This window comes from Neobacillus drentensis, assembly GCF_036965425.1.
Lineage (GTDB): Bacteria > Bacillota > Bacilli > Bacillales > Cytobacillaceae > Neobacillus > Neobacillus drentensis_F.
In genome coordinates, this window is the sequence record NZ_JBALPP010000071.1 from 1 (window position 1) to 45,075 (window position 45,075).

At 38.8% G+C, this 45,075-nt stretch carries 50 protein-coding genes and 1 riboswitch; of the genes, 10 read left to right on the forward strand and 40 right to left on the reverse strand.

The features are described from left to right. Positions 1-57: 57 nt before the first annotated feature. Positions 58-465: a hypothetical protein gene (locus tag V7161_RS17770; protein WP_335714292.1), complete on the reverse strand. Its 408-nt coding sequence runs from the start codon at positions 463-465 to the stop codon at positions 58-60. 254 nt (positions 466-719) lie between these two features. Here V7161_RS17770 and V7161_RS17775 point away from each other — a divergent pair, with 254 nt between their 5' ends. After that, on the forward strand, positions 720-1,337 hold the full coding sequence (locus V7161_RS17775) for an NUDIX hydrolase (protein WP_335714293.1): 618 nt from the start codon (positions 720-722) through the stop codon (positions 1,335-1,337). A 40-nt stretch (positions 1,338-1,377) separates the two neighbouring features. On the opposite strand, the gene V7161_RS17780 is transcribed toward V7161_RS17775, so the two are convergent. From V7161_RS17780 to V7161_RS17790, 3 genes are all read right to left on the reverse strand, one after another. Continuing rightward, positions 1,378-2,190, reverse strand: a complete 813-nt coding sequence (locus tag V7161_RS17780) for a protein phosphatase 2C domain-containing protein (protein WP_335714294.1) — start codon at positions 2,188-2,190, stop codon at positions 1,378-1,380. 176 nt (positions 2,191-2,366) lie between these two features. Next, positions 2,367-3,584: a multidrug efflux MFS transporter gene (locus V7161_RS17785; protein ID WP_335714335.1), complete on the reverse strand. Its 1,218-nt coding sequence runs from the start codon at positions 3,582-3,584 to the stop codon at positions 2,367-2,369. Positions 3,585-3,996: 412 nt separating this feature from the next. Next, positions 3,997-4,566: a cysteine hydrolase family protein gene (locus V7161_RS17790; RefSeq protein WP_335714295.1), complete on the reverse strand. Its 570-nt coding sequence runs from the start codon at positions 4,564-4,566 to the stop codon at positions 3,997-3,999. Positions 4,567-4,688: 122 nt separating this feature from the next. Between V7161_RS17790 and V7161_RS17795 the strand changes: the two genes are divergently transcribed. Then, entirely contained in the window at positions 4,689-5,309 is a 621-nt protein-coding gene (locus V7161_RS17795; protein WP_335714296.1) for a TetR/AcrR family transcriptional regulator, read from the forward strand. Positions 5,310-5,377: 68 nt separating this feature from the next. Here V7161_RS17795 and V7161_RS17800 read toward each other — a convergent pair whose 3' ends face one another. From V7161_RS17800 to V7161_RS17810, 3 genes are all read right to left on the reverse strand, one after another. Further along, a complete protein-coding gene (locus V7161_RS17800) occupies positions 5,378-5,692 on the reverse strand; it encodes an iron chaperone (protein WP_335714336.1) in 315 nt (104 codons plus the stop codon). A gap of 416 nt (positions 5,693-6,108) precedes the next feature. After that, complete coding sequence (locus V7161_RS17805) at positions 6,109-6,612, reverse strand: hypothetical protein (RefSeq protein ID WP_335714297.1); 504 nt, start codon at positions 6,610-6,612, stop codon at positions 6,109-6,111. A gap of 443 nt (positions 6,613-7,055) precedes the next feature. Continuing rightward, positions 7,056-7,610, reverse strand: coding sequence for a class I adenylate-forming enzyme family protein (locus V7161_RS17810; protein ID WP_335714298.1), 555 nt, complete (start codon positions 7,608-7,610; stop codon positions 7,056-7,058). A 183-nt stretch (positions 7,611-7,793) separates the two neighbouring features. Between V7161_RS17810 and V7161_RS17815 the strand changes: the two genes are divergently transcribed. Then, on the forward strand, positions 7,794-8,030 hold the full coding sequence (locus V7161_RS17815; protein WP_335714299.1) for a hypothetical protein: 237 nt from the start codon (positions 7,794-7,796) through the stop codon (positions 8,028-8,030). A gap of 176 nt (positions 8,031-8,206) precedes the next feature. Here the strand turns inward: V7161_RS17815 and V7161_RS17820 are convergent, their stop codons facing one another. The 6 genes from V7161_RS17820 to V7161_RS17845 form a co-directional block, all read right to left on the reverse strand. After that, entirely contained in the window at positions 8,207-8,998 is a 792-nt protein-coding gene (locus V7161_RS17820; RefSeq protein ID WP_335714300.1) for an XdhC family protein, read from the reverse strand. A gap of 29 nt (positions 8,999-9,027) precedes the next feature. Then, positions 9,028-9,897 carry an FAD binding domain-containing protein gene (locus V7161_RS17825; RefSeq protein WP_335714301.1) on the reverse strand — a complete coding sequence of 290 codons (870 nt, stop codon included), beginning with the start codon at positions 9,895-9,897 and terminating at the stop codon, positions 9,028-9,030. After that, positions 9,882-10,358 (reverse strand): (2Fe-2S)-binding protein, encoded by a 477-nt coding sequence (locus V7161_RS17830; RefSeq protein WP_335714302.1) that lies wholly within the window; start codon positions 10,356-10,358, stop codon positions 9,882-9,884. Before V7161_RS17830 ends, V7161_RS17825 begins: the two co-directional genes overlap by 16 nt. Then, positions 10,355-12,517, reverse strand: a complete 2,163-nt coding sequence (locus V7161_RS17835; protein ID WP_335714303.1) for a xanthine dehydrogenase family protein molybdopterin-binding subunit — start codon at positions 12,515-12,517, stop codon at positions 10,355-10,357. The genes V7161_RS17830 and V7161_RS17835 overlap by 4 nt, the downstream gene beginning before the upstream one ends. A 112-nt stretch (positions 12,518-12,629) precedes the next feature. Further along, entirely contained in the window at positions 12,630-13,250 is a 621-nt protein-coding gene (locus V7161_RS17840; protein WP_335714304.1) for a nucleotidyltransferase family protein, read from the reverse strand. A gap of 234 nt (positions 13,251-13,484) precedes the next feature. Further along, complete coding sequence (locus V7161_RS17845; protein WP_335714305.1) at positions 13,485-14,252, reverse strand: SDR family NAD(P)-dependent oxidoreductase; 768 nt, start codon at positions 14,250-14,252, stop codon at positions 13,485-13,487. Between the two features lie 139 nt (positions 14,253-14,391). Between V7161_RS17845 and V7161_RS17850 the strand changes: the two genes are divergently transcribed. Both V7161_RS17850 and V7161_RS17855 read left to right on the forward strand, forming a co-directional pair. After that, positions 14,392-14,760: a MerR family transcriptional regulator gene (locus V7161_RS17850; protein ID WP_335714306.1), complete on the forward strand. Its 369-nt coding sequence runs from the start codon at positions 14,392-14,394 to the stop codon at positions 14,758-14,760. A 342-nt stretch (positions 14,761-15,102) separates the two neighbouring features. Next, positions 15,103-15,282 (forward strand): YjcZ family sporulation protein, encoded by a 180-nt coding sequence (locus tag V7161_RS17855; protein WP_335714307.1) that lies wholly within the window; start codon positions 15,103-15,105, stop codon positions 15,280-15,282. Positions 15,283-15,404: 122 nt separating this feature from the next. Here V7161_RS17855 and V7161_RS17860 read toward each other — a convergent pair whose 3' ends face one another. The 12 genes from V7161_RS17860 to V7161_RS17910 form a co-directional block, all read right to left on the reverse strand. Continuing rightward, a complete protein-coding gene (locus tag V7161_RS17860; protein WP_335714308.1) occupies positions 15,405-15,623 on the reverse strand; it encodes a cysteine-rich CWC family protein in 219 nt (72 codons plus the stop codon). Between the two features lie 21 nt (positions 15,624-15,644). Beyond that, positions 15,645-15,884 (reverse strand): class I SAM-dependent methyltransferase, encoded by a 240-nt coding sequence (locus tag V7161_RS30425; protein ID WP_420491633.1) that lies wholly within the window; start codon positions 15,882-15,884, stop codon positions 15,645-15,647. Then, entirely contained in the window at positions 15,821-16,102 is a 282-nt protein-coding gene (locus V7161_RS17865) for a hypothetical protein (RefSeq protein WP_335714309.1), read from the reverse strand. Before V7161_RS17865 ends, V7161_RS30425 begins: the two co-directional genes overlap by 64 nt. Positions 16,103-16,206: 104 nt before the next feature. After that, positions 16,207-17,205 (reverse strand): ABC transporter substrate-binding protein, encoded by a 999-nt coding sequence (locus V7161_RS17870; protein ID WP_420491634.1) that lies wholly within the window; start codon positions 17,203-17,205, stop codon positions 16,207-16,209. A gap of 45 nt (positions 17,206-17,250) precedes the next feature. Further along, complete coding sequence (locus tag V7161_RS17875; protein ID WP_335714310.1) at positions 17,251-18,018, reverse strand: heme ABC transporter ATP-binding protein; 768 nt, start codon at positions 18,016-18,018, stop codon at positions 17,251-17,253. Next, positions 18,015-19,082 carry a FecCD family ABC transporter permease gene (locus V7161_RS17880; RefSeq protein WP_420491636.1) on the reverse strand — a complete coding sequence of 356 codons (1,068 nt, stop codon included), beginning with the start codon at positions 19,080-19,082 and terminating at the stop codon, positions 18,015-18,017. Before V7161_RS17880 ends, V7161_RS17875 begins: the two co-directional genes overlap by 4 nt. Before the next feature lie 217 nt (positions 19,083-19,299). After that, positions 19,300-19,492: riboswitch (cobalamin riboswitch) on the reverse strand. A 145-nt stretch (positions 19,493-19,637) separates the two neighbouring features. After that, entirely contained in the window at positions 19,638-20,849 is a 1,212-nt protein-coding gene (locus tag V7161_RS17885) for a cytochrome P450 (protein ID WP_335714311.1), read from the reverse strand. A 159-nt stretch (positions 20,850-21,008) separates the two neighbouring features. Continuing rightward, a complete protein-coding gene (folE, locus tag V7161_RS17890; RefSeq protein WP_335714312.1) occupies positions 21,009-21,647 on the reverse strand; it encodes a GTP cyclohydrolase I FolE in 639 nt (212 codons plus the stop codon). Positions 21,648-21,651: 4 nt separating this feature from the next. After that, on the reverse strand, positions 21,652-23,367 hold the full coding sequence (locus V7161_RS17895) for an aromatic amino acid hydroxylase (RefSeq protein ID WP_335714313.1): 1,716 nt from the start codon (positions 23,365-23,367) through the stop codon (positions 21,652-21,654). A 340-nt stretch (positions 23,368-23,707) separates the two neighbouring features. Further along, a complete protein-coding gene (locus V7161_RS17900) occupies positions 23,708-24,406 on the reverse strand; it encodes a DUF4386 domain-containing protein (protein ID WP_335714314.1) in 699 nt (232 codons plus the stop codon). A 41-nt stretch (positions 24,407-24,447) separates the two neighbouring features. Further along, positions 24,448-24,672, reverse strand: a complete 225-nt coding sequence (locus tag V7161_RS17905; protein WP_335714315.1) for a helix-turn-helix transcriptional regulator — start codon at positions 24,670-24,672, stop codon at positions 24,448-24,450. Position 24,673: 1 nt separating this feature from the next. Beyond that, on the reverse strand, positions 24,674-25,120 hold the full coding sequence (locus V7161_RS17910; protein ID WP_335714316.1) for a hypothetical protein: 447 nt from the start codon (positions 25,118-25,120) through the stop codon (positions 24,674-24,676). Between the two features lie 238 nt (positions 25,121-25,358). Here V7161_RS17910 and V7161_RS17915 point away from each other — a divergent pair, with 238 nt between their 5' ends. Continuing rightward, positions 25,359-26,831, forward strand: coding sequence for a flavin monoamine oxidase family protein (locus V7161_RS17915; RefSeq protein ID WP_335714317.1), 1,473 nt, complete (start codon positions 25,359-25,361; stop codon positions 26,829-26,831). Between the two features lie 109 nt (positions 26,832-26,940). Here the strand turns inward: V7161_RS17915 and V7161_RS17920 are convergent, their stop codons facing one another. The 3 genes from V7161_RS17920 to V7161_RS17930 all read right to left on the reverse strand — a co-directional run bounded on the left by V7161_RS17920 (position 26,941) and on the right by V7161_RS17930 (position 29,484). Further along, a complete protein-coding gene (locus V7161_RS17920; RefSeq protein WP_335714318.1) occupies positions 26,941-28,050 on the reverse strand; it encodes a glycosyl hydrolase family 18 protein in 1,110 nt (369 codons plus the stop codon). Positions 28,051-28,279: 229 nt separating this feature from the next. Beyond that, positions 28,280-28,690: a cupin domain-containing protein gene (locus tag V7161_RS17925; RefSeq protein ID WP_335714319.1), complete on the reverse strand. Its 411-nt coding sequence runs from the start codon at positions 28,688-28,690 to the stop codon at positions 28,280-28,282. Positions 28,691-28,728: 38 nt separating this feature from the next. Next, positions 28,729-29,484, reverse strand: a complete 756-nt coding sequence (locus V7161_RS17930) for a carboxymuconolactone decarboxylase family protein (protein WP_335714320.1) — start codon at positions 29,482-29,484, stop codon at positions 28,729-28,731. 225 nt (positions 29,485-29,709) lie between these two features. On the opposite strand from V7161_RS17930, the gene V7161_RS17935 reads away from it, so the two are divergent. Then, on the forward strand, positions 29,710-30,255 hold the full coding sequence (locus V7161_RS17935; RefSeq protein WP_335714321.1) for a TetR/AcrR family transcriptional regulator: 546 nt from the start codon (positions 29,710-29,712) through the stop codon (positions 30,253-30,255). A gap of 302 nt (positions 30,256-30,557) precedes the next feature. Here the strand turns inward: V7161_RS17935 and V7161_RS17940 are convergent, their stop codons facing one another. The 8 genes from V7161_RS17940 to V7161_RS17975 all read right to left on the reverse strand — a co-directional run bounded on the left by V7161_RS17940 (position 30,558) and on the right by V7161_RS17975 (position 40,500). Next, on the reverse strand, positions 30,558-32,297 hold the full coding sequence (locus V7161_RS17940; RefSeq protein WP_335714322.1) for a sigma 54-interacting transcriptional regulator: 1,740 nt from the start codon (positions 32,295-32,297) through the stop codon (positions 30,558-30,560). A 39-nt stretch (positions 32,298-32,336) separates the two neighbouring features. Further along, on the reverse strand, positions 32,337-33,299 hold the full coding sequence (locus V7161_RS17945; RefSeq protein WP_335714323.1) for an ABC transporter ATP-binding protein: 963 nt from the start codon (positions 33,297-33,299) through the stop codon (positions 32,337-32,339). Between the two features lie 3 nt (positions 33,300-33,302). Beyond that, positions 33,303-34,292: an ABC transporter ATP-binding protein gene (locus V7161_RS17950; RefSeq protein WP_335714324.1), complete on the reverse strand. Its 990-nt coding sequence runs from the start codon at positions 34,290-34,292 to the stop codon at positions 33,303-33,305. 21 nt (positions 34,293-34,313) lie between these two features. After that, positions 34,314-35,219 (reverse strand): ABC transporter permease subunit, encoded by a 906-nt coding sequence (locus tag V7161_RS17955; protein ID WP_335714325.1) that lies wholly within the window; start codon positions 35,217-35,219, stop codon positions 34,314-34,316. Between the two features lie 27 nt (positions 35,220-35,246). Next, on the reverse strand, positions 35,247-36,167 hold the full coding sequence (gsiC, locus tag V7161_RS17960) for a glutathione ABC transporter permease GsiC (protein WP_335714326.1): 921 nt from the start codon (positions 36,165-36,167) through the stop codon (positions 35,247-35,249). A gap of 61 nt (positions 36,168-36,228) precedes the next feature. Then, complete coding sequence (locus tag V7161_RS17965; protein ID WP_420491637.1) at positions 36,229-37,809, reverse strand: glutathione ABC transporter substrate-binding protein; 1,581 nt, start codon at positions 37,807-37,809, stop codon at positions 36,229-36,231. A gap of 69 nt (positions 37,810-37,878) precedes the next feature. Beyond that, positions 37,879-38,907 carry an asparaginase gene (locus V7161_RS17970; protein ID WP_335714328.1) on the reverse strand — a complete coding sequence of 343 codons (1,029 nt, stop codon included), beginning with the start codon at positions 38,905-38,907 and terminating at the stop codon, positions 37,879-37,881. A gap of 798 nt (positions 38,908-39,705) precedes the next feature. Further along, positions 39,706-40,500, reverse strand: coding sequence for a VCBS repeat-containing protein (locus V7161_RS17975; RefSeq protein ID WP_420491638.1), 795 nt, complete (start codon positions 40,498-40,500; stop codon positions 39,706-39,708). A 295-nt stretch (positions 40,501-40,795) separates the two neighbouring features. Here V7161_RS17975 and V7161_RS17980 point away from each other — a divergent pair, with 295 nt between their 5' ends. Beyond that, complete coding sequence (locus tag V7161_RS17980) at positions 40,796-41,293, forward strand: acyl-CoA thioesterase (RefSeq protein WP_420491635.1); 498 nt, start codon at positions 40,796-40,798, stop codon at positions 41,291-41,293. Between the two features lie 36 nt (positions 41,294-41,329). Here the strand turns inward: V7161_RS17980 and V7161_RS17985 are convergent, their stop codons facing one another. The 3 genes from V7161_RS17985 to V7161_RS17995 all read right to left on the reverse strand — a co-directional run bounded on the left by V7161_RS17985 (position 41,330) and on the right by V7161_RS17995 (position 43,336). Further along, positions 41,330-41,764, reverse strand: coding sequence for a hypothetical protein (locus V7161_RS17985; protein WP_335714330.1), 435 nt, complete (start codon positions 41,762-41,764; stop codon positions 41,330-41,332). Between the two features lie 129 nt (positions 41,765-41,893). Continuing rightward, positions 41,894-42,277, reverse strand: a complete 384-nt coding sequence (locus tag V7161_RS17990) for a VOC family protein (RefSeq protein ID WP_335714331.1) — start codon at positions 42,275-42,277, stop codon at positions 41,894-41,896. Positions 42,278-42,535: 258 nt separating this feature from the next. Next, entirely contained in the window at positions 42,536-43,336 is an 801-nt protein-coding gene (locus tag V7161_RS17995) for a polysaccharide deacetylase family protein (protein ID WP_335714332.1), read from the reverse strand. Between the two features lie 336 nt (positions 43,337-43,672). Here V7161_RS17995 and V7161_RS18000 point away from each other — a divergent pair, with 336 nt between their 5' ends. Next, a complete protein-coding gene (locus V7161_RS18000) occupies positions 43,673-43,957 on the forward strand; it encodes a hypothetical protein (protein ID WP_335714333.1) in 285 nt (94 codons plus the stop codon). Positions 43,958-44,111: 154 nt separating this feature from the next. Here V7161_RS18000 and V7161_RS18005 read toward each other — a convergent pair whose 3' ends face one another. Further along, positions 44,112-44,648 carry a sugar O-acetyltransferase gene (locus V7161_RS18005; RefSeq protein WP_335714334.1) on the reverse strand — a complete coding sequence of 179 codons (537 nt, stop codon included), beginning with the start codon at positions 44,646-44,648 and terminating at the stop codon, positions 44,112-44,114. 278 nt (positions 44,649-44,926) lie between these two features. Between V7161_RS18005 and V7161_RS30430 the strand changes: the two genes are divergently transcribed. Next, a partial coding sequence (locus V7161_RS30430) for a CotG/ExsB N-terminal domain-containing protein (protein WP_420491639.1) occupies positions 44,927-45,075 on the forward strand: 149 nt, incomplete at its 3' end.

The following is a 45,075-nucleotide window of genomic DNA, read 5'->3' on the forward strand; positions in this document are numbered from 1 at the left end:
ATACAAGATTTTATGCATAACTTGTATATAAAGCCTTGATTTCTATTTGCACCCCAACTAAATACAATTTGCATCCATTACCTGTCCAGATACCGCCATAAGTTCATTTATGTTAACCCAACCACCAATATTTTGATTTTGATCAATACCCTCAATTGAAAATGTAAGGCTTATATTGTTGGGAAGTGTCAGAGTTGATCTTTTACCAATACAACTTTGGGCTTTTTGCAAAGAATCGACCTTTACACCTTCACACGAAATCGTATACCTTTGCAGCGGTAAATAAATTAATACTCCCTTTAAAAGATCATACGTCTTTATAAAACCTTCAACTGTTGTTCCATCTCGGAAAGATAATCTGATCCATCGATTTTGCTGATAACAAGCAAGAATTTTTTGGAAGAGTCCTTGTCTGTAGTCATAGTAATATGGATAGAAAGGCTGGTAGTGATAATTTGGATACATTGCAGCCTCCCCCTTTCTTTAATAAGTAAATCTTTTCATTTATATGAGGAAAGAATGAGTTGGTGCTTGTCATCAACCAGTGTGTATTAGAAAAGCGAACAGTGCTGGACTGTTCACTGGTACTATATGAAATAACCAATCTCCTATTTTTTTATCTTTATTTTCAAATCTAGTACAGGAGTTGTACCAAATTTTTGCTAGATTAATATATATGGTATTGTAAAGTATTAATAAACTAAAAGGCGGAGATGATTTTGGAACCTAAATGGCTGGATTGGGCAAAGCAGCTTCAGTCTATTGCTCAGGCGGGATTAACGTATTCAAAAGATGTTTATGACTTGGAGAGATTTGAGTTAATACGAAATATTAGCGTGGATATCTTAGCGCATTGCACTAATTTGGAAAGGCAAGTAATCAAAGATTTATTTGCTAGCGATAAAGGTTATGCAACACCTAAGGTCGATATTAGGGCTGTAGTCTTTAAGGATGATAAAATACTGATGGTTCAGGAAAATTCCGATGGAAACTGGGCATTACCCGGCGGCTGGGCTGATATCGGACTTACCATAAGTGAAGTTGCTGTTAAGGAAGTCAAAGAAGAATCGGGATTCGATGTAAAAGCAATCAAATTATTAGCTGTAACCGATAATAAATGCCATCCGCACCCTCCTTCAGCTTTTCATATTTATAAAATATTTATCCTTTGTGAAATAGTAGGAGGAGAGCCCTCCAACGGTGTTGAAACAAGTGAAGTAAAGTTCTTTGCTGAAAACGAACTGCCTTCTCTCTCAACAGCCCGGAATACAAAATCACAAATTGAAATGGCTTTTCAATACTTAAAAAATCCACTAGAAACCGTTTATTTTGATTAAATTCATTTTGCTATAGTTACGGTCCCTTTGACCGTTTTTTTTACACAAATCTTATCATAATCCCCGCTTTATCATCTTGACGTAGATGATTCTTTTTTTCATATTGTTCTAAATCTAGGGAATAAGCGTCAATACCAGACCTATGAATCTTTTTAAAAGTTTCTTCAATTGAAAAATTGGGGTGAAAAAGCCCATCTGTTATCATTAATAATGCCTTCATTTCACGGATATTTATATGACCATGCTGAATGAAATCTCTCACTTCTTCTTTTCCATTCGCTACAGTGTAACCATATTGCTTATTTGCCAATGATCGATTAAAGATAAGCTGTTTAGTAATATCTTGAAAATACTCCTCACCTGGTATGTTCATTCCTTGTTTTCTTTGTTCCTCACGCCATACTTTTGCTCTTTCACTTATATCCTTTACGGTATCCCTTGTTAAGGCTTTTATCATACCGTTTTGATACTCAGCAATGATCATGCAATCACCCAGCTGTGCATAAGAAATCCTGCCGTCTTTTTCAATTTTTATCACTGCCGCACATGTCGACCAAAGATTTTCATATTTTGCCTGATTCACCTTGTATTTTTTCATGTGTTCTCTCAGCATTCTATTCGCTGTCACGATTCCTTCAACTAATGAATGGTTACTTCGGTAGAGTTTTAAGAAATAATCTTTAAATATATTAGCTGCTAAATAGGCACCGTTCTTTCCGTTTTCATCCTTAAATGGTATTAGTGGCGTAGACCCATCAAAAACACCATAAACATTTAAGCCTTCATTTAATAAGACTGAATCTTCACTTACGCCTTTATGCGGGGCAGCCCTTAAAAATGACTCCACCTTCATTGGTTGTTCACCTCTTTTTTCAATGTAAATCAGAAAATGGGAAATTTCTTAATACTTATCATATGATGTTATTCTGGCGCATTCTACTTACATTCTGAGCAATCATTTATGTGGTTTACATAAGAAAAGCGAACAGTGCTGGTCTGTTCGCTAGTTCTAAATGTTTTTCAAAGTTTTTATTTAAATGAATGGTAAGAGGGATTTTCTTTATGATTCATTTTATTGAGGACATTAAAATAAACCCATACGGCATTCAATAGTAATAAGGCACCTGTTATCAGAAACACAGATCTGATTCCCAAATAAGATGCCATCTGTCCCCCTAAAGTTGCTCCTCCAAATACCCCTAAATACCCCGCTGACATTGTAATGCCAAACACTCTTCCCGTAAGGAAATCTGGTGTTATTTGCTTAAGCAAAGTATTTACAGAAGGCATTAGTCCAGCTGATGCCAATCCTAATATAAATCGTAACCCCATTAACTCCAAGGGATTTCTTACAAATGCTTGCGGAATAAACATCAATCCTGCCACAATTAGTGCAGCAAAGATGACATATTGTGCTCCAAGTTTATCCGATAGTCTGCCAAGTCTCGGGGCTGCGATGATACTTGCCAGTCCCGCTGCCGAGAATGTCATTCCAGCTAACAAAGCAACATGGTTAGAGTTCTTTGTTAATAAAGTAATATAGATTGTAATGATCGGTTCAATGGAATAAAGGGCAAAAGTTAGGATAAAAAAGGTGACAAACAAGGTGATCGTTAAACTTTTTTCTGGAACCTGACTCCATATTTTTTTAATAGGCAGTACTTTTTTATCTTGGCGATTAAAGGATTCCTTTACAAATAAAGCAGTGGCAATAAAGGAAATAAGCAACAAAGCGCCGGTTATAAAAAATACATTTTGCAATCCAGTGCTCTCTTCCAAATATCCACCAACCATCGGTCCAATCAATGAACCTGCTGTACCTGCAGTTGAAAGTGTACCTAGCGCAAATCCTGCATGTTCTTTATCTGTTTGCGTCGCAATCAAAGCTGTACAGGCTGAACCGAAACCTGCAATCACACCTAACAATAATCTTAATCCAATTAGTTCAAAGACATTTTGTGCAAACCCCATACATCCAATAACAATCCCCATCCCGAGGCTTGCTCGCATGAGCATGGGCTTTCGTCCGTACTTATCAGCCGCACTTCCCCAAATAGGTGAAAACACAGCTGAAATGATAAAAGTAGCCCCAAAAGCAAAACCTGAATATTGGGCAATTAAAGCCGTATTATGAACTCCGAGATGGTTAATATACAGAGGTAATACTGGTGCTATTTGGCTCATCCCTATACTGGACATAAACATCCCAAACCAACAGACAATTAAATTCCTTTTCCAAATTGGCATAAATGGACGCTGTCCTTTCCTTTTGTTATGGGCTCTGTAATTTGTTTGTTGATTTCTACCCATTTTTCATACATCCGCATTATGAGGGACATTCTCTCATTTTCATGAAGGGATCGGGTATTAAAAACCCCTTTTATTGACGCCTTCTGCTGTTTACTAGATCGATTTTGTCTCTCATTTACCCTATGAAGGACAATTCTCTCACTTGAAAGATGAGTTAGGGCATTATGAACCTTTTTTATTGACCTTTCTCCTCATTTAAGGGTCAGCTTTGTCCTTCATCATCAAATCAACAAGAGGCAAAATCAACATTAAGCTTTAAAATAGCCTTGTTATAAAAAACCAACAAGTACCTCTTTAGGTTTAGAGGTGGTTGTTGGTTTTACACGATTCTTTCTAAGGATTGATTAGGTCAATTTAATGTATTAATCCAAGTGTCCACAGTCTGAATATCTGCTTGACGTGGAAATACCTTTTCCATGAGAACGCGGTGAACCTCAGAATCAGCATCGAGACAGGCATCTGAAAGCACTGTAATAGCAAAATCCTTATCGCCCGCTTCCCTCAATGTGGATAATACAACTCCACTGGTAGAAATGCCGCTAAGAACAAGTCTGTTGATTTGTTGAGCACGAAGAATAACTTCCAGATTGCTGCCGGCAAATGCACTAAATCGATACTTCGTAATAACGGGCTCATTGTGTTTGGGCTGAACAGCTTCGTGAATTTGTGTGGCTGAATCAGACAGGGTCATACCGCCATTTTTAGAAATGGCTAAGAATGCTTTATTTTGTGGGCTGACTTCCGGATACCCCTCGCTAAACCCTACTCGAACGAAAATAACGGGAATATCTTTTTGACGAGCCGCTTCAATTGCTTTTTGAAATGGTTGAAGAACATCTGTATTTTTTGCGAATCGGGATACAATACCATTTTGCAGGTCCATTACTAACAATGCACTATTCTCATATTGGTTTTGCATAGGTTGTAAATTCCTCCTTTTTGGATTAAAATTAAACGGAGAGTTCTCCTCTTAATACTAAATGGAGACCTCTCCGTTTGTCAAATTCTAGATTTGTATTGAATGTTTTAGGATGTGATAGCATGATAAATGACCAGAATACACCCCGTATTCGGACCGAACGACGTGATGCGGCCAAGAATCGTCAGCTTATATTGGATACAGCCCATCGGCTATTTGAGCAATTTGGTGTTGAACAGGTAAGTATGAATCAAATTGCCACGGAAGCACAAATTGGGCCGGGAACACTTTATCGCCGTTATCGTAACAAAGGTGAGCTATGCCAAGATTTAATAAAAGACAGTGTGGATCTTTTTTTCGATGACATTGAAGAATACTTGCAGGAGAACGATCAAGTACCGCCCAATCAAAAATTGAAAGAAATCCTAAGCTTTTTTATTCGTTTTAGGGAAAAAAAAGCACAACTGCTTACTGGAGTCGAGGAAGCCAAGTCAACGAACCCACTTAAGTCGCGCAGCAAAAGCCCTTTATATGCTGAATTACATCAAATATTGGTCGAACTATTTGACGAAATGGAAGCTAACGAAAACACCTATTCGAACAGTGCTTTTAAAGCTGATATGGTGCTTATGGCATTAAGCAGCGATTCGTATTTTTTTCAAAAGGATGTACGTGGTTATTCGCCTGAGGAAATTTTGGAATTGCTCTCTTCTACTTTAATTTACACAAAAAAGGGTTTCTAAATTTTGTAATCTAAATAAAAAAGCCAGGATATTAAATCCTGGCTTTTAGAGACTCATTTCTGGCTCTGTCATTTCTTTTTTACTTTACCTTTTGCATTCTTTCTATTCATTTCAACCCTAAATTTAACAATTTCACTTATTACATCAATGGGCAAAGGTTTATCCAGCGGAAACTGTACCGCACCTTTTGAACTTTTATATTCAGATAATTTATGTATAAACTCAGAGATACCGCTTGGAGTTGGATAAAAACCTATATGATTTTTATAGGCAGCGAAATGCACCAAATTTCCAAAAAAATAAAAAGTAGGCATTTGATAGCTAATCTTTTCGACTGCATCTGGGGCCAATTCTTTTATCACTTTTCGTAAAGTTTCCAGGATCTACTGAACATCAGGAGGAAACTGTAAAATGTATTCATTAATAGAGTTAAAGGTAAATTTCTTTTCTTCCATAATATCTCCCTTCATTACATAATGGTTTGCATGATATCAACTGCATTAGGCAAAATTACCTAGTCTATTTCCAGCTAAATGCCCCTTTGTTTTGTATGGTTTTTCAATAAATATTTTTTCTATTAACATTTTAGCAAATACGGCACACCATTAGGAAATTTGTTCAGTTGTGCTCTAAAAAAATTTCTTTGCTTTATTGCAAATGGATACCTTAATTCCAGAGATGGTATTTTCTCTTTCATATCGTATTCCATTAAAACAAGATACTCATTTCCATCACTCCTTATTGATGTTGAATTATTAAAGATTAGAGTGATGGAAAATTTGTGTAATTACTCTTTTTACTAATTGTTTTCAACATTGTTAGGATCTAGAGGATGATAAAAAGGAAAAGGATGGTAATGATGTACTTCTACAAAGTCACTATGTCGAAAGAACAACGTCGGTTCAGAAATATCGAGTGAATAACCATCAGATGAAGAGCCTCCTGCGACCGTCACTTGAACGAGGTCACCTGATTTTCGAATGTCACCGCTGACAATAACGGATAAAACCCGCGGACTGTTTGGTTGTGTACTATTTGATTCTGTTGGATTGGTAACAGACAAAGGAACAGCCATACTCGACACTGATTTTGGTGGAAGTGAAATATCCGTTGCCGGAAGGAGTGGGGAAAAGGAAACAGGAGAAATAACTGGGACCGAAGCCGTTGAAGATTGCTTAATCATAGCCCTAACATTTAGGATTCGGTTGGTTAGGTTGCTTAATGTCACAATTATGATATTTATGGGGCGGGCACCGTGCGTGAAATTTGGAATTAGAAAGGGGCCTGTACGCAAAATCGCCATAATTGAATCATCCTTTCGATAGTTTATTCTTTCAATACATTAGTTAATGCAAAAGGACAACTATTTGCAAGGGACAAATTATCGAGTCCTTGCTAATTAATTTAAAATTAATTTTCCATAGTTCCTTAACAACGAAAAAAGAGAAGCCAAAAGAATGGCTTCTCTTTCTGTTATTTTATTTTAAATCTAATTGAGTTAAAACATCGTCAAGTGGTACACCTTAATAAGTAGTTTTTAGCTTTTGGTGGATTTGGAACAGTACTATTTTGTAAACCATAGTTTTTAACTACATAATCCATATCATTTTAATTTACAACACCATCGAAGTTCAAATCAGAACCAGATTTATTCGTACCTCAATATGTTTGGATACATCAAGATGACGAGGTCTGCCTTTATTGGAAATGAATAAATCAGTTAACTCTCCGTTCCTGCTTCTGCCATTATTGATCGCGAAGGTGTCGTTTTAAGATTTTTCCGGCGCCGCTTTTTGGAAGCTCTGCAACAAATTCAACTGATTTTGGCACCTTGTAGTTTGCAAGCTTTTGTCGCATGAAAGCAATGATTTCTTCCTCTGTAATACTGTTTGCTTTTTTTAAAGCAACAACTGCCTTAATCGCATCGCCCCACATTTCATCAGGGACACCGATAACCGCGCACTCCAGAACCTCTGGGATTTGGCTGAGTGTCTGTTCCACTTCTACCGAGTAGACATTTTCTCCGCCTGTAAGAATCATATCCTTTGCCCTGTCGACAACATAAAAATAGTTATCCTTGTCACGATAGCCCAAATAACCGGTATAATACCAGCCATCACGCAAGGCATTTGCGGTTTCCTCCGGTAAATTCCAATAGCCCTTCATAATATTTGGTCCCTTGGCCACGAATTGCCTGACTTCACCAATTGCCGTTTCCCTGCCATCAGGAGCAATAACCGTAGTTTTAATCCCCTGTAAATCGCTGCCAGCCCCAATGCAGCCAAGAATGGTCCCGTGCAACTTCTACACTTGCATCAGTAGTTCAACAAGAAAACATCTATTATTTCTTCAATTGTTTGTTTCAATTTAAAGCATTCTCAAATTAACGATTTAATAGATACTAGAAATAGTAGAATACCCTAGCAACTTAAACTTCCTTTCATATTATATAGCAAGTCTAATATAGAAAGGAGGTCTTTTGAAGTGAAATTAAATTATGAACGTGCAAAGCACTTAGAAGGTAGGTTCATACGCTTTCGTCATGAAAATGGAGAATGGGTCGTAGGTAAAGTAGTAAGTGTTAAAAAAGATGGGTTGGAAATTGCGGAATTAGATTCTTCCTACTCAAATAAGGGTGATGGATATGCTTTTCCGTTTTTTAGTCCATTCTTCTGTCCATTTAATCGTTTCTTTTTTGACCCCTTCTTCTTTTTCTTTTAAATGAAGAAGTTGGCAAGTCGTTTTCTGATCATAACGTCAAAAAACACCTTCAAAAATGATTTTTGAAGGTGTTTTTTGCAAATTTGGGAAAATGTTAAATTGTTTTCACTGGTTCCTAGCATCGATGGGATGAATATTTTTGAATTCTGGCTCAATTCAACTATTAAATTCATTTATCAATTTAATTGTTTTACTTTCAAAGGCTTTTTTCCTTTGCTCACCAGGATGATTTCCCCGATAATACTGATAGCAATTTCTTGTGTTGTTTCCGAGCCCATTTCTATACCGATTGGGGAATGGACCCTCTCCAGCTGTTCCTCGGTGACCCCTTCGCTTTTTAATTTATTAAATATGTGGATGACCTTGCGTTTACTGGCGACCATTCCCACATAGGCACACGGGAATTGCAGGGCCGTTTTCAAGACAATATCATCTCCATCTTTTGTCACAATCACCACATATGACTTTTCATTCAGGTTGGCTGAAAGCAAAGCCTTCTCTATATCTTCGTTCACAAATAGGTTGGTCGCATTCGGAAATCGTTCCTTCGTACAATAATCTACACGATCATCAACAATGCAATAAGGTATTTCAAGGAAATCCGCAAGCTTTGCCAAGGCATGGCCTAAATGGCCAGCCCCACACAGCACAAGCTCTGGTCTGCTTGTATAGACTTCAATAAACACCCGTAACGTGCCGCCACAACTCATTTGAATTCCGTCTTTTGCATGTCTATTCAATTTATATTCAACGATTTTCGAATGGCCGTTTTGGATAGCTTTTACACTTTCTTGGATGATATAGTGTTCAGCCAAGCCCCCACCGACAGTCCCTTCAATCGTCCCATCACGGTATACAATCATTTTTCCTACATGCCTGGGAGTAGAGCCCTTGGATTCTATTATCATAGCTAAAGCAAAGGCTTCGTTTTGACGAGTCAGCATGGCCACTTTTTCCATCAACAGCATGAATAGCCCTCCCCCTTTTTTTGAAAAAATCATTTCGTTTGATATTGCTTCGAGTTAAGAAAATAGCGTAATAGATTCAATGCGACAGTTTTTCTGTAGACGGCCGTGGAGCGCTGATCGTCGATTGGTTTGATGATTTTATCAAAGTCTGCCACAATCTCAGCGATGTCTGAACTGGCTAATGGGATGGTTTTTCCAACCAGCTTCTTCTCAATATTTAGGGAACGAACCATCGTCGGTCCAACCGCCCCGAAGGCGAAGCGAGCATCTTCGATTCGAGCCTCATTGATCCGGATATAGCCTGCAAACCCTACCTTTGCAATCGCATCTGCGTTACGGTTTCCGACCTTCTCAAAAACGACATGCGCAGCTTCCTCTAATACGGATGGGAGGATAATTTCCGTTACGAGTTCATTTGGATCCCGCTGCACCCGTCGTGGACCTTGAATAAAATCGTTAATCGCCACGATTCGTTCACCATTGACGGAGCGCAGCAGAAGCTTTGCGTTATATACATACAATAATGGAAGCGTGTCACCGGCTGGGGAGGCGTTGCAAATATTGCCGCCTAAGGTTCCCCGGTTCCGAATAGCCGGAGCCGCAATCGATTTAATGGCATTTTTCAAAGCAACAGGAATTATCGGATGTTCTAATAATTCACTATAGGTGCAGCAGGCACCAATGTGAAGATCCTTGTAAAGGTGATACACTTGCTTTAATTCTGTAAGATGATCGATAAAAACAATCGGTTTAGGGATTTTCGGTGGTACTCCCCTCCGGCTTTTGTGAAGAACCATGACATCCGTGCCTCCGGCGATAATCGCACAGTCTTCTTTATTCAATTGGCTCAAGGTTTGGTCTAAACGATCGAAGCGATACGCGGTTATTTTTTCTGCCATAGGCCGTCACCTTTTTTCGCTGCCAGATTAATCGCATCCACGATCATATTGTACCCGGTACATCGGCACAGATTTCCAGAAATGCCATCCCGAATTTCAGCCTCTGAAGGATGAGGATTGTTCGATAACAAAGCGGCACTTGCCATAATCATCCCCGGAATGCAATAGCCGCATTGCACTCCTCCGGCATTGGAGTAGCTCTCATCTAAAAGCTTAAATTGTTCCGTTTCCATTATTCCTTCGATCGTTTGAATATCGGCACCGGCAATCGCGCCAATCGGAATCAGACAGCTGTTTTGCAGAAGGTTATTTACAAACACACTGCAGGCCCCGCATTCCCCTTCCCCGCAGCCTTCCTTTGTTCCGATTAACTCAAACTCATCTCTTATTAAATCTAATAATCTTGCGGTAGGAGGAGCGTCCGTTTCTACGATTCTCCCATTTAGAGTAAATTTAATCATCCCTTTTCACCTTCTTTCCTCCAAAGGCTTTCAATAATGACTTCCGGTGTAATCGGAATTTGCTGAAAGGACGTTTGCAGTGCATCCTCGATCGCGGCCTGGACGGCTGGAGCGCCGCCAATTAACGTCAATTCCCCTGCGCCCTTTGCCCCGTATGGACCATCCGCATAAGGGTTGTCAAAGACTTTGCTATCGATCGACACGACATCCATTGCAGTCGGCGGTCCATAATCCGATATGCTTTTTTGTTGGATTCTGCCTTGCTTTGACGTCATTTTTTCTAAATAGCCGTACGCTAACCCTTGAGCCAAACCGCCATCAATTTGGCCTTTCATAATCCGTTCATCGATGACCTTCCCGACTTCATAATTGCCGTATACTTTTTCTAGCTTTATATTTCCTGTTAACGTATCTACTTCTACTTCCACTATATTCACACCCCAGGAATAAGCTGGGTAGGCATCTCCCGTGAAGGTTTTTTCGTCCCATGGAATCATTTCACGGTGAACATAATGCTCAAATACTTCCTGATCCACTCCGCTTTGCCACTGTGCTTTCAGTTTTTTTGCGGCCCGTTCGAGCAATTTTCCGACAATCATCGTCGTTCTGGAGGCTACGGTCGGACCGGAGTCGGGAACTTCTTTTGTATCGGGATCAGGGTACAAAACTCGTTCGTATGGGAGGTCTAGTTCTTTGGCGACAATCTTACTCAATGTCGTATAAATTCCTTGTCCCATGTCAGAATTGGAGATTTTGAGCGATACCCGGTCGTCCTTTGATTTCACCAGCTTGACCGTTGCTTTAATATGATCTCTTTCGCCACTCCCTGTAAATCCGCAGCCGTGAAGGAACAATGAAGTTCCGACGCCTTTTTTATAACGCTGATTTTTTGGATTGTTACGCTGAAACTCCGCTTTTTTCGTTTTGTATTGTGACGCGTTAAGCAGGTCCTCTATCATATCTTCGACTAATATTGGATCTCGGAATATTCCTTTGGTGATGGTGGGGTCTCCTTGTTTGACGAGGTATTTTCGTTTATATTCTAGCGGATCGAAATTTCCTAGTTTACTAAGGTGTCCGATATGGCTTTCGATTCCGGCAAAGCTTTGCGGCGCACCAAAGCCTCGGAAGGCGCCGTTCGGAACGGTATTGGTTTTTAAAACATAGCCTTTTGCATGGAAATGCGGAATATTATAAACACCGGCACTGTTAATTAAGGCTCGCTGCAGGACGACTTGGCTCAATCCTGCATTCGCTCCGCCATCGAGATAGATGTCCACACACATGCTTAAAATATTTCCTTCCTTATCAAGAGCCGTTCGATAATTGAGTTTGGCCGGATGCCTTTTCGTCGTCACCACCATATCCTCAGACCGGTCGAAAACGAGCATCACCGATTTTTTGACGGCTTTTGCCGCAACAGCTACGTGACAAGCCATCATCGAAGGAAACTCTTCTTTACCGCCAAAGCCTCCGCCGGTCGGGCTTTGAACCACCCGGACGTCATCGGCCCCACAGTCTAACGCGCTAATCAATGCATTTTTTATATAATAAAGACATTGCATGGATCCCTGAACGACTATTTCATCTTCCTTATAAATGGCGAGCATTCCTTGCGGCTCAAGGTAGACATGCTCCTGATAACCCGTATCATACTCTTCTTCGATGATTTGATGGGCTCCCAGCTCAATCGCAGCAATGGTCTCTAAGCTTTCTCCGAATTCATAGGTTGCCATCGTGATCCCAGATGCCGATTTTTGTTGGATTGCTTCATCTAGTGTATAGACAGCTTGATGTTCTTCAAAATCAATCTTCACTTCATCTAACAAACTGTAGAGGATATTCAGGTCTTTTCCAACAAGCATGAAAATCGGCTCCCCAATATAATTGACCCACTCATTAGCAAAAATGGGCTGATCTTCTTGGATAATCTTCACATAATTCGGTCCGGATATATGCTCGGCGCCTACCGCTTCATATCCTTCCGGAAGAGTTGGTAATTGAATGGATTTGATTTTTCCATAAGCAATCGGCGACCGAACCAAAACACCATACACCATATTTTCTACTTTCACGTCACTTATATAGGGAAGCTGGCCCGATACTTTGCCTTTATGATCCTTTTTGGGCACTGAGGTACTAATGTCTTTGAGACTCATTGCAACAACCAACACCCTTCGACTCATTTTTGAGGGCCAAAGGGATAGTTCTTGTGGTCTTAACTATCTGGTTTAAGCCATGAGAACCGTCCCTTGGAATTTGGACCTGTTTCTATGATTCATTTTTATTCAAAAAATATCTAGAACATTCAGCTTTATCATATTTAATCGCATTTTGGTAATCTTCAATCGTATCAATGTCCATTAATATTCCCGGATCTTCAACATTAAGGTATGTCTTTTCGTAACCGCCTAAGACCACACGCAAATTACTTCCTGGATTGGTTTTGAGAATCTTCTGCCTCACTTCACTTGATAATCTGATGGGGTGGCCGCCTTTATAGTGATAGCTCGGAATCACTACGTTCCCTTTTTGTTTTGCTAGAAGCTGAACCGTCTCTTTTTTTACAAGAGGACAATCCCCTGGTGTAATAAAGAAGTCAGGGGCATTTACCTCTTTGCAGCCCCTTTGAATGGAGCTAAACATTCCCTGTTGAAATTCTTTATTATAAACAAATTGGATCTGAAAGGAATAGTCATTTTTACTGCTGAGTTTCGCCACTTCCTCTTGAATAATTTCCGCTTGATAACCCGCTACGATGATGACCCTGCTGCATACACCTTCAAATTTAGATACCGTTTGCTCCAATATGGTCATTCTCCCCAGTGGCAACGTCATTTTAAAGGCATTGGCTCGGGTGGAATATCCAGCTGCTAGAATGATTGCTTCCATATTATCACCTTCTACCTATCGTTAAATCTTAATCCTTGTCACTAAAGGTAATCTTTCATCTTTCATTCTTCTTTTATTTTCTATTTTATGACTGCTATTTGTTCTGATGAATTAATTCTCAAGATGACAGGACAAAGAAGTACATACAAAAAACTCAGTTCACGTGAACTGAGTTTTTCTCTATTTAAGTACTATTTCCAAGATATTTTCATTAAAGATGATAAATCAATCTTGTTAGCTTCTCATTCTTACTGCATATGGATAAATTGGATCTTTTAATTGAAATTCATAAGTAAGACCATCTACAATTCCAACTACTTTTTCGCTATCGTAAAGATCAAGCATAAATCCAGCCATTTCTTTGGCTGTATGGTATTTTGGAAGAAGCCCTTCATACTTAACATTTTCTTCTAAATTATATGATACTTTTGCAAATTCAGTTTCAGTTGCAGCAGGAGCTAAAACTTTTGCTTGCATGCTTGCACCTTTTTCTTTTAATTCATGTGCAAGCCCTTCAGTAAAGGCACTTACATAGAATTTAGAAGCACAGTATGTGATTGCATCCCCGATAATCGTATAACCTCCACCTGATGAAACGTTAATTATTTGTGTTCCTTCAACTGTTGAATAGTCACGCACATAAAGAGAAGTTAAAATCGTTAAAGCCTCAATATTTAAATTAAGCATTGTCTCAATTTTAGTTAAATTTTGATCTCCAACTGATGCGAAATTACCAAATCCTGCATTATTAATCCACGTTTCAATTTCGTATTCCTTTAAATCTTCATATAATGCATAAGCATTTTTCGTATTTGATAAATCAACTGTTTTTATAACGACATCTAATTCTGCATTTACATTCGCGATTTCCAATTTTAGTTTTTCAAGCTCCTCAGTTCTTCGTGCTACAATGACTAAATTTTTATCACGAGCAGCAAACGCAAGAGCTGTTTCATAACCAATACCGGAACTTGCACCTGTAATTACTGTATACTTTTTCATTTTATTGCCTCCTAATATTTTGTGATATTAACAAAAATTGATTGATTAACTTTTACGGATTTATTATAGTGGTTTGAGTAAACTCTAAGTCAAATCAATTTTTTCATCTGATATACATTGGCTAAAAATGGAGGGTTTTATGTATACAATTGGCGAAGTGGCAAAACTCGTTGGAGTTAGCACACATACACTACGTTATTATGAAAAAGAGAATATCATTCTTCCAGATCGGAATGAACATGGAGAAAGAAAATATACTGAATCACATCTTCAATGGCTGAAATTTGTTTTAAAATTAAAAGAGACGCAAATGCCGATCACTAAAATAAAAGAGTATGCTTACTTGTATTCTGAAGGAGAACATACAGCTATTAATCGATTAAAACTATTAGAAGATCATAAAAGTTCGATCGAAACCCAGTTAAAGACACTGGAAGAAACAAATAACATGTTAGAACATAAAATTACCTCATATAAAGAAAAGATTTTGAAAAGAAAAGAGAATTAATCCAGGCTGGAATGAAAATGCTGAAAATCTTAAATCGTTTACGGACGTTCGGGAACTACTCAGATTCTTGTCGATCACTTTGATAATAAAAAAGAAATGACAGGACAAAGAAGTACAAACAAAAAACTCAGTTCACGTGAACTGAGTTTTTCTCTATTTAAGTACTATTTCATCCCTATCCTTCCCTATTTAACTACTAGTTAAAAGAATTCATTTGGGCCATAGCACAATTTCTATACTTCTGCCCATATTTGATATAGACGGGCTCTTATATCGTTTCTGTGTGTATTATATAGTGTAATGTCTAAGTAATTCTCCATCTTTAGAAAGGACGTGTAAAAAATGGATAATGCCATACCACATTTTGCTGGTGCTAATGTTATTCCCCAGCCTGCATTGTCTTACGGCTATGCAGCACCTGTTTATGGAGGTTGTTTTCCGGCGCATAGGTGCAACGATTTTATCATCATCGTAGTGCTGTTCATTTTATTAATTATTGTTGGTGCAGTTTGTTTCTGTTAAAAGGGCTCCCTAAAAATAGTCACCTTTCAGGTGATAAGGGGGAGGGATGTACAGCAGTGTCAGTGGTATTCAAACATGAAGCTTTTAATTAGCTAGCCTATATTATTAAACAATCCTCATCTTTACTCAAGATGAGGATTAATTTTGCTTATTGTCTGTTCTTCCTTAAATTTATTTAAACAATTTTTACAAATACAATGTTTTCTTCTACTTTCTGCAAGTACTGATTCAAAGATTTCATCAGGGAATATTTCTTTGTAACACCAACAGTCACCGTGTCCTCCAGAACCTATGATGCACTTTCTTTCTTCTCCACATATAGGGCAATGTTTATTAGCCAATCATTATCTCTCCTCAATACATCACTTCCCTATATCATACATACGGTAGTAACAATTGAATCCAAACACGACATCATATTTCTCTCTTTGTTTTTCACTTTCCCATTTATCGTGAATCAATTGTATATTATGGATACCTTTAGCAGCAGTCTGAGACTCCAAAAATTGCACAATACTTTTGGAACTGTCTACGAATGTTAGCTTTCGAACTTTATCAGCAATGGCAAAGGTATAATTGCCCCATCCAGGTCCGATTTCCAATACATGATCATCGCTATTAAGAGAGGGAGGAGTTCCTGCTGCACAACTTGTGCATATGGATCTGGTAGATGCCGTTTTTTTCTATCCAACATAGAAGACCAAAAAGATTCTTCTGCCTGATCATCTATTAATCGCTTTGGAATATTTCCATTATGATCGATCATGGATTCTTTCCCTAACTCAATGTAATCAAAATCTTTTTGTATTCCAACCTTCATTCTGTTTTCTCCCAAACTTATTAGAGTAATAGTATCAGTATGTCCAAGATTTAGATATTCCTTGCAATTATCTTGAAGTTTATGCCCCAGAACCTTTTGCTTTATTAATTGAACTTGTCTGGATATAATCCTTCTGCAAGTGTCTTTAGAGCAAGTGGTGCACGAATTCCTTCTGCTCCAGCTGAAAGAGGTAGGATTATGAATCGTTTGTTTTTAATGGCTGGAACATCTGCAAGTTCCGTCTTAGAAAGCAATAGCTCTTGTTTCTGTTTGACTGTTGTATCTCCATAATCAATGATGACAATAACATCCGGATTACGGTTGACGACTTCTTCCCAGCTGACATCGGCCCAGCCTTTTGGAATATCATCAAAGATGTTTTTACCGCCTGCCATCTTGATTAAGTGAGTCAAATAGTTGTTGGCTGCTGTAAATGGCTTATCCTCTCCACTATCATACACAAACACGTTAAGCGGTTTTTCCACTGTTCCAATTTGCTTTGTTGTGTCTTCTATCTCTTTTTTCATTTGATTAATTACTTCAGTTGCTTTTGCCTCTACATGAAAAATACGTCCGATGTTCTCGATATCGTTGTTGACATCTTCTAACGTCGGACCTGTTTTATTAGACGATTCTTGGACATATGTTTTAATGCCAGATTCTTCTAACTCTTGAACTGTTCCTAACGATTTTTCTGTAAAAGCACTTTTCCATCCTGCATAGGCAAAATCAGGTTCTGCTGCTAAAAAGACTTCCTTTGAAGGATACTCCTTGGCAAGCACTGGAACTTTTTTATATGCGTCCTGATATTTTGGTAATATTTGGTCATCTAGATAGGCCGTTCCAACCATTGAATCTTGCAATCCTAACGCAAGCATAATTTCGGTTGCATGTTGATTTAATGCGACCGCTCTTTTCGGAGGCTCTGTATATGTTACGGTATGCCCCATATTATGGACCACTACTTTATCGTATCCACTATCGCCATTTTGTTGTGTTTCTTTTTTTTCAACAGATTCATTCGCGCTGCAAGCAGCTAACATTGTCATAAGTAGTAAACAAATACTAAACCAAAAGATACGGTGACCATTCATTTTCTGCATACAATTTTCTCCTTTATCCTATACAAATATGTTTAATAGACTTTCTTAGGCGTGTGCTAAAAAGGTAATGTGAGGTTTTTTCGTTACAGGGTGAATGATAATTTCTGTTTCTACTCCAAACACCTCTCTTACTATCTCTTTTGTTAGAACGGTTTCTGGTGTCCCAGACATCACTACTTGTCCATGCTGAATCACATATAAGTAATCACAATACATGGATGCAAGGTTTAAATCATGCAGGGCTGCTAAAACGGTGACATTAAGCATTTTAACAAGATCCATTAATTGAAGCTGATGCCGAATGTCCAAATGGTTTGTTGGCTCATCTAAGATGATAATCTTCGCCTGCTGAGCAAGTGCTCGGGCGATCAAGACACGTTGTTTTTCTCCGCCCGATAGGCTTATAAAACTTCGTTCTTCATATCCTTTCAACCCAACGCGCTCTATAGCTTCATCCACGATATCAAGGTCTTCATCTGTATCGGATTGAAAGAACCGCTTATGTGGATGACGCCCCATCCAAATTATTTCTTGAACGGAAAAATCAAAGGTTAGAGATGTTTCTTGGCTGACAACCGCCATTTCTTGAGCCGTCTTTTTAGGGGACAATTGATATAACTGTTGACCATCTAATCGAACAACACCAGACTTTGGTTGCAAAATACGGGAAGCGGTTTTTAAAAGTGTTGATTTTCCACTGCCATTTGGACCAATCAGACCAACAAACTGTCCAGCCTTTATGTGCATCGAAATATCATGGATAATTGATGCTCCCATGATGGTACAAGATACATGTTCAACGGCTAGTTTCATTTGCTGCCACCTCCAAACGAATATGTACTGAGCCGCAAAAGCCAAATAAAAAACGGTCCGCCACAAAGTGCTGTGACCACACCAATCGGAAGTTCTTGGGGGGCAAGTACTAGGCGTGCAAATACATCAGACCAAATAACAAGAATCATTCCCATTAATATACTCACAGGGAGTACTCGTTTATGGTCAGAACCGACTAATAGACGTGCGATGTGAGGAATAACTAAACCAATAAATCCAATTGATCCACTGACTGCCACAACTGTTCCTGTGATAAGTGATGTTATGATTATGAGGACTTTACGAAACGTATCAATATTGACACCAAGTGTCGCTGCAGCTTCTTCTCCCATTAATAAGACATTAAGAGAGCGAGATTGAAATAATAGATAAACTAAACCAACTATTACCACTACACTTGGAATGGTTAAGTACTCCCATTTGGCACCAGCTAGACTGCCCATCATCCAATACATCGCTTCACGAATTCCAGACTCTTTTGGAGCGAGGGTGACGATGAAATTTGTTGCTGCTGACATGATGATAGATACAGCCACACCAGCTAATAGGAGGCGTGTTGTTTGGATTCTTCCACCGACTTGTGATAAAGCATAAACCGAAATCATAGTTAAGAGAGCACCAAGAAAAGCACCAAACACTAAGGCGTACTGACCGAAAAAAGGCAGTGCACCAAAAAGAATAACAAGGGTTGCTGCAACTGATGAACCAGAAGAAATCCCAAGTATGTACGGATCAGCGAGTGAATTACGTAATAATGCTTGAATAACCACCCCGACAACGGAGAGCCCAGCTCCTACTACAGCTCCAAGTAAGACACGAGGTAGTCGGATGTCCCAAATAATTCGTTCTTGTGCTGTGCTCCAATTTTGGTCAATATCATCACCCAAAAAAGAAAGATTGGATAGAGTAATTTTCCATACTGTGAAGGGTGAAATTTTGACCGGACCAAGTGTAACAGCAAACGTTACAGATAATAAAAGTATCAAAAAAAGTAGCCAAAAAAAGAAATAATACCATTGTTTATCCAAACGACCTGACTTCAGGGCTGGCGTAACGCTTTTTCCTTTTTTTCGGAAACTATTTTGAAGTAGTTTTTCCAATTTATCCTCCTCCTGAGAATCATATTTTCTTAGTTCAAACACAAAAACCCCCATTTCTATACATAGGAATGGGGGTTCGAGTATCATCTTAAAAACAGCACAAAAAGATAAATATCGTCTTTAGATCTCTCGTCCACCTCTCCTTTCCGCGAAGGCATGTTTTGGTGTTACGCACTAGGTAGGTCTCCTGGCTTCCAGATCATCGCGCTCTTTCGTCTTCCCTGATTGGATTAATCAAGTGACATAATTGAAAGAGAGCTCTCTTGGTTACAGTGGCGGGACCGCTCGGGACTTGCACCCGATTCCCTGTTACCCTTTGTTCTCACAAAGGCACCTAGTGGCATGATTATGAAATTTGTAAACTCTTTCAATAGTATAGTACATTAATGAAATGTATACAATCGGTTCCGGTGTAAATGATAGTAAAAAATAAAATTTTAATCTTATAAAAAATACTTGTAAACTGAAAAAGATGCTTCCATGCGAAGCACCTGTTGTTTAACCATAAAGTTTTTTCCGATTATTTTCTCGTCCAACGATCTTAAGAGGAAGATTCTTCACTCCATGTACGATAAAACCACGAGCCATTTCCAGTGGTTCATTATCTATCCTTTCGAAATGAGAAATTCTAGATAGCAGCAACGATAGGGCAATTTTTGCTTCCATTCGAGCTAATGGTGCACCCAAGCAATAATGGATTCCATGACCGAATGCAATATGCGGATTCGGATATCGATTCATATCAAATTGTTCCGGATTCGCAAACTTATCGGGATCACGATTTGCTGAACCGATCCACGCGATGATTCTACTTCCTTCAGGAATTGTTGTACCCCTTATTTCGATATCCTGCTTCGCAAATCGGAACATGGCCTGCACTGGTGAACGATAACGCAGCGTTTCTTCGATTGCAGAAGGTATTAGGTCCAAGTTATTGCGAAGTCGTTCCAACTCATCCGGCTGCTCCAATAAGGTAAGGACCGTATTGCTAATTAAATTTGTGGTTGTTTCGTTACCGGCAACCAGCAGGAGCCAGCAAAATGATAATACATCTTCCTCGCTTAGGTGCTGATGATCCTCCTCTGCCTGAATTAAGGCACTAATAAGATCACCTTGCGGATCTTCTCTTCGTTTCGTAATAATCTTTCGGAAATATTCATTCATTTCCTGGTGTGCTTTTGTCGAGTCTGCACTCGTTCCACCGATTGCTTGATCTGCGGAGGCAACGACTTCATCTGACCAATACTTAAATTGTTCACGGTCCCCACTTGGAATACCGAGCATTTCGGCTATGACGATAACGGGTAGAGGATAAGAGAGATCTTGTACAAGATCAAAATCTTCTTTATATGCAATTCGGTCAAGAAGCTCGTTCGTAATATCATGAATCAGTGGCTCAAATGCTTCAATTGCTCGTGGAGTAAAAGCGCGACTGACAAGTGAACGCAATTTCGTGTGTCGAGGCGGATCACTCGTAATCAAACTAGAGTTCATTCTGGTTTGCATGGAGGCAGATGCTTGTGGCAGGTTTTTTTCAACGTATTGTGATGAAAATCGAGTATGATCTGACAGGACTGTTTTAACATCATCATAGCGAAAAACAGACCAGATGTTGTAGGGTTCTAAGAATTGTACCGGTTGTGTCTCACGCATCATTTTATACATTGGATAAGGATTCCGGCGTATTACCGGTGAAAAGAATGATTCCATTGTATCAGCCCCATTAATCAATGATATTTAAGTCTACAAATATAAATATAACCTAATCTAATGATTAATGACTAATTGTACTAATAGTCTTTTAAAAAGAATACTCCTTCAGTAAATGACTGAAGGAGTTTAATATTAATAGTATATATTAGTGATTTTTTATCTTTGTAAAAATGATAAAAACTCAGCCCTGGCATCGGATTGTTCAGCAAATACGCCACGAGCAGCGGTGGTAGTAGTGGTAGCATTCGATTTCTTTACCCCTCTTCCACACATACACATATGTTTGGCTTCAATGACGACCATCGTCCCTCTTGGCTGAAGAATTTCCTCAATTGCCTCGGCAATTTCGTTCGTGAGACGTTCCTGAACCTGAAATCTCTTGGCATATCCCTCTACTAAGCGTGCCAATTTGGACAGACCTGTTATTTTTTCATGGGGTATATATCCTACATGGGCTACACCGAAAAATGGCGCAAAATGGTGCTCGCAAAGAGAATGGAATTCAATGTCTTTCACCAGAATTAGTTCCTTATGATTTACATCAAACGTTTTTTCTAAATGGATTTTCGGGTCTTCTCGGTTTCCTTCCGTATACTCAAGAAATGCTTTTAGCACCCGATGCGGCGTCTCTTCAAGGCCATCTCGATCAGGATCATCCCCGCATAATTCAATCAGGTCTCTAAGGGCTGACAAGATCTTAAAAACCTGAACATTATTTTGATTGTCCCTAGCGTAAGGATCACCAATTATTCCAGGAAATTTATTAGAAATAGATTCTAATTCTTTTATAAACATAGTTTCACAGACCTTTCTCTTTCGCTAACCGTAAACCTCTTTGGATCAATTCAGGGAATTCCGGATGAATCGTTTGGATTCTGTCCAACTGTTGAAGGAGAGCATCTTTCCAAGAAGAAAGCACATTATGCTCTTCCATAAGCTCAAAGATTTCCACTCGCAGCAGCCAATCCTCTGTAAAGTCAGAAGATAGGTGATCGAGTACTCTTTTCAGTCCTTCTTCCAATTCTTTACGGATCATGACCGTTTCTCTTAATCTCCTTACATCGCTATAAAGCTTTTCAAGCATGGCTTCTTCCTTTTTCTGAAGTGGCTTCTGTACCACTTCTTCCATATCGTAGTAAAACTGTTCGGAGTCTGCTGCTCCGGCAAAGACAGAAGTAATGGTCTCTCCAACTACTAAGTCAAAGGTGCCCCATTCTGGATGATAGAGGATCACATCGTTGAATGAAACGGTACAGTTTTCGAAAGAAATAACGAGAAGCCTGTCTTGTTCATAAAGGAATTGCTGAGGAATTCCTGTCACCGTCACACCGCTTTCATATTGAAGCGTGTACTCTTTTCCAATTTCCATTTCTCCTAGCGGACACGTGGATTTTTTTAATCTTCCAACCGGGGCACCGAATCCATCTCCATGTTTACCCTTGCCATGTCCAGGCAGTTCTTTATGATTAAATGCTAAAGCCGATGGCCCTTTTGTGCGAATGTAGCAAGCCTCACCGTTCGAATCTTTTAAAATGGTACTTACTGTTCCAGTCAGCTGAACGCCAGAATCATATTGGATGGTCGCCGTATGGTTAGAGCGGAGTGCCTTTTCGAGGCTTTCAGTCCCGCCTTTATTGAACGCCATATTACTGGCAAATTCCTTAACCGCCTCTATTAACTGCTCAAAACTTTCACTTACAAACAATTGTGGCTGAGGCTTTGTGATATCAAAGCCAGTTTCAATCACAGTCTGCAAATCAAATGGCTGCTTTTCGACCGAATCCGTTAGACTGCTTCTTCCTTCCGCCACGGATGACAGAAGACCTGCACCATAAATTTTTGGTTCCTCCATGGTCCCGATTAACCCGTATTCGACCGTCCACCAGTACAGTCTGGAAATTTGCTCTGCCTCTGACAGTTCGGTGACATTCGCTTGTTTTTCTTCAAAAAGTGCTTTTGCTGCAGCAATCTCTTTTTCGGTTGCTGTTCCGGTTTCTAAAAGATTGGAGTATGCTCTGGTTGCTTCAAACAATTCATGTTCTTCGCTTGTGGCAAGTGCCTTTGAACCAATGCTTCCAAATAGTTTTACATATTCCGAGAATTTCTCGTCTACTAGAATGGGAGCATGTCCTGCCGCTTCATGAATGATATCAGGAGCTGGAGTATATTGAATGTTCTCCAGCTTCCTTATGTCTGAAGCAATCGGTAAAATGCCATGGGCCTGAAAATCGAAGAAAACCACTCCAGGAATGAATCCATCAATGTTGGCGGCACTCCAGCCGAAAGGTGAAAGTGCTTCGTTCATATCATGTACATTCGGAATTTTTTCAATTGAAATACCAGAGGCTGTTAAACCACCCGTGTAGGCAGGATGGGCAGATTCTTTAAGGAAATGATGATTTTGTCTCATCACATAACGCCAAACAGCCTGATCAACCGCTGTGTATTTTTCATATTGCTGATCCACTACATATTTTTGTAAATGCTTCGGAATTTTTGTTAAAGTTGCTTCCATTTGCTGTCACTCCTTGTTGAAAAATAAAAAAGAGAGTCCTCCATCCCAAATAAGGGACGAAGAAGCTCTCCGCGGTACCACCCTTTTTGACCCAATCGGGTCCACTCTAAAAAATATGCCCATAATGCTGCATGTGTAATTCATACGTCTTCTCACCTGGACTTTCACCACCCGTCCAGTCTCTATTGGCTGTTAAGAAGGTACTACTAGAATGCTAGGCTGTTATATCCACCAACACACTTAAACGCTAAAACGCTTTTAAGTATTAAAGTATATTAATAAATTAAAGGTAAATTGACATCTTGTCAAATGTTTTTTTAAAATAATTTTTCATAAACGCTTACTTTTTTGCAGAAAGAGAAGCAAGTGCAGATTCATCGAATCCTTTCACCAGCAGCCATACTGCCAAAATCATTTCATTCGCTGCAACTGGCAGCGACAATATACTCCAAACAGAAATTTGTTCAATCACACTGAACATTACGAGCAATCCATAAATAAAAACAAGAGTTGCACCTGTCATCCCCAAAATAGGGATAAAACTGGGTACGAGCCTCGATTTATAAAAAATATAACTGTACATCATCGTATTGATCCCCAGCATGAAAAGAGGACCAAGCATAAATGTCCATGCATGGATTGCTTTTAATACGATACCTGAAGTTTGAAAAGATGCGGAATCCGGAGCTCCTGCAGTTGCAAATTCCTGACTTAAGGTCAATAGGGACAACATGCTGATTACACCTACTGTAATAATAATTGCTTCAAGAAGCCTGAAACAAAGATGCCAAAGAGCGATCGTTTCATTATACTTTCTTAAAATCGGAAACATGGTAGTGGCAGTACCAACTGCTGATATAACGAGCATTAGCTCCATAAGCGCTCCGAGTACCACCTGGTTGGCGTGTTCGGAACCATTTATCATATAATCAGGACCATTAAGGATTGGGTCGTATAAAATAAGACCGATTATTGCCGTAACGGCAGCAAGTATAAATAGTACACCCACAATTTTTGCAGCTTTCTTAGTTGAATTCATTTTTCATCGCCCTCTCTGGATAAATTTCTACACATTCAAGCTTATTTCTTTGTGTTGTCTTGATAAAAGAAGACTTCTTCCAAATGTAAGTTAAAGGCGTGAGCAATGCGAAAAGCCAGTTCCAGGGATGGGGAGTACTTCCCCTTTTCAAGAGCGACGATGGTTTGTCTTGTCACGCCAACCTTGTCAGCCAGCTGCTGCTGTGTCATTTCATCATGGTTGAAGCGTAATTTTCGAATGTGATTGCCGACAAGATTTTTGCCCATGTTAGACTCCTCTCCGATAGTGATAAATTTTCGTAACTGAACCTGTCAAATCTGAAAGGAAGCCTGAAAAAATCAAGATCATGAACATCACCTGTGACGGCTCAAAAATGACCAGCGAACCCATGGCAAGAAGGAAGCCCATGATAAACACAAAAAAAGAATTGCGGCTCGCTTTTAAGGAAATTAACTTATCCAGTTCATCTGCAAATGTAGGTTCCTTTTCTCTGGTCGTCATTCTAAAGACGATATTAAAAATAATGCTGATTATGATGTGCACGACGATTGAAACCAAAGTCAATTGGATGACGAAGTAGCCCCAATAGCGAAAGGTTTCTGCTGACTCCAGTCCTCCCTCGGGATGCTGAGGGTACATGTATAACCAAAATGAGATGAAAAGGAGTATTACGGTGATTACTGATACGATGCTCTTTTTTTCTTGATAGGTCAAGGTTTACACCTCCTGTATGGTCACTTTTACATCGGGTAAAGTATTATATGCATCATGTAAAAAAAAGTTTACATTTAGTTATGTAAAGATGACATAAAATTTGCCGGACACCACCTAATGGAGTATGTTCCGGCCAGTCTTTTTCTGCCGCTCGCCCCCTGTCAAAAAAACCTTTTAAAACATAGGCATCCCGATCATTGAATACAATGTATTAATCTTTTTCAATAGGGGCGATTGGATGCCTAATTCCACAAATAATAAATTAACGACTCAACAAATGATTAGCATCATTAGAAATGGACTGCCAAAGTCACGGATTCCTAAGACCATTACCATTGTCGGTGCAGGATTAGCTGGACTTGTTGCTGCTTCTCTCCTAAAGGAAGCAGGGCACAAAGTCACGATTATTGAAGCAACCAATAAAGTGGGTGGACGTGCCGCGGCCATACGATCCCCTTTTAGCAGTGGGCTTTATTTAAACATTGGACCTATGCGGATCCCTGATACTCATCTTTTAACTTTAGAGTATATTTATCAATTCGGTTTACCCGTAAACCAGTTTATCAATCGGTCTCCAGTCGATATTCTTTTCTTCAATGGAATCAAAACTCGTCTTGACATTTTTGAACGAAATCCAGGTATTCTAAACTTCCCTGTTGATCGGAATGAAAGAGGCAAGAGCGCCGAGGATCTGTTAAACTTAGCGATGATGCCCATTGTCGATTTTATCAACAAAGATCCCTTAAAAAATTGGCCTCTTATCGAAAAAGAATTTAAAGATTACTCGCTAGGTACATTTTTAAGGTCTTACCATTATCAATTTGGAACCACTTTTTCAGCTGGTGCGGTTGATATGATTGGACTACTTCTTGACTATGAAGCTTATATGGGGATGTCGTTTCTGGAAGTTTTACGCGAATCGGCGAGTTTTAGGACCGATCGTTTCTATGAGATAACGGGTGGTATGGACCTGCTCCCTAGGGCATTTTTGCCTCAATTAAAAGATGATATAAGGTTCTATCAAAGGATGACGAAAATTGTTCAACAACCCAAGAGTATAACCATTCATTCAAACCATTCTAACACCTTACAACAATCCTCTATGACAAGTGATCTTGCCATCATAACCATCCCTTTTACCGTTTTACGGTTTGTTGAAGTGGAACCCTACCATTCTTTTTCCTATTATAAACATAGAGCAATTCGTGAACTGAATTATATGGCTGCGACGAAAGTAGGGATAGAGTTTAAAAGCAGGTTTTGGGAAAAAGAACATCAATATGGTGGTAAATCGATAACGGACCTACCCATTCGTTTCACTTATTACCCTAGTCAGGGGATTGGAACCAAGGGCCCGGCAGTCGTTTTGGCAAGTTATACGTGGGCGGATGAGGCTTTGACATGGAATGGTTTATCCAACGAAGACCGAATTTACTACGCTTTAAAGAACTTATCTGTCATTTTCGGAGACCAAGTGTTTTCAGAGTTTGTTTCAGGAACGTCCTTTAGCTGGGTAGATCATCCATATGCTTGCGGTGCACTAGCGACTTTTAAACCTGGTCAGGAACACGAACTCTTCCCCTATATCCCAATACCTGAAGGTCGGGTCCACTTTGCAGGTGAGCATACCACCCTTACCCACGGGTGGATGCAAGGAGCCATTGAGTCTGGAATCAGAGTTGCGAATGAAGTCAATCACTTGCCAAAATAAAAAAGGGAAATAACCGAACCAGGAACTACATACAGACTATATAGGTAAATAACTCAGTTCATGGTGAACTGAGTTATTTCTTTTATATAAATACTGGATAACCATTCCATCACTTTTTAACTCTTATTTTCTCAGGTATTGTCGTCCAATACTTTGGATCTTCTAAGCCAAGCCGCCAAATCCCAATTCCACGTAAGTTATATCTTTCTACAAGGTTTAACTTAAACCGCAGACTATGGCTATTCTCAAACCATGCCTGGTGGTTATGATGTTTTTCATCAATGTAACTGAAATAAGGCGTTTGCGATTTGGAGTCCCATATTATTTTTGCTTTATATTTTGTTTGCTGACCCATTAACTCTTTATAGGAGCTATACTTGGCTTTGTCTGCTGCTGTTGTATCCCAGTCCCATCCGTAACCAGCGATACCAAGTAAAATTTTGGATGGTGGCACTCCATGTTTCAAAGCATAACGAATCGTGGCTTCTGTCCATTCGACTGATGCTGTTGACCCGGGTGTTGTTCTTGGGTTGTGTTCATCATATGTCATAATCATTAACCCGTCCGAATATTGACCAAGCTTTTCGTAATCAAACCATGGTGACCAGGGATTAGCTCGGGAATCGCCTGTGTTTGCCGGGACTGAAACCGTAACTACTTTTCCATCCTGATTTAGTGCATCAGACAATTCTTTTATCAGCTGGCTAAAGGAATCTCTGTCAGTCAAATACAAGTTTTCCATATCAATATTAATACCGTCATATTTAAACTGGTTTATTTCATTCCGTAAGTTCTGAATGAAAACATTGCGGTCTTTATCGGTATCGAGTACCTTACTCGCTACTTGCTTGCCCTTCTCCACGGTTTCGTAAAAGAGATTATGGACAACCATATATACCTTCAGGTGTTTTTTATGAGCAGACTGAATAACCTTTCTTTTATGATCTGCTGTTACGGAATCTATAAGACTGCCTGGACGTTTATCATCAAGTTTATACCAAAAGGGAGCAATGACGCTTAAGCTCTTGTATTGGGAGTTAACTGTAGCTTGAGACCCTGGATACGTTCCTTCCTGTTCTGTATAGAAGCCTAATACTTCACGAGGAGTTTTCTCCTTATTGCGTTCTTCTTTTCTTTGTAACTGGTTACAGGATGACATTAGTAGAAATGCCATGCTTAAAGAAATGATGGTGAGGGACCGATAACCATTTTTCGCCATAATACACCTTCTTCTAATTGGTATATTTCTTAAGTTGATGAGAAACGTTGTAACTTATTCACGCATTGAGTTTCTCCTTGGATGGAAATCCTGAACACACAAAAAACTGCCAGAATAATTTCTAGCAGTTTTTTAGATGTTTTTTAATTACGTTCTGTTAAAGAACTATGTTCATAGGGATGGATACTAAAAAAAGCCCTCTAATCAGGGCTATTTTTAACCTCAACTATTATTTTACTATGTTATATTCCTCATCTGATACAGGTTCCAACCATTCAGGAGTACCAGCAGTAATTGCAATGTGTTCAAACCAACTATCTTTTGCGGCACCATGCCAGTGTTTCACACCATCGTGTGTGACTATAACATCGCCAGCTTTTAAGAATTGAGCAGGCTTTCCTTCTTCTTGGTACCAACCTTCGCCACCCGTTACCAATAAAATTTGAAATCCATCGCGATGTATATGCCAGTTATTTCTGCATCCAGGTTCAAAAGTTACATTCCCAACACCCACACTCACTTTAGGATCAGCAACTAATCCTTTAAGATAACTTTGTCCTACAAAAAATTGTGCGTATGCTTCATTTTTCTCTCCCGCTGGGAAAATAACGCCATTTTTTACTTCTTCATGTTTTGCCATTTTTATTCCTCCAATAAACTTATTAGACAAAATCTTTCTTAATTTTCAGGAATCATTTCATTTACGCAAGCTAATGCGTTCAGTGTTCTTGGAAAGCCTATATATGGAAGACAGTGGCTGAGTGCGGTGATCAATGTTTCCTTGTCATTTCCCACATTTTTGTTACCCTGTACATGGGCCTTAACTTGTCCTTCAGCACCGCCTAAGGCAGTAATGATGCAGAGTGTCAACAACTCCCGTGTTTTCAAATCCAGTCCGCCGCGAGTATAGAAATCTCCAAAGCAAAAAGCGGAAAGATAATCCTGTATGTGCTTTTGGTTTTCTGGGGCATTTTCGCGCATTTTTGCAATCACATCACCAAAAATCTCTACTTGAACTGCAAGTCCCTTGTCAAAGCGATTATTATCATCAACCTCCTTTTGACTTTCAATTGGTAACGCAATATTTTTTGCTTTGAAAACCTCATTCACTTCACTGACAGCATTCAATGTTTTCGGAAAACCAATATACGGAGCACATTGATAAACAGCCTCTTTGATTTCTACGGGTGTTAAACCAACATTAAGTGCCGCACTTACGTGTGCTTTTAGCTGAGGCAAAGTTTGATTGGTCGCAAGAACCACCAAGGTAATCAACTCGCGCTGTTTATCATCCAGATTACCTTGGTAAAAAACTTCCCCAAAAATGAAATGGCTTAGAATATCCTGAAAATCAGGATCGGTAGCATGTGCGGCCGTTATTCCCTCACCAAATAGCTGGTTGAACTTTTCCTTGCTCTTTTCAATACGGTCCATCACTCTAAACCTCCTCTTTGATTTTAATAAACTCTTCTATTATTGCTAAGATAGTAATATTTGATGTTTTAGTTTATCGTATATTGATGCGTTATCGCACACCTGTATATAATATAAAATGAATAGAGGATAACGGCAATAATCAAAATGCCGTGATTTGTGCGTTATTGCACAAGTTGAGTAAATTTGTGCGATAACTTTTAAGAAAGCTTGGTGATAACTATAATGTCTAGTTTGGATAGAAGAAAACAAAAATCTCAAGAAGCAATAAAAAAGGCTTTTATGGAACTAATGTCTGAAAAAAGTTTTGATCATATTACGATCCAAGATATTTCCGACAGGGCAAATGTCGGTCGAAGAACCATTTATGATCATTACATGGATAAATTTGATTTACTGGATAAGCTCATTGAAGAACATATTAACGAACTAAGGAAACTGTGCGTTTTAGCAGCTGATTTGGATTTTACCGAGGGAAATCTGATGTGGTTTGAATACTTTGAACGTAATTCCTCATTCTTTTCAACCATGTTAGCGAGTAAAGGAGCCCCTACATTTCGTAGTCACTTCCTAAAATTTGTAATCGAGGAGTTAGCGGGTGAAGTAGATGTAACCGAAGGAATAAATCAAGGATTAAGTAAGGATTTAGTTCTTAAATTTGTTGGAGCAGCTATAGTAGAGATCGTAACAGCGTGGATCACCAATGGTTTATCTGAACCAACTCAAGTTGTGGCAGAACAGGTGGGGATTTTGTTGGATAGGAATCTATAGTTTACATCCATGGAAAACCTGCCTTAATGAATAATAAATAATTTTAAAAAGCTTGGAGAGCACCAAGCTTTGATTTTTACTAAAATCAACATATTCCTTAACAGAGCCTGAATCAAAAATCTGCCTTATTTGACCGTTAATAGATGAAAAAATATACGCGTAAATAGCACCGCCGCTTCCACCAGTATCAATGACCACCCTTTTCATATTTTTACAAAGATAAAAAGCATTCCTTATTACTGAGAAATGCTTAGTAAATAATTTATGGGAAAATAAAATTAAGAGGCCATTAGCCTCTTAAATCAATCATAACTTCCTTTTATATTATCGTTTGCAGAGGACTGTATAAATTGAAGAAATTCTTCACCTATTTGTGATATGGTGGACCCTGCTCGCCCCTGTCGAACAATTAATAATTCCAGCTCCTGGAGGATTTCCATTCTCATCCGAATTTGTTGCTCAGATAGATAAATCCCTGCTTCTTCCAAACGCTTTTTAAGAGTCAGCCTTCCAAATGAGGTTCGTTCATGCTTCCCTAATGCAAATATTTTCAGTATTTCGATACTTTCCTCTAAAAAACCATGGGCTTCAATTTTTTTAATAATATCTAAAGGGTTAATCTTATGTCCCTTCAATAACCCAAGTTTACATTCCCCGCTCATCATCCTAATATTTATTGGTAACGACTTCACTCCTATGGTATCCTCTCCCATAGAACAAATATAGGTAATACAATCATAAAGTTCCGTTACATTTCTCGGCCATCCATAACAAAATAAATGTTCCATAGCTTCATCTGTAAAAATGACATCTGTTTTTTTGAGCCTTCGTTTTAATTCCTCAATTAATGGCACAAAATCTTCCCTTCTCTCCTTCAAAGAAGGGACAATGAGAGTTTGGGATGTCAGCATTTCATAAAAAGGACGATAAAACGTTCTATTGTCAGCAAATTGGTCTAATTCTTTTGTACTGCAGGCAATCAACCGTGCCTGAAATGGAATGGGTGTTGTGCCGCCAACTCGAAGAAAGTTACTTTCTTTCACAGCATTGAATATTCTAATTTGGAGTGAAAAAGGCAATTCATCTACATCTTCCAAATAAACCGTTCCATTGTTTGTTATCTCAAATGCTCCCATTGTATGGATAAGATCTTCCTCAAACCCAAACAATTCCTTTTCCAGCATGTCAATTGGTTTTGATTTGCAATTCACAGAAAAAATAGGATCTCCGTTATGATTGGAATAATGATGAATCGCTTGGGCGAGCATACTTTTTCCTGCTCCTTTTTCACCATAAATAAATACAGGAAAAGATGTCCTTGCAAAATCCTTTGCTAGGTGAACCGTATTTACCATGGACGTACTTTCGGCAATTACATCATCAAACGTATAACGGGAAACATTTCGAATGTCCTTCATTCGGTTCCCCTTTGTGTAATCCATTCCCTCATATTCCAATGAAAGTGAAACTAAAGATTTCATATACCGCTTAACCATCTGAGGTTGATAGTCGATACCGAGCAATTCAGCAAACTCGATAAAGGTTTCAATATCTAAAATTCTATCTCCAATATTGATCACGTTTGTTAAGCCATCAGGTAATAAATCTATCTCCCCTGGAGTTAAAATATAATCTATGTCATCCGGAATATTTTCATCAGGATTATATGGAAAATACTCATGCTCAGAGATCGTCTCACGAAGTGAGGCAACAGCTTCTTCAATCGTTTTCTTTGTATCATTAACAACAAGTATCTTCTGACCTGGAAGGAGATTGATCAACTCTCTGCAATTAGCCATATTAATGTCTCGTTTTGCAACAATACAGGGACACTCGGGTGGAATCAGTTTATTCACGATTCCTTTAATCATAGGATGGTAAAGGAAGACAATATCATTTGGATGAACCATTTCAGGACGGATTTCCTTTAAAGTTGTGGGCTTTACTTTAATGTGTTGTCCCAAAACTTCCTTTATTTGTTTCATTACTCGTTCTAATGACTTCTCCTGATATGCTATTATGTGAACAATTTGATTAGACATCGCTAGTATAACCTCCGAACTCCAAGTATTCCTATTATACTAGTATAAATGACACGAAACTAAATGCCCAGATGTAATTTCCCGAAGTTTCGGAATCTCTTTTTTACATACATCCGAAGCAAAAGGACACCTCGTATGGAAGGTACATCCGCTTGGTGGATTTGATGGACTAGGGATATCCCCTTTTAATATAATCCTTTCTCTTCTCAGCCGAGGATTAGGGATAGGTACTGCTGATATTAAAGCCTTTGTGTAGGGATGCAATGGATTTTGATAAAGGGTCTCCTTATCAGCCAATTCAACAATTTTTCCAAGATACATGACACCTACACGATCACTTATATGTTCCACAACACTCAAATCATGCGCAATAAATAAATAGGTCAATTGAAATTCATCTTGAATGTCCTTTAAAAGGTTTAAAATTTGCGATTGAATGGACACATCCAATGCAGAAACGGGTTCATCTGCGATAATTAATTTCGGGTTGACTGCAAGGGCACGAGCAATTCCAATTCTTTGGCGCTGACCGCCGCTAAATTCATGAGGATACCGATCGGCATGATAGGCACTTAATCCCACAACCTCTAGTAACTTATTTACTCGCTCTTCCCGTTTCTCTTTAGGATACCCATGAATAATTAACGGCTCGGAGATTATATCTCCCACCTTCATCCTTGGGTTTAGGGATGCATAGGGATCCTGAAAGACCATCTGAAATTCTTTTCTCATATCCCGGATTTGATTATCATTTAAACTGCTAATCTCTTCTCCTTCAAATAAAATCTCCCCTTCGGTAGGATCAAGTAATCTCATCAGCATTCTTCCCGTGGTAGATTTTCCACAGCCGCTTTCACCAACAAGGCCCAGCGTTTCACCTTTATTAATGGTAAAGGAAACGTCATCTACCGCTTTTACAAATGAATTTTTTCTACCAAATAAGCCGCTCTTTTTAGGAAAATATTTTTTCAAGTTTTTTACTTCTACTAATGGAGCTTCCATCACTTAAACCTCCAATACTCCGCTATCTTGATAAAGCCAGCATCTGCAAGTGTGATTCTGATCAATCACGGTTAATTCAGGATCCTGTTTCTTGCAGATACCCATGACTTTACTGCACCTTGGAGCAAATTTACATCCATTAGGCATATTGCCAGGTGTCGGGACATTCCCTGGAATGGATCCTAATCGATTACTTTTTTGACCTAGTTTTGGAACCGATTCAAGCAAACCTTTTGTATAAGGATGTTTAGGATTCTCAAATATCGTATATACATCAGCCTCTTCAACCACTTTTCCTGCATACATCACGACTACACGGTCACACATTTCTGCGACAACCCCTAAATCATGGGTAATCAGCAAAATCGAAGAGCTGCTTTCTTCACGTAATTTTCTCATTAAGTCTAAGATTTGTGCTTGAATTGTCACATCCAATGCGGTTGTCGGTTCATCCGCAATCAAGAGTTTGGGCTGGCACGCCATGGCCATCGCAATCATGACGCGCTGCCGCATTCCACCCGACAGCTGATAGGGATATTCATTAACAATCTCCTCCGCTCTCGGTATCCCAACGAGCTGAAGCATTTTTATAGCATGGTCAAGTGCTTGTTTTTTGCTATATTTTAAATGAAGCATGATGGGTTCTTCTATTTGCCTGCCAATTTTATAAACAGGGTTTAACGAAGTCATCGGTTCCTGGAAAATCATCGCGATCTCATTTCCCCTAATCATTCGCATCTCTGTTTCAGGAATCTCGACCAGGTTTTTGCCTTCAAATTCAATCGTACCCCCTATAATCTTTCCCGGTGTATCCTTTAACAGCCGCATAACCGATAACGAAGTAACACTTTTTCCACAGCCTGACTCTCCAACTACCCCGACTGTTTCCCCTTTATGAACCGTTAAATTGACACCATCAACAGCCCTCATAACTCCGCGGTCAGTAATAAAATGAGTTTGCAGATTCTTTATATCCAGTAATTTTTCACCCATCACCTTACCCCTTTCTGATGGTTAATCTTTCATTTTTGGATCTATCGCATCTCGGAGCCCATCACCAAGCAGATTAAATGCAAGCACAGTCAGGAAGATAGCAAGCCCTGGAAAAAAAGTAACGTGTGGGGCAGTATTTAAATAATCCCTTCCACCGCTTAGCATTGCTCCCCACTCTGGAGAAGGCGGCTGAGCACCAAGCCCAATAAAGCTTAAAGAGGCTGCCGTTAAAATGGCCGTTCCTAAACGCATGGTAAAGTTTACGATAATGGCTGAGATGGTTCCTGGAAAAATGTGCTTCCAGATAATTCTTCCATGTTTCGCACCCATAGACCTGGTGGCTTCCACATATACTGCCGTTTTAACAGCTAATGTACTACTTCTTACAATCCGAGCAAACATCGGAACACTAAAAACGGAAATCGCAATCACTACGTTTCCTAAGCCTGGTCCAAGAATAGCAATAATCCCAATCGCCAGTAAGATTCCCGGGAAGGCAAAAAGAATATCACAAAATCTCATGATTATATTGTCAATCCATTTCCCATAATAACCACTAATGAGACCAAGAAAGGTTCCACCAACTGCACCTAAGAAAACAGACAGTAAGCTAATAAATAAGGAGATCCTTGTTCCAATAATAATCCGGCTAAAAATATCGCGCCCATAAGCATCTGTTCCAGCCCAGTGGATAGCCGACGGTCCCTCTAAAGTATGATTATAGTCAAATTGAGCTGCACCATATGAAGTAATATAAGGCCCAATAATACCTAAAAGAAACAGGATGCCTACGAAAACACCGGCCGCAACTGCCATTTTTTGTTTCTTAAACTTTCGCCAAAACTCCGCAGCTGGTGTATTTTTTTTACCTTTAACTGGTTTTGGAAGCGGCCGTTCGATGACTTCCTCTATTTTCACTCCAGCCATTATTCATTCCTCCTTGTTCTTGTTCATTTACTCGTAACGAATTTGCGGATTTAAGAATCCATAGATTAAATCAACAAGCAAATTGATTAAAATGAATTCCAAAGAGAATAAGAGCATTTCGGCTTGGATGACTGGGTAATCCCTAAAGGAAACAGAGTCAATCAGCAATCTTCCTAGACCTGGCCAGCTAAATACCGTTTCAATGACGATGGAGCCGCCAAGCAAAAAACCAAATTGCAATCCTGCCATGGTCACAACTGGAATCATTGAATTTTTTAAGGCATGTCCCCAAACCACGCCGCTTTCCTTTAATCCCTTTGCCCGTCCGGTGCGGATATAGTCTTCATTTAGGACGTCCATTAGTGAAGAACGAGAGAACCTGGCAATAAACGCTGCCTCCCCTGCACCTAAGGTGATAGATGGTAAGATATAACTTTTCCAAGAATCCAAACCTCCTGTAGGAAGCCATCCTAAATGTACGGAAAAAAATTGAATCAGCATTAATCCCAGCCAAAAGGAAGGGATAGAGATTCCAGCAATGGCTCCAAACATACCAAGATAATCCTGCCACTTATTTCTTTTCGTTGCGGATATAACCCCGACAATTTGGCCAAAGAGATAGGCCCAAATCATACTCCACAAAGTCAGCCAGAAAGTTGGCATAAACCGCTCAGAAATTTCAGTAAGAACGGGCCGTTTGGTTTTTAATGAAAGACCAAAGTTACCATGAACAATATTGGTCATAAAATTCACATATTGAGTATATAATGGCTTGTCTAATCCAAGTTCTTTCCGGACGGCATTTACATCGTCAAGTGTGGCATCCGGCCCTGCTACTAATCTGGCAGGATCGCCTGGAATCAAATGAACAAACAGAAAAATAAAAATGGAAACAAAAAATAGGATAGGTATGATTCCAATTAATCTTTTATTAAAATAGCGTAACAATTGGATTCCTCCCTTTCGGATAATTAGATGAGCGCTATATGACTATAGCGCTCACCCTCTCTTACTGTTTGATCTCAATATTCGAGACATCTAATGAACCGTCTGGCAGAAGGTAAATACCGTCTAAGTAATTTTTCTTCCCTGCAATCGTATCGTCAACAGATAAGAATGCCCATGGAGCATCATTCCAAATGGCCTTTTCTAGTTTTTCATATGCCGCTTTTCGCTTATCTGTGTCTGCGGTTGCCAGTGCATCACTGATACCTTGGTTTACTTCCTGGCTGTTATAATAAGCAGTGTTATAGGATTTTGGAGGAAAAGCATCATTTCCGCCTAATAATGGGCGGATTCCCCAGTCCGCATCACCAGTCGACGGTGACCAGCCGCCATAATACAATTCAATATCAGCCTTACTAGGGTCTTCAACGTTCCAGATTTTATCTGACTCTGTACCTGATTCCATTGGAACAATTTCCACTTTAATGCCAATTTGCGCTAACTGTTGTTGAATAAACTCCATTCCTTTAATGGCACCTGTGTCGTTATTACCCCATAATTTTGCTGTAAAGCCTTTATCGTAACCTGCTTCCTTCAACAATTGTTTAGCTTTTTCGAGATTAAACTGATACGGCTGTTGTTTTGCGTAAAACTGTACGTTTGGAGCAATAATGGAATCTAATGGAGTCGCAAAGCCATTCATTACAACCTTTATAAATGCATCCTTGTTAATCGCATAGTTAATCGCTTGTCTAACTCGGACATCATTGTACGGTTTCTTTAATGTATTCATGGATAAATAACGGACGATAATGGATTGAGCATTTTCAACCACAATTCCACTTTTACCATTAATACTTTCCGCCTGTTCAGATGGTACAGGGTAAATAAAATCTGCTTCACCAGTTTGCAGTTTGGCTACACGTGATCCATTTTCAGGTGTTGGTTTGAATGAAATGGAATCTACTTTTGGATAGCCTTTTCTCCAGTATTGATCATTTTTAACTACCTTTAAATGGTCACTTGGATCCCATTCAGCAAATTTAAATGGACCTGTTCCAACTGGATTTTTTGCAACATCTTTTCCATATGTCTCAAGTGCTTTTGGACTGATCATCATCGCAGCAGGATGTGCAAAGGTATTAATCATCGCACCGAATGGCTGGCTTAATGTCACTTTTACCGTATTCTCATCAACAACCGTTGTTTCCTTTACAAGCTTAAAGAGACTATGACGTTTTAAGTTAAGGGTTGGATTTGCAAGCCGGTCAATATTGACTTTAACGGCTTTTGCATTAAAAGGTGTTCCGTCATGGAACTTGATGCCTTGTCGCAACTTAAAGGTAAATTCTGTTGCTGCAGGATTTACTGAATAACTCTCTGCAAGGACAGGAACTACCTTCATGTCCTTATCAAATCCTAACAAACCTTCCAGCATTGTTTTCTGAGCGGAGTAGGATAAAGTATCATTCGTATCGTGAGGATCCATGCTGACAAAAGTATTAGCAACAGCAATCGTAATATCTTTTCCTGTTTTTTTGGCAAGCGTTTGTGTCGTGGCTGGTTTAATATTTTTTTTGCCATTCGATGTGTTACTTGATGCACTGTTTGAATTGTTGCAGCCAATTAAGAACATGCTGCACATTACAAAAGCGGCAATAAGTAAAGTTAATGAACGATGTTTCAAATAAAATCCCCCTTTGAATATTTAAATTTAACTTAAAAGTGCGGTTGCACTTTGAAGCTTGAAGTCAGCAACTAACTCCCCAATTTCCTCTTCGCGGCAATTATGCAATTTTGGTCGATAATGGTTCATTAGTAGCTCAATCTGTTGCTCTGATAATAAATTCAATTGTTTTAAGACTTCCACTGCAGCCGGATAAGCTGCTCGTCCATCTCCATCTTCGATTTTCACCGCAATTCCGATTCCTTTTTCCAAATCGCCAATGCAATAAACGCCCTCAGCGCCAGCCTTGCCAATAAATCTTCCTTTTCCAGCTTTCATGAAATCCGTACAAAAGCGATCTGTCCCCCCCACCATTTCGGGTGTTGTAACCATCGCCTTCGTAATTCTCCTAATTGCATTCCTGCGTTTTTCTGGAAGTTCATCTGGCCGGGCTAATTTGGCATAGCCATGAGCCAAATTTTCAAGAGGTACCCCATGTACAGGAACGCCACAGCCATCAATTCCAATTTCAATTTCATCATTTGGATATTCGGTCATTTCACTTACTGCAGCTAGTATTCGCTGCTGAACAGGATGATTGAAAGAATAGTAATTTTCAAGCGGTTCATTCATTTGTTTTGCTGTAATCAACATCCCTGTATGCTTCCCTGAACAATTATTGTATAAAGGGGTTACTTCTTTACCTTGAAGAATAAGTTCTTTGTATGTATCCGGCCAGCGTGGAGGATGGGTGCCGCATTTTAGACTGGTATCACCAATACCGGCTTTTCCAAGTATCGTAAGAACACGATCCGTGTGCATTTTTTCTCCATTATGAGATGCACAACATAAGGACAAGTCTGCATCACTGAAATCATAATGATCTGCAGCTCCTGTCTCGACGACTGGAATAGCTTGAATTGGTTTCATTGAGGATCTGGCAAACACAATTTTCTTAGGATTTCCTGCATAATAAAGCAACTGACCTTTTGCGTCGACTACTGCCACATTTCCATTATGAATGCTCTCAACTACATTTCCCCTTGTTACGTTTACTAACAAAGTAGATTCCACCATACCACTCCTAATAATTGAATAGTTTGATAATTTAAAATAATCATATAATATAAATCATCCTAAAACAACCTATTCACTAAAAAAATTGGATATTTTGATAAATTTTGTGTGTAATAGAAAAATTTTCATTGGTTTTTATTATTTTTCTTTAACCTGTTTCAACCAATTTTAACACTAATTACAAGAGGTTCACTATAGAAAAAGAGTTAGAGGATATAGGACTCTAAAAAAAAAAGAAATAAAAAGTTTGTGTCGTCTGAAACCACCTAGCATCCATTAAACTATGAGAACCATTGGACAAATTTTTGGTAGTATTGGACACTTTTTTGCGGGGGTTGGATATTTTTCTGTGCACTTTGGACATTTATTAGAGAGCTTTGGAAATTTTTTTAAGAGTTTAAACAATTAAACAATATTTAGAAAGGCCTCGCAAAAAATCATTTCTTGATAAAATTATTTTAACTTTTCCTCATGCGCCCACTTATAACACCGAAGAAATTAGGCTTTTTTTATTTGTATTTCCTTAACATTGGTAATCCGCGTTTTGCTGGTGGTACCCCACCTTTAGATGCAAAAAAATGGCGTGTCAAACTGATGTCAGTTTGCACGCCATTTTCATTGCCAGTTATGTGATATGCACCTCAAAACAGACGGTTTAATTATTTAAAAGGCAGCCGTTTCATTTGAATCCATGTAAATCGTCCTGTACATTTAAAAAATGTCCTACCTTTTTCTTGTCAGCATTAAAATTGGGTGAATCCCCTGGCCCATTATTACCTTTCGAACTCATTCTTTCAACTATTGCAATTCCCCGCCATAGGTAGCCACTGTCTGCCTTTCCGTAGCAAATACCTGGCCGTTCCATTTCAACACGGTTTGCACTTCTCCAAGACTATCAGCATTGTACCTGCCAGCTATCCTTTGATGCGCTGCCAGCTCATATATTCCATCCCTGTTTATATCAACTGGATAAAAACCTGACAAAGGATTAACCCAGCCATTAATAGGGGCCTTCAAAATACCTTGGGGATTATATATTTCCGATAGATATTCCTTCCCCTTGTATGTAAGGTCAAGAATATACTTTTGTTTGAGATGATAACTGGTCACCTTTGCTTTGTATTGATTCTCAAATGTCACATCATACTTATAGGATTCATTGAATGTATCCGAATCAAAAATCTGCCTTAATTGACCGTTAATAGTTGAAAAAATATACGCGTAAATCGCACCGCCGCTTCCACCGGTATCAATGACCACTAAAATATCATCGCCTTTTTTACCTGTAAAATCACCAAGAAAAAGAGTAGGATTGTATCCAGAGTTATTTTTAAAAGTGGTGTATTCATATTTATGGGTTCTCCCATTTTGGACCACTAACTTGATATCTTTCCAAAATGGACTATCAGGGGTTTTATTCGCAGTTAGAAAAACATTATCCTTTATCCCGTCTCCGTCTATATCGCCCCTCTTAACCGTTAGGACGGAGGGACTGTTGGTGCGCATTTTTCTTAGATCAGCAGATTGCAGACCTGCCCGTATTTCTAGAAGTTTGTGTTTTGAAGGATACGGATTTGGAAAGGACAAAGCCATATCAATCGTTTGCAGTGCTTCATTTAATAATCCAGCTCTTGCCTGCGTATTCGCCAAACAATACCAATAAAAAGGATGATTCGCTTCACGTATTTTTGTGTAATAGTGATGGAGTTCTTTATTGAAATCATTGGTGCCCACTGCATCACCACCTGTCAAATTAATATACACTTAGATATATATGTGGGATTTTGAGTAGCATTCCATTGTCAATTGAACCACGAGAATCGCCCTCTAGTAATCTATGGTATAATAGGAAAAAAAACACACATAGTGAGAGAAGGATCTTATATTTATGAAAAAAGCTTGTAGTGAATCTAGAACAATTCAAACCGACGGAGTCCTGCCAAACGACACCAATCCACACCAGACTCTCTTCGGAGGCGCTCTGATGAGCCGAATTGACCGCGTTGCTGGTATTGCCGCTGTCAAACACTGTGGAAAACCCGTTGTGACCGCAAGTACCGATTCGGTCGATTTTTTGCACCCGATAACCCTTCAAGATGCAGTTACTCTAGAGGCGTTTGTCACTTGGACGGGGAACACCTCGATGGAAGTGTTTGTAAAAATAACAGCAGACAACTACTTTACTAGGGAAAGCAGGGTTGCGGCGACTTCATTTTTGACCTTTGTATCGTTAGATGAAAAAGGGCGGCCGGCCCCAGTGCCTACTGTGTATCCCGAAACAGAGGAAGAGCACTATTTGTTTAATTCCGGAAAAGAAAGGTCCATTACCAGAAAGCTACGAAGAGAGCAAAGCAAGCATCTAGCACAAACGTTTGGCAGAAAATAAAAAAGCAAATTAGCGAGTTCGGTCATATGTTATATGTTATTTACTTGTTTTTATTAACTTTCGAGTTTTGACATCAAATACTTTATAGCTAATTTCAAACATATGGTCTTTTGTTACTGTCACTTCACAATAATAAGGGATTGACTTTCCATAAGCATCAAGTGCAGGAATATCTCTGAAGGAATATATTTCATCTGTTTTGAGCATTTTAAAGTCCGCTTCAGGAGAACGACCTGATGAATCTATTTCAATAACACATGTCCCACTGACAACATCATATTCCTTAAGCACAACATATTTTAGGCTTGGGAGAGTAATCACTAAAAGTAACACACCTAAACATAAAATTCCAAGACATTTACCTACATTTAATATTCGAAAGTCATTAGTACCATACATTACAATTAAGGCAATTACTGCGCCTAGTACAAATAAGGATCCAAGTATGAGCATCAAATAATAAACGACCAAATTATCACTTCCTGTAACTAGTAAACCTTAAAATTGTATAACCCTGTCCTAAATTAGGACAGGGTTAACATTATGTTGTTTTTTAATGCTGATAAAAACACTTTATGGGATAACTTTTTCATCAAAACGTTACTTCTGCATGATTTGAATAAGGTTGCCGCATGTATCATCGAAAACAGCTATTGTGATTTCGCCCATTTTTGTCGGCTCCATTGTAAACTTCACGCCTTTTTCCAATAACCGTTCGTACTCTTTTCGAATATCTGCAACGCCAAACATTGTGGCAGGGATGCCTTCGGCAAATATCTTTTTTTGATACTCTTTGGCGGCTGGATGGTTATTCGGTTCGAGCAAAAGCTCGGTACCTTCTTGGTCCTCCGGAGAAACAAGTGTTATCCACCTATATTCTCCTACGGGAACGTCATGCTTTTTTACAAAACCTAGCTTTTCTGAATAGAAGTCCAGTGCCTGGTCTTGATCTTGAACGAATAAACTGGTAACAATGATTTTCATATATTTTTGCCTCCTTTAAGATTTGCTATGTATATTGCTCTAGTAACAATCTGGCTGCAGATAAAATAACCCACAGATTTGTTAAATGTCTTTTCAGAATTTATCATAACATTTAAATCAGTATTTCTAAATCAAGTTTTCAATAACCTTCCCCTTTAGCACAAGAAGAAAGCCGCCAAAAATGGCAGCTAAATCTTAAACTCTTGCACCCTTTACTAGAAAAAGAACTATTTCACAAAACGATGCGAAAAAGTATTTTTAAAACATTAATTTAATTTGAGAAGTTTTTCCTTTCTTTGAAGGATAAATTTCAAAAGACTCTGGAATTATTTGCGTTGAACGGTAGAGCAATTCAGTTACCGTTACACATTTATACCCGTTCTTGTCTAAATACTCCAAAATGTTTTCTAAGGCTTTTGTTGTAGAACAGGTTTGTGTATATTCACTACCATGCCAATCATGAAATATAATGATTTTACCTGGTTTTACTCCTTTTTTAATATTACTGTAAATTTGACTTGCTGGAGGATTTGCCCAATCACGAGAATCTTGATCCCATGACCATAATACGACCTCTTTTCCATTTTTTATAGCGGTATTAATAATTACATCATTATAAAAGCCCCCCACGGGACGATAGAGAGACGGTTTTAAACCAGTGAATTTCCTAATAATTTTATCTGTTTCATCTAATTCAGAGGAAAGTTTTGCAGAGGTTATATTCCCATAAATATGATGGAATGTATGATTGGCAATTTCATGTCCTTCTTTAACTTCTCTTTTTAATAGTTCTGGAAATCTGACTACTTTATTGCCAGCTACAAAAAATGTTGCCTTAGCATCATGTTTTGCTAATATATTAAGTATTTGAGGAGTGAAAACAGGATGAGGTCCATCATCGAAAGTAAGGGCAACTAACTTTTCTTTTGTGTTTACTTCCCAAATAACACGTCCAGTTTTTTCATATTCTTCTCGACTGTTATTGGATGCGTCTGAATTTACTTGAAAGGAGAAAAAAGAAATCAATAAAAGCACGCTAATGAACAAAATTTTTTTCATTGGATAAGCTCCTCTTTCATGATGAACTTATTTTCTCTAGTCTATATTAAAAATATTTATCGAAAACAGAATATGAAATGTTATAGGATCTAGTTTCACGGTATGATATTGAGTTTATTGAAGTAAAGTACTCTGTAAGTTGAACAAGAATACGGATATTAGTCAGATTGAGGTAACATTTTAATAAATTTTTTGGGGATTCCGTAAACCCTTGCCGCATATAAAACCTATGTGCATCTTTTTGATCACAGTACTTTTTACTGTTCACTCCATCAATGTGCTCACTATTATTTTTCTATAATAAGGACATAATGAATGTAAAAAGGTGTGTTCCAAATGGATTTCCCCACGATACATACTAATTTTTGGGATGCTGTAATAGCAGTCCCATTAATAATGATTTTTACTGAAATACTAAAAGTGATTCTGAAGGTCCCAAAAAAGTTTGTACCAACTATTGCTCTTATTTTGGGATTAGGTATTTCAATTTTTATAAGTCACAGACATCATCTAGTAGCAGGTATTTTTATGGGGTGGTTCTATGGATATGCTGCGATAGGTTCTTACGCGTCATTAAAAACAACCTTATTATCATTTAGACGTGGAAGAAACGATAAATAATTTTTTTATTGGCACCGTTTTCCACAACTTGATATTACTAGGCTACCCCAATAGGATAGCCTTTTTTAATTCGATCCAATTGGATACATCTTTCACTCAAACACCCGTTCCTTTAAGTAAAATATTTCACAATCTTTCTTGGAACATGAGAACTTTATATACTTTTCAATATCTTCGCTGGATTTCCCGCCACTATTGAATTAGTAGGTACATCTTTCGTAACAACAGAACCAGCAGCAATAATTGAATTATTACCAATAGTGATTCCAGGTAAGATAACACAACTGCCACCAATCCACACATCATTTCCTATTGTTATTGGAATTGCATAACCACTCTTGTTTCTATCTTTAGGTTCAATTGAATGACCTGCAGTGTATAGTCCAACATTAGGACCAATCATACAGTCGTCACCAATCCTTACTTCTGCCATATCTAATATCGTACAGTTATATCCAGCATAGAAGTTGTCTCCAATATGGATGTTGTATCCTAAGTCACAGTGGAAATTGTGCTCAATACTCGGATTTACTCCGACACCTCCGAATAATTCCCTTATAATTTCATCTTTTCTTTCTAAATCTTCGATTGGACAATTGTTAAGCTCTTGAACAAGTTTATTAGCAATGATATTTTTCAACCTTAGCTCGTCCGTACCTCGTTCGTAGTAGATTTTCTCTTTATACTCCATATCTAGTCTCCTTTCTTCAGTTATTTATAGAATTCCACATTACCTTCAAGTAACCTGCCCCGTTAGCAAAACATGCAAAAAAGACAGTCGTAGCGATCTGGTATCTTTAACTCTCGCATCCGATAGTTTAAGTGAAATATTTTACAAAGTATTCTATTTTCAGAAAATATTTATTTAAATTATAAACGTCTGTCTCTTTCAAAAAAAAGCTCGTACCATACGATATAACTATGAAAGGTTCATTTCTCTTTCATGCAGTTATGTAAGAACAAAAGGAGGTGTTTTCATTGAATGGATATTCAGCATTAGAGATCCAAGAAGCAATTAAAGAAGCTGAAAAAATTGGATTAGGCGATTTTATGCATCAAAGCCCTTATTCTCGTCGCACTGGCCGTGGCAAAGGCCGTAGCACTGGCCGTGGTACTGG

Coding starts and splice junctions, on each gene's coding strand:
- V7161_RS17770 (WP_335714292.1), bottom strand. CDS start 465: ATGTATCCAAATTATCACTACCAGCCTTTCTATCCATATTACTATGAC.
- V7161_RS17780 (WP_335714294.1), bottom strand. CDS start 2,190: ATGAAGGTGGAGTCATTTTTAAGGGCTGCCCCGCATAAAGGCGTAAGT.
- V7161_RS17785 (WP_335714335.1), bottom strand. CDS start 3,584: ATGCCAATTTGGAAAAGGAATTTAATTGTCTGTTGGTTTGGGATGTTT.
- V7161_RS17790 (WP_335714295.1), bottom strand. CDS start 4,566: ATGCAAAACCAATATGAGAATAGTGCATTGTTAGTAATGGACCTGCAA.
- V7161_RS17795 (WP_335714296.1), top strand. CDS start 4,689: ATGATAAATGACCAGAATACACCCCGTATTCGGACCGAACGACGTGAT.
- V7161_RS17805 (WP_335714297.1), bottom strand. CDS start 6,612: ATGGCGATTTTGCGTACAGGCCCCTTTCTAATTCCAAATTTCACGCAC.
- V7161_RS17820 (WP_335714300.1), bottom strand. CDS start 8,998: ATGCTGTTGATGGAAAAAGTGGCCATGCTGACTCGTCAAAACGAAGCC.
- V7161_RS17825 (WP_335714301.1), bottom strand. CDS start 9,897: ATGGCAGAAAAAATAACCGCGTATCGCTTCGATCGTTTAGACCAAACC.
- V7161_RS17830 (WP_335714302.1), bottom strand. CDS start 10,358: ATGATTAAATTTACTCTAAATGGGAGAATCGTAGAAACGGACGCTCCT.
- V7161_RS17835 (WP_335714303.1), bottom strand. CDS start 12,517: ATGAGTCTCAAAGACATTAGTACCTCAGTGCCCAAAAAGGATCATAAA.
- V7161_RS17840 (WP_335714304.1), bottom strand. CDS start 13,250: ATGGAAGCAATCATTCTAGCAGCTGGATATTCCACCCGAGCCAATGCC.
- V7161_RS17845 (WP_335714305.1), bottom strand. CDS start 14,252: ATGAAAAAGTATACAGTAATTACAGGTGCAAGTTCCGGTATTGGTTAT.
- V7161_RS17850 (WP_335714306.1), top strand. CDS start 14,392: ATGTATACAATTGGCGAAGTGGCAAAACTCGTTGGAGTTAGCACACAT.
- V7161_RS17855 (WP_335714307.1), top strand. CDS start 15,103: ATGGATAATGCCATACCACATTTTGCTGGTGCTAATGTTATTCCCCAG.
- V7161_RS17865 (WP_335714309.1), bottom strand. CDS start 16,102: ATGAAGGTTGGAATACAAAAAGATTTTGATTACATTGAGTTAGGGAAA.
- V7161_RS17870 (WP_420491634.1), bottom strand. CDS start 17,205: ATGCAGAAAATGAATGGTCACCGTATCTTTTGGTTTAGTATTTGTTTA.
- V7161_RS17875 (WP_335714310.1), bottom strand. CDS start 18,018: ATGAAACTAGCCGTTGAACATGTATCTTGTACCATCATGGGAGCATCA.
- V7161_RS17885 (WP_335714311.1), bottom strand. CDS start 20,849: ATGGAATCATTCTTTTCACCGGTAATACGCCGGAATCCTTATCCAATG.
- folE (WP_335714312.1), bottom strand. CDS start 21,647: ATGTTTATAAAAGAATTAGAATCTATTTCTAATAAATTTCCTGGAATA.
- V7161_RS17895 (WP_335714313.1), bottom strand. CDS start 23,367: ATGGAAGCAACTTTAACAAAAATTCCGAAGCATTTACAAAAATATGTA.
- V7161_RS17900 (WP_335714314.1), bottom strand. CDS start 24,406: ATGAATTCAACTAAGAAAGCTGCAAAAATTGTGGGTGTACTATTTATA.
- V7161_RS17905 (WP_335714315.1), bottom strand. CDS start 24,672: ATGGGCAAAAATCTTGTCGGCAATCACATTCGAAAATTACGCTTCAAC.
- V7161_RS17915 (WP_335714317.1), top strand. CDS start 25,359: ATGCCTAATTCCACAAATAATAAATTAACGACTCAACAAATGATTAGC.
- V7161_RS17920 (WP_335714318.1), bottom strand. CDS start 28,050: ATGGCGAAAAATGGTTATCGGTCCCTCACCATCATTTCTTTAAGCATG.
- V7161_RS17925 (WP_335714319.1), bottom strand. CDS start 28,690: ATGGCAAAACATGAAGAAGTAAAAAATGGCGTTATTTTCCCAGCGGGA.
- V7161_RS17930 (WP_335714320.1), bottom strand. CDS start 29,484: ATGGACCGTATTGAAAAGAGCAAGGAAAAGTTCAACCAGCTATTTGGT.
- V7161_RS17935 (WP_335714321.1), top strand. CDS start 29,710: ATGTCTAGTTTGGATAGAAGAAAACAAAAATCTCAAGAAGCAATAAAA.
- V7161_RS17940 (WP_335714322.1), bottom strand. CDS start 32,297: ATGTCTAATCAAATTGTTCACATAATAGCATATCAGGAGAAGTCATTA.
- V7161_RS17945 (WP_335714323.1), bottom strand. CDS start 33,299: ATGGAAGCTCCATTAGTAGAAGTAAAAAACTTGAAAAAATATTTTCCT.
- V7161_RS17950 (WP_335714324.1), bottom strand. CDS start 34,292: ATGGGTGAAAAATTACTGGATATAAAGAATCTGCAAACTCATTTTATT.
- V7161_RS17955 (WP_335714325.1), bottom strand. CDS start 35,219: ATGGCTGGAGTGAAAATAGAGGAAGTCATCGAACGGCCGCTTCCAAAA.
- V7161_RS17965 (WP_420491637.1), bottom strand. CDS start 37,809: ATGTGCAGCATGTTCTTAATTGGCTGCAACAATTCAAACAGTGCATCA.
- V7161_RS17970 (WP_335714328.1), bottom strand. CDS start 38,907: ATGGTGGAATCTACTTTGTTAGTAAACGTAACAAGGGGAAATGTAGTT.
- V7161_RS17975 (WP_420491638.1), bottom strand. CDS start 40,500: ATGGCTTTGTCCTTTCCAAATCCGTATCCTTCAAAACACAAACTTCTA.
- V7161_RS17980 (WP_420491635.1), top strand. CDS start 40,796: ATGAAAAAAGCTTGTAGTGAATCTAGAACAATTCAAACCGACGGAGTC.
- V7161_RS17990 (WP_335714331.1), bottom strand. CDS start 42,277: ATGAAAATCATTGTTACCAGTTTATTCGTTCAAGATCAAGACCAGGCA.
- V7161_RS17995 (WP_335714332.1), bottom strand. CDS start 43,336: ATGAAAAAAATTTTGTTCATTAGCGTGCTTTTATTGATTTCTTTTTTC.
- V7161_RS18000 (WP_335714333.1), top strand. CDS start 43,673: ATGGATTTCCCCACGATACATACTAATTTTTGGGATGCTGTAATAGCA.
- V7161_RS18005 (WP_335714334.1), bottom strand. CDS start 44,648: ATGGAGTATAAAGAGAAAATCTACTACGAACGAGGTACGGACGAGCTA.